Source organism: Chryseobacterium carnipullorum (assembly GCF_900142785.1).
Taxonomy (GTDB): domain Bacteria; phylum Bacteroidota; class Bacteroidia; order Flavobacteriales; family Weeksellaceae; genus Chryseobacterium; species Chryseobacterium carnipullorum.
Window position 1 is genome coordinate 115,344 of record NZ_FRCD01000010.1, and the last position, 57,671, is coordinate 173,014.

Sequence of the window (57,671 nt, forward strand, 5' to 3'; positions counted from 1 at the left end):
AATGGAGGAACTAGCAATCACGCTCTTCCTACTTTTACTTTGGCGCCGGGACAGACTTATTTAATTCAGGAAATTTCATCTGGAGCAAACGGGGCTACTTTACCAACACCAGATGCATCAGCAACAATAAACTTATCAGGAAGTGCAGGTAAAATTGCATTGACATCTGATGGTACTGCACCAACATCTTCTACATCTGCGAACGTTATAGATTATGTAGGATATGGAACTACAACTACCAGCTTTGAAGGTACAGGACCAGCTCCTGCTCCATCAAATACAAATTCTATAGCAAGAGTAGCTGGTGATACTAACAACAATGCTACAGATTTTGTTGCAGGTGCTCCTACTCCTAAGAATTCAACTACAGGATCACTAGCTGTTTCAGACGTTAAAAATATAAAATCAGGAAACTTTGTAAAAAATACTTTCGTGAAAAGCGACGAAATCACTTTTGGTGCTGATGTGAAAGATGTGAAAGTGTACAACATGTTCGGACAGGTAGTGAAGTCTGCTTCTGTAAAACAAAACGGAACTGTGAACATTACTGAATTGGCAAAAGGAAATTACATCGTAACAGGAACTGTAAACAACGAGCCTGTATCTCAGAAGATTTTGAAAGACTAATTTTTAGTTTCTTTTAATAATATATGCTCCGGCCATTTCGTAGAAATGGCCGGAGCTTTTTATGATATCGCCTGCTTAATCACTGATTTGGCTGAAATATCCGGCTCAATAATTTGAATTAAATGAAGTATGTTTTATTTTTAGAGATATTCTTTGATTATTTATTTTTGTGGTATCCTTTTTGATATCTATTGAATAGAGATTGGTTATTTATTCAGCAATTGTTTTGAATAAAAGCTGTGAAATCGATCTCTGATAAAATTTTAAAGTTAGTTTTCAATATAACATGTTAAAAGGAGCAGCTGTATTTTTTACAGTTGCTTCTTTTTAGTTAATACCATCCTCTTCTCGCAGCATTAATGACTGCACCTAGGTTCAGAACTAAAGTATATCTAATGCGTTTTGCATAATCCTTAAAAGAAGGTTCAAAACCTAAGGATGACTGTATAGGAAAATAAATTTCAAGGAAATCAGGAATCAGTCTTACTTTGATACCGCTATCCCAGATAAACTCAGCAGGACGGTTTTTGTTTTTATATATCCCTGCATCAGCATAAACATGAAATATCTTCCAGACACTTGAGTCTACATTAAAAGAAGTAATCCACTGATTAACAGATCCCGGAATGAAAGATTTGAAACCTCCGTCAGCCAGGATAAACTGTTGGGATAAAAGACCGCTGTTGGCACTTTCACCCAAAAGATTATAGGAGAAAGAATAATTGGACACTCTTGAAATTCCGTAATTAAACATATTATTTCGCGTGTCATTTCTTACAAAATAACCGGCGAACAGTCTAAGGCTTAATTTTTGTTTAGGAGCGAACTCCCATCTGTAAAATCCTTCAGCAGTTATTTTGTTGAAATCCTCCATGCCTTGTGTGCTTAAACTTAAGCTTTTTTCATGGATCATCTGACTGTCACTGTATCCGTATCCTGCAGTCCATAAGTTGTATTTGCCATAATCTCTGTTGGCAACCATTTTCGGACTCAAATCTCTCTCTAAATAATTATAGGAGAATCCAAGACTTCTGCTGACCGTACTCCGTGGATTTTTTCTGAAATTAATATTGGAAAATATAGAACCTTTCCTATAGGCCAGTCCATAGTCATAATGGAAATATGAGCCCGATACCCCAAAATTAATACTTCTGAAAATACTTTCTGCCGGAAGAAAAGAGTAGGAGATCGCTCCTGACCCTGTCAGTTTTCCTGTTCCGGTACTGTAAGTGGGGGTAAATGAATACAGAAATTTCTGGTCAAAGAAAGATTGATTCTTTAAATTCACGCCCAGTAGGAATTTATCGTAAGTATTGTTGAATCGTACCCTTGGACTGATGTATATTTCGTTGTATTCCGGGTTGGGAATGTCCTTTATCAGTTTAAATTTTATTTTTTTTGCATTCGAAAACAGACCTTTCGCGTATAAAAAATTATCCCGGTATTTAGATTCCGGAAAAATATAATCACTGTTGAGCGTGACTTTGTGAATATCTTCAGAAGCAGGAAGAACGAAATTGGTGATTTTTTCATGCTCTTCAGTTTCTACCCAGTAAGATTTTTTTTCACCTTCGCTTGTTTGGGTTTCAAGTCGGACAGGTATGAGAGTATCTGTATTCTTACCAATTCTGATCGTTAAAGAGTCTGCATCTCTTTTGATATTCTTCAGCCTGAAGTTAACTCTGTTTTTTCGTTTTAAAAAATCTGAAAGGTATCCTGAAGTCTTGTCTTTGTCAGCAAGCTCTTTCAAAAAGTCTTCCGGATCGATCTTTTGATCCGTATTTTTAGAGATATAATTTTTCACGATTTCGTTGAAACGATCATACCCCATTTTTTCTGCCGTATAATTGAAAAGACTTCCGGTTTCAAAACTGCTGACAGCCATATCGTTGAAGTTGCTTAAAACCGTAAATTTTTCACCGATTTTCTGATCCAGATTCTGGGACATGATGTATTGATAAGAAAGTCCATAACGGTCGATAAGTTTGACTTTGGAGGCATGGAATAACTTCAAAGGTTTGACTCCAAAAATCTTAGTTTCGGGCAGAGTACCCAATAATTTGGTCTCTTTATAGAATTTTTGGATATACTGGATTTCCATGTACGATTTTAAACCGTTCTTAAACCAGTGATTGCTTTGTTTATCTGCTATGACGCTTTCGTCAAGAATTTTTTTAGTAATGATTCCGAAATAATCAAGATCCGTTTTTTCAGCGTCAGTGAATAACTGAAATCTGAACTTCCAGAAGGTAATATCATTGTTTCCGAAAAAATCTTCCAAAGACCTGAACTTCTCGGAAATAAAGAGGTTTTTTGGAATAAAACCTATCTTTTCTTTAATGAATTTTAAATGCAAAGGAAGATAGAATTCAAGATTCTGCTTTTCTTCCGGTTTCAGATTATATCCGAATTTGATCTCGATATCCTCGCCATCTACGTTGACTTTTATGGAAGGAAGCCCATTCTGTGCGATGACAAACTCAGGATCAGAATCAAGGTAACCCTTAAATGAATTCATTTGCGTTTGCGGGAGATTACCTTCGATAAAACTGTTGGGAGGAAGATCAAAATTGATCGTCCAGAAGGTGTTGAAACTCACGGATTCTTCAATGTCGTGATAGTTCCTTTTGGAAATATTGTCCGGATCAAAATGATCCGGAACAATAAAGAAATATTTTAATGCTGTCATGGTATCAGATGTACCGTATCCCGTAAATCTCTTGTCGGGTAGGCGCATGCTGTAATGAAGCTGTAATGTAATGCTTTCACCTGGCTTTAAGGCCTCTGCCAGAGGAAGAAAAAGATTCTCATCTGAAATTGAACTCACTGGTACCAACTGCTGAGCCGAATTTTGAACCTGTAAATCAAGAAGCTTACCAAGCTGGTCCGGTTTGGCAAAATGCAAATCAGTACTTCTGTCTTCCAGTTTTCTATACACCAGAGATGTCCCTTTTTTATTGTAAGAAGAAACCCAATTAAGAAGCTTTATAGACTGCAGATCTTTATCGGAATTATTGTAATACACAATTTCCTGATTCACCTCCAGTGTTTTTCTGTCGGCAGATAATTTAGCTTCAATATATATGCTGTCCTTCTGCCCGGAAATCTGTACAATTCCCCAAAACAAAACAAGGCAAGTGGTGATCTTTTTCAATATCCTGTGATAAAGCCCAAATATAAACTTATTTTGAATATATTCAGCAGGATTTTAGCCCTGAACTGTGTTTTTTTGCAAAGAATTAACATATGCATTCCAGCCTTCATTTTTATAGGTAACGGAAGCCGTTTCCGGATCTTCAGATTTATAAATTCCTCTTCCTACAATAATGAAATCGGTGTGAAGCATTTTGAAAACGTGCTCAGGAGTATTATACTGCTGTCCTTTCCCATCTCCTGAATCTGCAAGATTAACACCCGGTGTGAATAGCAGAAGATCTTCAGGAATCTGGTTCTGAGATACCCCTCCGATTACATTAGGATGTGATAATGCTACTTTTAAAGCTTCTTCACGATAGCTGGATGTAGTCAGTGCTCCTTTTGAAGACATTCCAACAATAGCAACTACCCCAACATTTTTAAAGCAATCTAAAGATTCGAATCCTCCGATTACCTGTGACGTTACGAAATCTGCCCAATCGGTAATTTTAAATACACCGCTGGTAAACTGCAGTTCCTGGGTATTTCCAATATCAGCAAACTTTCTGTCTTCCATCAGGAGAAACTGGTGCTTTTCAGCCAATGCTTTTAAGGGAACAATTGTTTTTTCGTAGTCAAAATCTGAAATGATATCAATATGCGTTTTCAAGGCAATCACATGAGGACCTACTTTGTCAGCAAGAGCAAGCAGTTCCTGTGTGGTCGTAACATCTGCAGAGGCAATCAGGTTAGATTTTTTTGCCAGTGCAGTTTCCAGTAATTTTTTTGAAACTGAGTGCTGGGTTTGCTGAAGTTTTTGTTCGTAAGAACTTCTTGTCTTTTCTTCAAACTGAATATGATTTCCTTTCAGAAAATCCTGAATTCTTTTTACTTCTTCGTCAGACAGCTCTCCGGTTTCCTGAAGAATCGTACATACTTCTGAAATATTGAAAAGTGTGTGTACTCTGTATCCTTTGCTTTCAAGCAGTTGTTTTCCGCCCTGTTCTCTATCAAGAACCACAACGATATCCGCTACTTTCAGATCTTCCTGCTCAACCTCTGCAATAGTTTCTACCAGAGATTTTCCGGAAGTAATCACATCTTCTACCAAAAGACAGTTCTGTCCTTTCTGATAAATTCCTTCGATCAGTTTTTTCGTTCCGTAGCTTTTTGCTTCTTTTCTTTTAATAATTAATGGAATATAACTTTCCAAAGACATTGCAGTAGCCATCGGAAGCGCTGCATAAGGTACCCCACAAATTAAATCGAAATTATCCAAAGGAAGCATTTCCAGTAAATAATTAGCCAGATTTTTTAAAATTTTGGGATCTGAAGCCAAAGGTCTCAGGTCTACATAGAATGGACTTTCGATACCACTTTTTAAGGTAAACCTTCCAAATTTGATGATGCCCAGCTTGTAGCACTCTAAGAAAAATTCTTTTTTACTTTCCATTATTTTTTATTAGATACTGCAAATTTAAGGATTTGAAATAAGGCTTAAAAATTTATCAACCATTTGTCAACAAAAAACCATCCCGAAATGTTTCAGGATGGTTTAAAATATTTCTGTAAAGTATTATTTTACAATTTCTGCATCAATGATTTTGGTTCCACTCAGCCTTTGTTCTGCTTCCCAGAGTAAAAATTTATCTACCTCTTTAATTAGCTTAGGAATCGTCAGCGACAATACTGCCAGGTCATCCATCACCCCTAAAACAGGGACTGCAAATTCCGGAAGCAGGTCAATGGGAGAGATCACATAAAGAATTCCTAGAAGTGGAAGGATAATATCGATGGATCTCATAGGATATTCTCCTCTTCTCCACAATTTAACCATTCTGAAGATATCAGGAATTTTTTTTACGAATCCTTTGTGGCTGATGGCCTCTTTTGCAAGATTTAATTTTGAATATTTCATTTTGTGTTTAGTTTTGATCATTTTTCAACACAGTAAATTTCGCAAATTTTATACCAATAAACTATAAAATTTAGTTAAAAAAAATTACTTGATGATATTGTCAATGAACTGATGCACAGTCTCTGTGTTCCAATCTCTGTAGGCATCCTCCTTAATGATGATTCTTCCATGCTGATCAATCAGAAAAGTGGTAGGGAATACTTTGGGAAGAATTTTTTCAGAAATAGGACTTTGTGCAAAATATACAGGAACTGTATAATTATTTTCCTTTAAAAATTTTCTTACCGCATCTTCCTGATCATTCATGGCGATCAGAATAAAATCTACATTTCCTTTTCTTGAATCATATAATTTCTGAATGGTAGGCCATTCTTTTCTGCAAGGCGGGCACCATGTTCCCCAGAAATTAAGGAAAACAGGTTTATTCTTAAAAGCTTTAAGATTGGTATTGGGTGCATTGATTCCTTTTAGCTCAATGTCATAATCTTCTTCACTTACATGGACCGCATTTTCAATGGTAGCAATTGGAAAGAACTGGTCTTTCAGGGATTCTTTTACTCCTGGTACAAAAGCGATCACCCCGATAATGATGATCAGGACAAGATAAATGATATTCTTTTTCATGCGTTAATCTTTACTGTTATTTTGACCGAGGGAAATTAATGATCGTTATAATAATTCTAAAATTTCCTCAACGGCGTCTTTTCCTCTGTTTTTAGCGTAATACAGTTGCAGATCGTTATAAAAATTATCTTTAGGATAAGCCTCCGGGTCTGCTTTATGTTTCATTAATAATTCATGGCCGTACTTCGGGCGAGGGCCCCAGGAATTTTTCACATGGAAATCTTTGTCCAGGATAATTACCTTAGGAATAGACTCTGTACCGTTGGTCAGGTATTGGCTGATTAAGCTTTTATCACTGTCTCTGAGGAAAATTTTCACCTCATTGTGTCCTTCAAAAAATGTGACAAGTGCAGGAACTGTAGCACTTGCATCACCACACCATGCTTCTGAAATAATCAGGATCTTTCCGTCAAAATTTTTGGAAGCCAATTCTTTCAGCTGCTCTTCGTCCGGGACATACTTTTTCAGTGTTCTGTCCATTCTCTGAAGTCCAAGTTCGTAGTATTGTTTATATTCGATTTCCTGTTGGTTGGAAGGATTTTCTAATCTTTCTTTTCCGATGCGGAGGTATTCTTCAAAAGAAATTCCCTGATCCCAGTAATTTTTCATTACTAAAAATATTTATATTAAAAATTATTGATGTTTCTTGTTTTGTTGATCAAAAAGAGGTCAGCCAGTACAAATGCAGCTAAGCTTTCCACAACGGGAACGGCTCTTGGCACTACACAAGGATCGTGACGTCCTTTTCCCTCAACGATGACCGGGTTACCATATTTGTCCACACTGTCCTGAGGTCTTAGAATAGTCGCTACAGGTTTGAATGCTGCACGGAAATAAATATCCATTCCATTGGAAATACCTCCCTGAATGCCTCCTGAAAGATTTGACTTTGTTGTAAAATCTGTATTAAAGGCATCGTTGTGCTCCTTTCCTGTCATTTTAGCACCGCAGAAACCGCTTCCGTATTCAAATCCTTTGCAGGCGTTGATATTCAGCATTGCTTTACCCAATTCAGCCTGAAGCTTGGAAAATATCGGTTCTCCGATTCCAACAGGAACGTTTTTAATGACGCAGGTAACGGTTCCGCCGATGGTATTGCCTTCCTTTTTGATCTCTTTGATTCTTTCGATCATTTTTTCAGCAGTTTTAGCGTCTGGACAACGTACATCGTTGCTTTCCGTTTTTGAAAAGTCAAGAGCCTGATAAGGTTTTTCACAGAAAATATCACCTACGGAAGAAACATAAGCATTGATCTCGATACCGGACAAAAGCTGTTTTGCTAAAGCCCCTGCAACGACCCAGTTAATGGTTTCCCTTGCAGAAGATTTTCCGCCCCCGCGATAATCTCTTATTCCAAATTTCTGGTCATAAGTGAAATCTGCATGACTCGGACGATATGAATCAGCAATGTGATCATAATCCTTAGACTTCTGATTTTCATTTTCTATAATAAAACCGATTGGAGTACCTGTGGTTTTCCCCTCAAAGATTCCGGAAAGAAACTTTACCGTGTCGCTTTCTTTTCTTTGAGTGACAATCGCAGACTGGCCCGGTTTCCTTCGATCCAATTCATATTGAATTTTATCGAAATCTACCGTTAAACCTGCCGGAAAATTATTAATGATACCGCCATAAGCCACGCCGTGACTTTCTCCAAATGTTGTAAGACTGAGAAGATTACCTAATGTGTTGAACATAATACAAAATTACCTATTTTTCTTCAGATAATAAAGTTTCTCCATTTGTTCTATTGATCACTGTTTTTGATAGTATGGATAACGCCCTTTATCTTTCTTTTTCCCTTTGGGGTCAACTGTTTCCAGATAAATCCTTTTTTGATATTTTTTTTGTCAATATACTGCGGGAAAATCCCTGAATGTATATAGTCAATGACGTAGCCCGAAGAAATGGCAGGAAGCGGAGTGTCAAAATTAAAAGGGTAATCTTTTGATATATTGAATTTTAAATTTCCTGTTTGGAAGGTTTCAAATTGATTGTAATGATAGGTGGAAGGTTTATACAATTGTTCTTTTTTGAAGCCGGTCATGAAATTTCCCGGTCTGAAACTCGGAATATATTGACGGATGGAGTTGGGGAAACTTAAAATGCCCATCACCAGTAAACTTAATAATGAGAAGAACAGGAGTGCCTTTTTTTTGCTTAAATGAATAAACAATACAAAAAATATTACAAAAAACACATCAATAAAAAATCGATATTGGGCCGAAAAAGCTAATACCAGCATACTTTTAATTAATAAAGAGATACAGATCAAGGTGAGGATCTTTTTCTTTTTAATAAAGGCAAAAACCGAAAATACAGTCAGGGATAAAATAAATAGGATATTGATTTTCGATTTAATTCCTTCCAGTGTAAACCAGTTTCTGACCGCGTCATAAAGAGAAAATTTTTGGATTTCCTCATAGGGATACTGCATATCATACGTTTTCTGAATAGCGTATTGAGATGATATTTTTAAAACCTCCGGATTAGGTTTCCAGCTGAATCCGAAATCGCCTGTAGCAACTGGGAATACCGGATAACCAAATGTCCATATATTTTTAATGAAGAATAATAAAAGGATGAGAATTCCGAAGATGGTATGTTTATAATGAGGTTTAAAGATCAATACAGAAGATAGAAATACCAGTAGTGGAAGCCAGATCATCGTAGGCTTTATAGAAAAAATGAAAACAGCATAGGCAAAAAGGAGCCTGATATTTTTATTACCTGTTATGAGCTCATTTAAAATAATCAAAGATAAAGTGATGACAGGCAAATCCGGGCTTGGTGATTGTGAAAAAAGCAAAAATACCGGAATAAATGAGAGTTGAATCCAGCTTTTGTTTTCAAAAATATAAATGGTGTAAATGATCAGCAGAACGGCATTCATCCTTAAAAAGGGATCTGAAAACCCTGAAAACCCTGCCTGAAAAATATGCCAGACCGACATTTGTCCCAATGTAAGATCAAGATTGGCAATGCCTTTCACCAGACCATATTCTGTGAGCCATTTGATACTGGGAACATAATATCCGAAATGATCTAATATATAAGGATAAAAAGAACTGCTGTAAAGAATGACTACTGAGATACCGCCTATTAAAAAAGAATCTTTTTTAGAGAAGTGAGAAAATTCGAGATACAGTTTATTTTTGAAAAAGAGGAAAACTCCTGCTAGTACAAAAGGAATCTCTACATATATATTGATAGGAATAAAAAACGCAAGAACTGTCCATATCAGGCTGAGTCCTATTATTCCGTTTAAAATATTCCCTGAAATTCCCTGCGATAAAGATCCTAAGAAACTCTCTAAGATCTTTCCCCAGCCTGCGAGAACTGAGAGCATGATTGCTGAAGAAAGAAAGAGTAGCATCATAAAAAAAGATTGCTTAAAAATAAGCAATCTTTAAATAGTATCATGAAAATATTAATTACGCGGTTGAACTCTTCCGTCTTTTCTGTCACCAGCTCTACCGATTGTATAACCGGTTGCACCACCAACGACTCCACCAATTACGGCACCAAGACCTCTGTTTTTCTTCGCTACAATAGCTCCTACTGCGGCACCACCCACGGCACCGATAGCGGTTCCTTTAGCGGCTTTGCTCCATCCTTTTTTCTTTTGGGTTGTTCCTTGTGATGAGCTGTTTCCGTTATCAGCATAGGTTCCTCCTCCAGAATTTGAGTTAGATCCTCTGTCTCTGTACACGGTTCTCGTTTCTCTTATGACTTTAGGTTTTGAATTGCTGGCAGCAGCAGCCTGAGATTTTTTACTTTCTGAGATGCTGTCAACTTTTTTCTGTGCCTCGTATACTAATTTCTCTTTTTCAATAGCCAGCTTTTGTTTTTCTATATCAAGCTGTCTGGCCTGGAATTCCAGTTTCTGTTCTTCCAGTGATTTTTCAGCTGTCCTGTCGTCTTTTTTGCAGGCTGTCATTAAGAAGACTGATAAAAAACCTGCTAATACTATCTTTTTCATAATTCAAATTTTAATAAGTAGTCTTAGCCCAAACGGCGGCAACTATCTGTTTATTTCCAATTATGAAGCCAACATTCAGTTAAGAAGTGTTAAAATATTATATTTTAAGATAAATGTACTTTTTATGAAAAAATCAGACTGCATTGTTTCTGTTTCCAGCTGGGGTTCCGGAATGTAATTTTTATTTAATTAAGTGTTTTTATTCAGTTCATATGAATTGGTTATTTTTGGAATACCAAATTACTTTCATATGAAAATATCAATTTTTAAAACAGTGGCTTTTGTAGCCTTGTCGGTTACGGCTCTATCATGCTCAAATAATGATATCATGGCAGATGCTCAGTCTCAGCCTCATTCTGAAACCTCTAAAGAAGTTTCAAAAATGAAAACTTATAAAGTAAGGTTTGGTCTTATTTCTTTAGACGGAACCAAGATCCTTTCGGGTAATCATGATGTGGGAAGCTTTTTGGCTGAGAATACGGTAACGGGAGAGGTTTATGATACCTATTACAGTGGAGGCTTTCAGACCCTTCCCGGATATTATGAGGGAATCCCTGCAGGGAGCTATACGTTTTCTGCGATGCAGGGACAGGGAGGCTGGACAGGCTATGGATCCGTAACTGGAACTGTATCTGATGCTCAGGTAGATGCAGACGGATATGTAACGGTATATATCCCTGTTACCTGGGCAGAATAAGACTTAGTGGTAAAATAAGTGTCCATTTTGGAGATCCTCGAAAGAGGATTTTTTTCATCAGTTTAGAATACAGATAGTTTATTCACATTGTTTTGGAGTTTATTAAATTTAACATTATAAAAACTGAAAACTACTTATTATGGACGTCTTTGACTATTCATTTATTCTAAAAATGATTATTTTATTTGTTTATCAATGCTTGCTATTTTTGGATGTTGTATGATTCTGAAAAAAATAAATCATAAATCAGGCTTTTGGTGTTACAGTTATGATTTTCCTTACTGGAAAAGATATAATAGAAGAAGATATTAAGACATCGATTGTCAACGGATTCTGTTTAGATTTTTCTAAATAGATTTTTTTCATCATTTGTGTTTTTAGACCTCCTGAATGGGAGGTCTTTTATTTTACCTTTATGATAGAGGGGGGACTTCAGGAATGAATTTCTATTATTATGTCGGTTGTATTAAATAAAAAAAATGCTTCTCAACATTGAGAAGCACTATATTATATATTTAGAGTTACTTTTACTTTATTAATCAGGCGGTGAAGTCTTTGAGTTTGATAATTAAGGAGCTCATAAATTTCCTGCGGGTTGGTATATACTTCCGGAACTTTTTTGTTATTGATCTTTCTGATTCCTCTTCTTTTCATCGTATCATGAATCACTTTAGCAAAAGATTCTTTGGCTTTCGATTTGGAACTCTGTTGAGAAATACCTTTCGCATGTAATCTATACATATAAAGTGGCTCTTTTATATATTTGACACTACCGTGCTCAAGAATTTTGAGATAAAGGTCCTGATCTACAGCGCTTTTTAAATTGGGGTTGATACCAGAAGTTTTCAGGTAAGTTTCTTTTTTAAAAGTGAAGAAATGAGCAAACTGAGTAGGGCAATTGAAAAAGAATCTGCTGTTATAAATCTGTTTTGTACTTGCAAATACCTTATCCGGATTAAGATTTTCATCACAGAGCATCATTTGGGAATAGGCTGCTGTAATATCATTTTTTACAAACTCCTGTGTTATTTTCTCCAGGGCATCTGTATAAATAGCATCATCGGGATCCAGATAAGCACATATTTCTCCTTGTGCATATTTCATGCATTCTCTTTTTGTATATCCGCAGCCTTGATTAGTGGCATTGCGGTACATCTTGAAACGGGGATCATTTTTAATAATCATTTCAATTACTTCCATAGAGTCATCGGTAGATGCATCATCAACAATTATAACTTCCCAGTTTTGATAGGTCTGGCTAATCAACGAGTTATAACAGTCCCTAAAGTATCTCCCATTATTGTAATTGGCTATAAGTATAGAGAATTTTATCACGTTATATTGAATTAGATTTTAATGTAAAACTATAGAATATATTATTTGAAAAATATGATCTGGATCAAGTTGTTTTTAGTAAATTTTTATTATATTACAAGATTATGATTCAGTATAGTTTTAAATAATTGATTATTTATGCGAATATTCCATTGTTGAAAAGTTTTAAATTGCTGTAAATGAATACCGTTTGTTAAGGTGTAAAAGTGAAAACAGGAGTAGATAAGATTAATTGTCCGTATACTTTTGCGAAATTGAACTTAGGGTAATAATAAGATTATAAATTTTAATCTCGCAGTGAGATTTAGACATAGTAAATATGTTAAAAACTTACTTTATGACTCAACTCATAAAATGTACAGATCGTATATCATAATTTTGACTACAGAATTAAACGATAGATAATTTTATATAGATTATAAAAATTTTTTTCATCATTTGTGTTTTTTGAGGCCTCCTTCGGGAGGCTTTTTAATTTTTTCCATATTTTGAGCGATCGCGATCAAAAGATGAATAGTTCCGATGAAAAGAATTTATAAGTGAAAACTTTAATATGATCTTAGTCATAAAAAAGTAAGTCTTAATGTCTCTATATTTGAATTGAAAATTAAAGCATTATACATTTTCATCACTTTATAATCATACTTTAGCTTCCCATTCATGGGAAGTTTTTTCGTTTTACCCGAATACATTATCGCTTCCTGATTTTTTTAATAGATAATAACTCTTAAAAATATATAAAGTATTTTTTGCCATTTTAAACTTTTGGCATGATTTTTCAATACATGAAGCAACTCATGTTTAATTTGAGTTTTCATGGTTATTAGTTTTTATCCCCGGAGCAATTCGGGGATTTTTTTTGTTATTTTTTCAATCATTATTTTGTAATAATAAAACTGTAAAAAATTAGATGAATATAATTGTTCAAAGTAATTCAACGTTCTGTTAAATTAGCGGAAGGATGTAATAGATTTAATTTTCAGTTGTTTTATAGGTAAAATATATACCATGAAAATGTACTTTCTTATCATATCATTACTCATTTCTGTATCTTCTTTTGCGCAAAATGTAAATGCAGATGTAGACGAAATTATTAATAGGGAAATGAAAACGAGGCGTATTCCTGGAGTACAGGTTGCTATAGTGCAAAATGGTACAATTGTTTTGAGTAAATCCTATGGATTTTCAAATATACAGGATAACATTCCGGTAACCAACACGACTATTTTTCCCCTCAATTCAAACACTAAAATTTTTACGGGTGTTGCGATCATGCAATTGGTTGAGCAGGGAAAGATAAATTTAAATGCACCCATCAGTACCTATTTAAATGATTTGCCAGTAGAGTGGCAAAAGATAACTGTTGATCAATTATTAACTCATATTTCCGGATTACCGGAAATTTTAGAGCTTTTTGACCCTGTTACAGGAAATATTGGACCTTTACGAACCGAAAAAGCGATTTGGGAAAAACTCAAAACTATTCCTTTAGACTTTAGAAAAGGGGAACAGTTCCGTTATAATCAAACCAATTATTACTTATTAGGTAAAATAATTGAGAGCGTTACTGACTTGCCATTTGCCGTTTTCTTTGAAGAAAATCAATTTAAAACCGCCCGTTTAAAACATACCTTATTTGGAGACTCAAGAGATGTCATTCCTCACTATGCACCTTCTTACAGTTACAGAAGTTTTTTTGATGGAAAAAATTTGAATGAGAGTCAATTGACTAATAATTATTATGAATTTCCGGATTTTAGCCGTACATCGGGAGGACTTAACAGTACTGCTGAAGATGTGGGCAATTGGATTATTGCCTTACAAAACGGTCAGTTATTTCAAAAGTCCGGAACTTTGAATCTGATGTGGTCCCCTGGTCAATTCAATAATGGAAATCCTACAGATTGGGTAAGAGGCTGGGGGATTGCGAAGTTTCGAAAAAAACATAAGGCAGTCGGAATGTCAGGTGGTAACAGATCTGTTGTACTGGTTTATCCTGATGATCATTTAGCAGTTATTGTATTAACCAATTTAGGGGGTAGTGCTCCTGAGGATTTTATAGAAGAGATTGCAGGTTGCTATATTCCTGATATTATCAAAGCTGATCCACTAACGTACCTAAGAAAAAATCTGCAAAAGATTGGATTTGAAAATGCTGTAGATTTTGTCAAAAAGGAAAAAAAACAAAATCCTGACTTTAATCCAAAGGAACTTGAACTGAACAACTGGGCTTATCGAATGCTGACAACAAATCAGGAGAAAGAAGCCCTGGGTATTTTCAAACTCAACGTCTATTTATTTCCTGACAGTTGGAATGTTTACGACAGCTATGGTGAAGTTCTGTTAAAAACGGGTGATAAAAATGAAGCGATTAAGATGTATAAAAAATCTTTAAAACTTAACCCTGCGAATGATAATGGTAAAAAGGTTCTGGAACAGATTCAAAATACGAAAAACTAATCTTATTAAAAGCAGCTATAGTTGACTTTATCAAATGAAAAATACAATAGAAATTGAAAAGGAAGATCTAAAGAAAATCCTTCTTTTGTTAATGAATAAGCTCGATGCTTCCAACCATAATACTTTTGTGTTGGATCAAGATTTATATTGGAATGTTCTGGATGAAGAACTATATCACACTTATAAGGATCCTAAAGATTTAACAATGGGAAGTCTGACAGATGATTGGCAATTTTTACAAAATGTTCTAAATGGTAAAAGAGAAATGATAGATGATGATTTATATAAACTGTCATCGATCTTGAGATTTTTAGGAAAACAGTGATTATTTTAAAGTTGAAGAAAAAAATGCTTTCTGAGGAAAAAAAAATACGATGAAACTTTAGAATGTAAGTAAGTTGTTGTTAATGCTTGTAAATGAAGCAATAACGTAAGAAGGTATCGTGACAATGTCTTCGTAAAACGTACAGGTCAATTAATTTTTTCAAAAAAAATCAAATTATTTTCAAAATTTTTACATTTTGGTACGATTTTTCAATATAATCAAGCAACTCATGTTTAATTTGAGTTTTCATGGTTATTAGTTTTTATCCCCGAAGCAATTCGGGGATTTTTTTTATCCAGACTGAATGGTTTTACAATTTGTGCTAGTTCAGATATTTTTATGTCTCACTGATAAGTCTGATGGATAAGCGTGTTTTTCTGTTTTCTCAATGTTCAAAAAAAGTATCAACTTATTTTGGTACTTAATTCATGTTTAAAACGAATTTGAGGTTTAGAAAATTATCATTAATTATAGGTGTTGATTTTTTTTGTACACAAATTGGATTAAACGCTTGTCATAATAATTTCTCTTATTGATCGCTAACTATTAAAAAGAATGTTATGAGTGAAAAAGCGATGCAGATATTGGGATGGGTAGCAACAGTTACCGCTATGGCGATGTACTTTTCTTATATTCCTCAAATCACCCACAATTTAAACGGAGATAAAGGGGATTGGCTTCAGCCTTTGGTGGCGGCAATAAACTGTACACTTTGGGTTACTTATGGATTTGTTAAGAAGCCTAAGAAAGACTGGCCTATTGTAGTAGCCAATTCTCCGGGAATATTTTTTGGATTTTTCGCTTTCATTACTGCATTATAATATCGGTTTTTTATGGGAATCTTCATGAAAGCTTTCTGGTTTTGGAAAAAAGATACCACAAAAGTCACGATTTGTGGATGTACAACCCGAAACGGCATACCGTTTGGTTATAAGAAATCACCATCACTTTATAATATATTTCATTTCTGAAAATTTACACTTTCGTCTCCCGTGCCCCGGGAGACTTTTTTTTATGTTTTAAATAGCGAAAACTAAAATTATGATCTAAATCATACTAATTATAAAATAAATCACCTATATTTGAATTGATAATCTTAGTGATGACATCATCACACCTAAATCTTTTAACTTCCCTGATATGTGGGAAGTTTTTTTTATTAATTCTCCCACCTTTAAAATATATTATTGAAAGAATGACAGTAATATATAGCACGATTTATTATATTACACTATCCTGTTTTTGATGACGGTCGTGGTAGGATCTCAATGAAAAAATAACCTTGCATACTATTTAAAAAACGGAATAGGGAGACTTGTCATGATCACCACTTAAAATCAAATGATCTGGAAATAATCAATAAAAAAACCTCTAATTATTTAATTAGAGGTTTTAAGAGGTACCTAGCGGATTCGAACCGCTGTAGATGGTGTTGCAGACCACTGCCTAGCCGCTCGGCCAAAGTACCATTTTTACCATTTTTGAGGTGTGCAAATATAGCAAAAATTATTAATGAACAAAAATTTTTAACTCATTTCTTTCGCTCCAATGCTGTTAATTTCTTCTTTCGATTGTCTTTCAGTAACATAGTTTTTACCTTTTATGACTCTGGTATCGCTCCAGCTGTCATGCCAACCGTTATTTCCTAAAAAAGATAGCGAGTCAAAAGGTACTGCACGTGAAAAGGTACGGGCTATAATCTGTCCGGCGGTAGGTTTATTTCCATCTATACTGATCACTTCAGTTCCGGTAATATATTTGCCAATGGTTTTGCCAAGATAAAATTCCATAAAAAAGAAATATGAAAAGGATATTGTGAGGTACGTTAGAAGCGTGATCAGCTTAAACATAAAACTTTGATTGGCACTTTCTGTATCAAATCCCTCTCCATATAATACGGCGTAGCCTACTCCAACAATAAAAAAGAAGACGTAGTAAATGACCTGTATAAAAAGTCGGTCTAATAATAAGTTAATAAAACGGGTGCCGGATGTGGCTTTGTGTCTGTCGACAATTGCCAGATATTTTCTCATGATAAATATTAGTTTTTATTAATTTAAATTCCGTTGATGATTAGTTTTAAAGTAGCACTCGTTTCAATCACCGCAGTGATTCCTGAGTCGTTGAGAAGAATGCTGCCAGGTTTCAGGTTGTAGACCCTTCCATTCATTTTTAAACCTTTGTAATATTCTTTATTAAATGCTTCTTCAATACTTTTCTTTGAAGCCAGTTCCAGATCCTGAGTAGGAATTCCGTATTCATCTTCGATCATTTTCACGATCTTTCCTTTAAAAAGGAGAGTAGCAGTTTTCTGTAAAATATTGGCAGTCCTGAGATTGAACTTGGTGTTGGAGAGTACGATTTTCTTTTTCGTTTCATCATACACCGGAATTCCTGAAATGAGCGCTTTACCATTTACGTAACCTTCTGTTTCAGCTTCAACGATGACTCTTCCTTCGGAACCATAAACCCTGATGTCTTTGATTTTTACTTTAGAACCCCTTACATCGTATTCTTTGTTCATGAACATATTTCTCGCAATATTCGTTGCCTCTGAAAAAGGAACATTGGCGGTGGTTTGCAGGAGAAATTTGTCAGCTAAAACAGGAATGACATTAAAGTTACCGGCTGATTTTACTGTTGCTGATGCTGCAGGCTTACTTCCAGTAAATGTTTCCGAGTAAATATCCATTCCGATGTTGGTCGTGATTTCATTGCCATAGAATTTCAGTGGAGTGATATTGACGCCTACCGGGCTTATTTTCAACCAGGTATTGTATTCCTCTGAAATATTAAAAGGCTGCGAAAAAACATTCCATGCCATGACTGCGTACTGTTGGAAATTTAGTTGGGTATTCATTTGCTGATCAATCGTTTTGGCAAATTTTCCCTGCTGCTCTTTCAGACTTTTTTCTACCAGAGAAGTAATAGGGATCTGTATTTTGCCATAGTCAAGAACAGGTTTTGTTACCCATCTGAAGCCGTTAGGCTGCGTATTGGTAGAGATCGTCCAGTTATTGTTGAAACTCACCGTAGTATTAAAAGACATCACCGTTTCAAAAGTTGTATTCTGATAAGAGTACACTCCCAAAGTACCGATCCCTTTTTCAGCCCAGATTTTTAACGGAACTTCGATCAGAATATTTTGACTGGTTCCTCCTACCAATCGGATAGGACGGGTTTTCCATACCTTTACCTTGAACTGGTCATTATTGTTATCCGTATACGAATCGTCCTGGAATACCAGATCTTTCACTGAAGCATTGATCATATTACTGATCTCCGAAAGCGGAATGGTTACCGGCATTGTAATGGAGGACCTGATCTTTGGAAAATTATAGGCTGGAGTATCAGCTACAGTCTGGCCGAAAACTACCGCAAAGCTTAATAAAAATAATAATTTGATGGATTTCAATTTCTTTATGTTTTTTGTGAAATAAAAATTTACAGTTCTCCGGGTTTAAAGCTTCTTTCCAGTTCAATGCTTGCGCCTTTCATTTCACCTTGCATCGGTGGAGAAGTTTTGGTGATCTTCAATTTGATATAGGAAATTTGCGGAAAATTTTCATGGATTTTCATGGTGATTCTTCCTGCTGCATGTTCCAGTAATTTTGATGGTATTGCCATTTCCTCATGAATGATCCCGTTGATATCCGCATAGCTAATGGTATCATTCAGATCGTCCGTTTCGGCAGCTTTCCAAAGATCCGTGTGCAGTTCCGCATTTACAATATAATAGGTACCGATGATATTTTCTTCGGGAAGGACACCGTGGTAGGCATATATTTTTACATCTTCAAGAAAGATCTTGCTCATTGTTCCTGGTTTTGATTCAGCAAAAATCGTTTTAATTCTTCAAAATCTGCAGGAATTTCTACAGTTTTTTTCTCCTTTTTCATCAGATTATTCAATGCTTCCGGAATCCCAATCTTAATATTGGCTGCTTTTTCTACTGCTTCAGGGAATTTTACCGGATGTGCTGTTCCCAGTATAAATCCTTTTTTACCCGGATTTTCATTCAGATATTTTTCTAGAGAAGCAAAAGCAACAGCACTGTGAGGATCCAGAATATATCCGTATTTCTCATGAACTTTTTTGATTGTTTGCAGGGTAGATTCATCATCTATTGAATAGCCGGTGATCATATTGTTAAGCGTATCAAACTGATGTCCGAAAAGTTCCATTATTCTCGTAAAATTGCTTGGATCACCAACATCCATAGCGTTGGATAAAGTGGCTGAGGCTTTCTTAGGTTGGTATTGATTGGTTTTTAAATAGTCAGGAACGACATCATTTTCATTGCAGGCAGCAATAAAGTGGTCTGCAGGAAGTCCACGGAAATAAGTCAGAAACCCGGCACAGATATTCCCGAAATTTCCGCTTGGAACGCAGATGACAGGATCTGTACTCTCTTTTTGTTGCCATTGTTTTAAAGCTAATAGATAATAAATCTGTTGAGGAAGCCATCTCGCGACATTAATAGAATTGGCAGAAGTTAAAAACAGTTCCGCATTAATACTTTCATCCGAAAAAGCTTGTTTTACCATCTTCTGACAGTCATCAAAATTTCCTTTAACCTCCAGCGCAGTAATATTTCCACCCAAGGCTGTAAGTTGCTTTTCCTGAACCGGGCTTACTCTGTTTTTGGGATAAAGAATAACAACATTAATTCCGGGAATGTTATAGAAACCATGAGCAACAGCTCCGCCCGTGTCACCGGAAGTAGCGACAAGAACGGTTACTTTTTTATCCTGATCTTGCAGAAAATAAGACAGGCATCTGCTCATAAACCGGGCGCCCACGTCTTTGAAAGCCAATGTAGGTCCATGAAAGAGTTCCAAGATAGATATCTGCTCACTGATTTTTTTTAAAGGAATTGTAAAACTAACCGTTTCTGCTGCAATTGTCTTTAAGACTTCCGCCGGAATTTCATCGCCTGTAAAATCTTTCATACATCTGAAAGCAATTTCTTCATCAGAATACAAATGAAGATGCTTAATGAAATGTTCATCAAAATGAGGAATCGTTTCCGGGAAGAACAGTCCTTTCTGACTACCCTGGCTTTTTATACTGGCTGTTTTGAAATCAACCGTTTCCTGCTTATCTTTTAAGTTATAATAATTCATGTTGTTTAATTTATTGTTCTTCAACGATTTCAATCCCTGCCGGATTTATTTTAGAGACATATACAAAACTCTCGATCTCAATCTCATCATACACCGATTTCATCAGCCGGGCAATATGTTCAGCCGTTTCTTTTTTTTCCGCCAGCATGAAAATTGAAGGTCCCGAACCAGAAATTCCGCCTCCCAGGGCACCAGCTTCCAAACTTTTCATTTTGACCTCGTCAAATTTAGGAATCAGGATGCTTCTTATGGGTTCTATAATGACATCATTAAGGCTTCTTCCAATTAAAGGAATATCATTTTTAAGAATTCCTGCCACTAATCCCGCAATATTTCCCCACTGTTCTACCGCATCTTTCAGAAGAACATTTTTCTTTAAAATCTGACGGGCATCGGAAGTTTTTACCTCCACTTGCGGATGTACGGCAACGACAAACAGATCCGGTGTACTCAAAGGAATAATGTCAATAGGAGAGGAGGATTTCACTAATGTAATGCCGCCATAAATACAAGGGGCAATATTATCTGCATGGCGCACTCCTGAAGCAAGTTCTTCCCCGAACATCGCAAAGTGGATCATTTCTTCATCAGACAGACTATTTCCTAATAAAACATTAGCCCCAAAGGCAGCTCCGGCGGCACTTGCCGCACTGGAGCCGAGCCCGCTGCCCGGTTTTATATGCTTGCGGATCGTTACTTCAAAACCTTGGGTCAGTTGAAAATGTTTCTGGATGTTTTGGAGCACTACACCGGCTACATTTTGAGAAGGATCTTCCGGAAGCCCGAAATGATCTTCATGTTTAATAATGATTTCGGGAGTGTCCAGTAATTTCAGTTCCATTTCATCATGAGGCTCATGAATTGCCATTCCCAGAATGTCAAATCCGCAAACCAGATTGGCGACGGTAGCGGGAACTTTTATTTTTATTTTTTTCATACTATTTATTTTAAACGGATCGTATAATATCTGCAAAAACACCACTGGCAGTTACTTCTGCTCCGGCACCGGCACCTTTCACCACAAGAGGCTGTTCAGAATACCTTAAAGTTTTAAAGATGACAATATTATCTTTACCATAAAGATGGTACAAATCGCTATCCGGAGATGCGTGTTGAAGTCCGACTTTGGCTTTTCCGTCTTTGAAACCGGCAGTGTATTTTAAAATGTTACCTTCTTTTTGAGCAGCATTCAGTAAACTTTTGAAATGATCCTCATATTCAGTAAGCTTGTTGTAAAAGTCTTCCACACTTCCCTGAAGACATTCTTCAGGAAGAAAACTTTCATTTTCAATATCTTCAAACTGAAGTGCATATCCAGCTTCCCGTGCTAAAATTAAAATCTTTCGTGCTACATCGGTTCCTGTAAGATCCAATCGTGGATCCGGTTCTGTATAACCTTCCTTCTGAGCCTGGGCTACGACTTCTGAAAAGGTTCTGCTGCCATCATAATGATTAAAAACAAAATTTAAGGTTCCGCTTAGTACTGCCTGGATCGAAGTGATTTTGTCCCCGCTTTTCATTAAATCATTAATGGTTCCAATCACGGGAAGTCCGGCGCCCACATTGGTTTCAAAGTGAAAATTACAATTATGATTCCGGGCCGTATTTTTTAAATTTTTGTAGTGTTCAAAATCTGATGAGGCTGCAATTTTATTACAAGCCACGATATTGACACTTCTTTTTAATAGATCCTCATAAACCTCCGGCACCGATGAACTTGCAGTGACATCAACAAATACTGAATTCCGAAGATTTCTGGAGATAATCTCATTTGCAAATCCATGAAGTGATGCTTGAATTCCTTTCTCACTCCAGTTGCTGAACTCACTTTCAGAAATTTCTTTCTCTGAAAAAAACATTTTCTGGCTGTTGGAAATCCCTACAATTCTTAAATTGACCAAATGATTTTCCTGCAGGTAAGCATTCTGTTCATAGATCTGCTGAACCAGTTTTGACCCTACATTTCCTGTTCCGCAGAGATACAGATGGACCTGCTTGATTTCTGATTCAAAAAATTCCTCATGAAGAACATTCACCGCTTTTCTGGTGTCTTTTTCCGAAATAACGATACTGATATTTCTTTCCGAAGATCCCTGAGCAATAGCTCTGATGTTAATCCCGTTGTTCCCCAGACATCCGAACATTTTCGCACAGATCCCGCTTCTGTTTTTCATATTTTCGCCCACCAGTGCCACAATGGATAATCCCGTTTCTACCTTTACCGGAGCCATTCTGTATAGGTTGATATCATCTTCAAAAGAAGCATTGACAACATTTTCGGCATGAAATACATCTTTTTCATTAACAGCAATCGTAATAGAATGTTCAGACGAACCTTGAGTGATAAGAATGACATTTATTTTTTCATAGCTTAGACACTGGAAAAGTTTTGCCGAGATTCCGGGAATACCTACCATTCCGCTGCCTTCCAAAGTTACCAGAGCAATATGACTCATGTTGGAAACTCCTGCCGCAGCCTGTTGCTGTTGGTCTGCTGATCTGTTCAGATGATGGGATACCAAAGTTCCGGAAGCATCGGGATCAAAAGTATTTTTGATCTTAAGATCAATATTTTTGGCCATTACTGGCTGTATGGATGGAGGATAGAGCACTTTAGCACCAAAATGGGAAAGTTCCATGGCTTCATGATAAGAAATCTCAGGAATGGGTTTGGCGTTGGATGCCAATCTCGGGTCTGCAGTCATCATACCGCTTACATCGGTCCAGATCTGGAGTTCTTCAGCCGAAACAGCTGCTGCAATAATAGCTGCGGTATAATCAGATCCGCCTCTGCCTAATGTTGTCATATTACCATGCTGGTCTTTAGCAATAAAACCGGGTGCCACTATAATCTGATTTTGATGACTGGTAATATAATTTTTCAAATTTTCTTCAGTGGTATCAAAATCTACTTTTGCATTGGCAAAATTGCTGTCAGTTCTGATCAGTTCAGCAGCATTCATCCATATAGCGTCTAATCCTTCATATTGAAATCTGGCGGCGATTATGTTTGAAGAAAGAAATTCCCCATATGAAGTAATCCTGTCCCTGATTTTATCTGTAAATTCACCTAATACAAAGATTCCGTTGTAGATATCTTCCATATCATTGAAATGTTTTTTAACGAAGCTCAGCCATGCACTCTGTTCTAAAACGGGGAGCAGTTCTTTGACGAGATCCAGGTGTTTGTCTTCAAGATCTTTGATGAGCGGAAGATAATTTTCATCTTTAGCAGAAGCATACTCTGCCGCTTTTATCAGGTTGTCCGTAACTCCGTGAAGAGCTGAAACTACTACTACAATTCTGTTGTGCAAAGATTCTTTTTTGATCATATTTTCTGCCAGAAGAATATTCCGGGCGTTGGCGACTGATGTACCGCCGAATTTTAAGATTTTCATCCAATAGGTATTTGAGGTTGAGGTAAACGAAATAATGACTCTTTAAAAAAAAGAGTACGGGCGTAGGAAATGATATGTGAAAATGTACCCCGCTAAGGGGTAGTTGTTGTAGTTGTAATCGTTGATGTAGAAACAGAAGATAGCCCCGAAATAAGTAATTCCGGTAGAGAAATGGCTGATATGTTTCTTAGAAAGTTCATTCTTTACGAGACAAATGTACAAATTATTTTGAGACAGCAAAATAATTTTGGTGGATGTTCTGATGTTTTTAATTCATTACTGAGAGAGATAATTTTGCTGAAAGTTTTATTTTGTCTGGTAAAACATCTATATTTAAGTACTAAACCAAAATAAAATTAGTATGAAAAATTTAAAAAAGCTTTCCAGAGAAGAGAAAAGTAAGATTAATGGTGGATTTACAGAGTTTCAGATTGAAACATGCGGTGGAGCAGCCTATGTGTGTTTCCGTGGCGGCGGCGCCTGGGGTTGCTGGAGAAAACCTGGTGGTACCTGCTATGCTCCAATGGTGTAATTAATGATGCTTGCATCTTTTTCATGAACTGTCATCTTATTGATAAGCTAAAACAAATTACTATGAAAAATCTGAGAAAATTAAACAGAGAAAATCTAAAATCGGTTAATGGAGGAAGCGCCTGTTTTGAAAACTGTCCTTCCGGACCTTATGGACCAGGACCGGATTACCCAAAATCATGTGATGATTTTAACGCTTTACCGGAGTGCTGTAAATTACGGGTAAAGGTAGATTATTTATGTTTTGGACCATTTTAAAAAAATAAGCACTGTGAAAACAGTGCTTATTTTTTACTTTTAGATTAATTATTTTTTAATATAAAGTTGAGGACTTAAGTTGGGAAAATATTTTCTTACTGATTCAATGCTTTTCCCTGAAGTGTCTATAAATTTCCAAAGTTTTCCATTGTCTTTTGAAATGGCAATCAGATAATAATCACCTAAGATAATACCTTTAGGAGTTTCCATTTCTATTCTTTGATGAACTACTGTTTGCAGTTCATTTTTAGTATGAACAATATCAGAAACATCAGAAAAGTTTACTTTTTTAAAAGTATATCCTGCCTTACTCATTTTTTCAACAGCATCTACTGATGTACTGATCATTTTCTTTTTATCTCCAAACATTTTTATAACGCCATCGTCCACATAATTACTGTACGCATTATAATTTTTTTCCATAAAATATTTTCTCATTTCAGTGGCCTGTTTGATCACTGTTTCTTTATAGTTCTGAGAAAAATAGAGACTGCCAGCAAATAACAGAGATAGTAAAAATATTTTTTTCATTATTTGATAGACTTCGAAAGATCCAGCATTGCCTCAATGGGTTTCAAAGCTCTTAAACGAAGTTCTTCGTCAATAAGGATTTCCGGAAGTTCATATTTCATGCACAGGTACAACTTCTCCATCGTATTACGTTTCATATAGAAACACTCCGAACAGTTACAGCTTTCGTCAAATACAAGAGCGGGAATCAATTCTTTGTGTGGAGCACGTTTTCTCATTTCATGAAGAATTCCTTCCTCAGTGGCAATAATGAATTTCTGACAATCGTCTTTTTCTACAAAATTCAACAGGGCAGAAGTAGAACCGATGAAATGAGCCAGTTTTAATACGGCTTCCTCGCTTTCAGGATGGGCAATCATTTTCGCGTCAGGATTTTCTGCTAACTGTTGTGCAATTCTTTCCATAGAAAATGCTTCATGTACGATGCAGCTTCCATCCCAAAGGATCATATCGCGGCCGGTTTTTTTAGATAGATATCTTCCTAGATTTTTATCTGGTGCAAAGATGATCGGTCGGTCTTTCGGCAGGGCTTCAATCACTGTTTCAGCGTTTGAGCTGGTCACAATGATATCACTTTCTGCTTTAGTTTCAGCATTACAGTTGATGTAGGTAGCGATAAGCGCATTAGGATGCTGTTCACGCATTTTTCTCAAACCTTCTCCTGAACATCCGTCTGCAAGAGAACATCCGGCCATGGTATCCGGAAGAACTACTTTTTTAGTCGGGTTCAGAATTTTAGCGGCTTCTGCCATGAAATGTACTCCACAGAATACAATCATGTCTGCATTGGTGTCTTTGGCCTGTCTTGCCAGCTGTAAAGAATCTCCCAGGAAATCGGCGATATCCTGAATTTCTCCCGGCTGGTAATAATGGGCAAGGATTACTGCATTTTTTTCTTCCTTAAGCTTAAGAATAGCTTTCACCAATTCTTCTACTTGAGGAATCGCTATATCTTTGATATCCAGAAATCCTCTTACAGGAATTGCAGATTTAGCTTTTTCTAATGTTTCGGTACTCATATCAACCTCAATTTTTTTTATTATAGAATTTAGAGATTAGAAATTAGAATTTAGAGTTTTGGTGTGACTTAAATGGGTATATCGGTACAACTAATTTCTAATTTCTAGCATCTAGTTTCTTTCTATAAATTTTTTTATTAAACTTTCTATTTCTCTTTTTGCTTCGTCAAGATCGTTATTGATAACGATCTTGTCAAATTCTTTTGCATAGGTAATTTCTTCTCCTGCTTTTGCTACCCGGGTTTGAATGGTTTCTGCATCATCTGTGTTTCTGGAGATCAATCTTCGTTCCAATTCTTCTACGGAAGGTGGTTCAATAAAAATGGACAGGGCTTTCTCTCCAAAATATTTTTTTAAAGAAATTCCTCCTTTTACATCCACATCAAAAATAACGACCTTTCCTGCATTCCAGATCTTTTCCACTTCCGATTTTAAAGTACCGTAATATTTATCAGTATACACTTCTTCAAATTCTACAAAAGCATCTTCCGCTATTTTCTGTCTGAATTCATCCGGACTCAAAAAATGGTAATCCACGGCATGAGCTTCACTTCCTCTCGGCTGTCTTGTCGTACATGAGATAGAAAATGCCAGTTCAGGAAATGTTTCCAGAGAATGCCTTACTAATGTAGTTTTCCCGCTCCCGGATGGTGCTGAAAATATGATAACTTTATTCATTTAGATTAGAGATTTTTAGATTAGAGATACAAGAATAAAATCTATGATCTCCTGTCTATAGGTCTATGGTCTATAATACGTTTAACGTTTGTTCTTTAATTTTTTCCAAATCATCTTTCATCATGACTACCAGTTTCTGGATTTCTGCATGATTGGCTTTTGACCCTAAAGTATTGATCTCTCTTCCGATCTCCTGAGAAATAAAACCAAGTTTTTTTCCGTTGAAATCTTCATTGTCCATTACTTCCTGGTAATATTTCAAATGCTGGGTAAGTCTTACTTTTTCTTCTGCAATATCAAGTTTCTCCGTAAAATAAGCCATTTCCTGATAGAAACGGGTTTCGTCTACATTTTCGAATTCCTTCAAAGATTTTTGATAACGTTCTTTTACTGCAATGATTCTTTCTTCTTCAAAAGGAATGACTTCAGCAAGATATTTATCAATATTCTGGATATTTCTGGCCAGTTCTTCGTGTAAGATTCCTCCTTCCGTCTTTCTGAATTCCATAAAACGATCCACCGCTGCATGAACGATCTTCGCTAAAGATTCCCACTCACCTTCCGTAAGCTCGTCTGGTCTAGACGTGATCGCATCAGGAAGTCTTACCGCCATTTTCAGGTATTCAAAGTCTGGTCCGTCAGAAGCGATGTTGCGAAGTTCATTGATATAAGAATCAATTAAGCTTCTATTGATCTTCACATCATTAGTTTCCTCAAGGTTCTCCAGATTGATGTAGCAGTCTACCTTTCCACGGATAATTCTGTCATTAAGGATTTTTCTGATTTCGAATTCTTTTTCTTTGTAACGTAAAGGAACTTTGATATTTAAATCAAAGCTTTTGCTGTTCAATGATTTAATATCTATTGAAATCTTTTTACCTTCAAAAACACCTTCGGCTCTGCCGAATCCGGTCATTGATAAAATCATAGTTTTTTATTGTTGTACAAAGATAAACATTTAAATTAGCACTGTGAAATCGCAGTGATTTGGAAACCACAATTAATGAGGAAGATTTTAGATTCCATATGACCTTTAAAAAACAAATAAATAAACTACATATGAAAAATTTGATTTCTGTTGTAGGACCCACTGGAATAGGCAAAACGAGACTGGCAATTGATCTGGCCAACCATTTCAATACGGAAATTATTTCGTGTGATTCCCGTCAGTTTTTTAAAGAAATGAAAATAGGAACGGCGTCGCCCTCGGAAGACGAACTGGCACAGGCACCTCATCATTTTATTGGGAATCTTTCAGTTAAAGAATACTATTCTATCGGTCAGTATGAGGAAGATGCTTTAAAAAAACTTAATGAACTTTTTGTTAATCATGACACCGTCATTTTGGTAGGTGGAAGTATGATGTATGAAAAAGCGGTTATTGAAGGTTTGAATGACCTGCCTGAAGCTGATGAAAACAATCAGAAAAAGTTACAGGAAATCTTTGACACGGAAGGAATCGAAAAACTTCAGCAGATTTTGAAAGAGCTCGATCCCGAGTATTTCGGAGTGGTAGATTTTCACAATCACAGAAGACTTTTACGGGCTATTGATGTGATCTGGCAGACGAATAAAAAATATTCCGAGCAGATCGCTGTTTCACAGGATTCCAGAGATTTCAATGTGATCCGGATAGGAATTGAAGCGTCCAGAGAAGATCTGTATGACAGAATCAACAGAAGGGTAGAGGTCATGATGGAGAAAGGACTTTTGGCAGAAGCGGAAGTTCTGGAGGAATTTAAAGATCTGACAGCTTTGAAAACGGTTGGATATGCAGAATTGTTCAAATATTTTGATGGAGAATGGGATCTTGAGTTTGCCGTTTCTGAGATCAAAAAAAACAGTCGAAGATACGCAAAACGCCAGCTGACATGGTACAGGAAAGCTGATGATATTCATTATCTGCAATTGGGCTATTCACAGGAAGATTTTGAAGAGCTGCTTCAGTGGATCTCTGAACAGGAAAAATAATTTTTTATAAATATTATGGTTTAACCCATTGATATTCTATGTGGTTCGTGTTTTTTTTGTGTTGTTTTATATTAAAAAAAACTGTTACTTTGTTCTGATAAAAGATATCGGATTTATATTTATACAATCAAAAGCAAAGAAAATGGAAAATAATCAGGTTAAATTGTTAAAGGCTCTGGCTAAAAGTATAAGAGCCGAGAAGAAGGATAGAACCAAGATTTTAACCTCTTTGCAGTCTGCTAAAATTCTTACCAAGAATGAAAATTTTACTGGCACATACAGTAATTTAAAAAGAGTTGTTTCCACTAAATAATATTCTTTCTAATGCTTTACAGTAGCCGTCCAAATTTAATGATTGGATTTCATGGGTGCGATGAGTCTGTTAGAAACGAACTGGTTAATAATCCTAATAAAATCAAAAAAAGTCAGGAAAAATTTGACTGGCTAGGGAATGGTTTTTATGTATGGGAAAATAATTTTGAAAGAGCATTAAAATGGGCTGAAGACAAACTTGAAAGAGGTACTGTAGCCAATCCGTCTGTGGTTGGAGTAATTTATCAGTTAGATTATTGTTTGGATTTCACAGACTCTCAGTTTATTGGGGTATTATGTGATTATTATGAACTGCTTAAAACTGATTTAGAATTTACAGGAAAAAAATTACCCCAGAATAAGGATGTGAAGAGAGATGCCCACCAGGATTTAGTATTAAGAGAACTTGATTGTGCCGTCATAGAATATCTGCATCAAAAAATTGAGGATGCAATAAAAAGAGATGAAGAGGAAAAAGGGTTTAGCGAGATCAGGAGATTTGATACTGCCAGAGGAATTTTTACGGAAGGTGGGCCAGCCTATGAAGGGGCTGGCATACAAACTAAAAACCACATCCAGATTTGTATCAGAAATTTGAATTGCATCAAAGGGTTTTTCATCCCTAGAGAAACAGCTAAATTTCCTTAAAAATAAACAAAATGCGATCCCTGAATCAGAGACCGCACTAAAAACAATATAATTAAATTTACTACTTCCAACCGCCACCAAGAGCTCTGTAAAGATCTACAATACTGCTTAGTCTCTGTCTTTTTACAGAAGCAAGATTGAGTTCAGCCTGCAGAGAATTCCCCTGAGCTGTAATTACTTCCAGGTAATTGGCCATACCGCCTTTGTAAAGCATTTCTGCACTTTTTATTCCGTTTTTCAACGTGGTTACCTGTTCTTTTGCTTTTTGTTCCTGAACTTTTAGGCTTTCGTTAGACACCAAAGCATCGGAAACTTCACCCACAGCATTTAAAACCGACTGACGGAACGCCAATACATTTTTCTCTCTTTGGATTTTAGCCACATTCAGATCTGTTTTCAATTGTCTTTTCTGGAAAAGAGGTTGAGTAATTCCTCCCAATACAGATCCGAACAAAGATGCCGGAATCTGAAACCAGTTATCGATTTTAAATGAATTCACTCCTCCGTTTGCTGTGATTTTCAAGGCAGGATACATATTAGCCTGAGCTATCCCAACCATTGAATTGGATTCCAGCAAAACCAATTCCTGCTGACGCACATCCGGACGACGGCTTACCATGGCTGCCGGAAGTCCTGCGGAAATATTCTGGGGAAGAGAAGTGTCAGACATTTCAATCGTTCTGTTGACTTTATTTGGATTTTCACCCACAAGGATACTCAAAGCATTTTCCTGAATGGCAATATTCTGTTCCAATTGAGTGATCAAAAGTTCTGTTAACTGTTTCTGAGCGGTTGCCTGCTGAACGCCTAAAGAAGTGGTATCTCCGCTTTGCCACATTTTTTCAGTAATGGAAAGGGTATTGGTGCTCAATTCCAGATTGGATTTGGCAATCTGGATCTGTTTATCAAGCATTAATAAATTGTAATATCCCTGTGCAATAGCTGCTACTACCTGGGTCTGTACTGCTTTTGTAGCTTCATAAGTCTGCAGATACTGCATTCTTGAAACTTCCTGCTGATTTTTGATCTTTCCCCAGATATCTGCTTCCCACGAAAGATTGAATGCTGCATTATAATCTTCAACGTGACTCTCACCTAAAAATGAATTCAGGCTTTTCCCGTTCATACTGTTTTCTGAAGGTTTTGAAATTTGTGCCGAAACACCAAAACCTACATCAGGGTACTGAAGATATTTTGCCTGTTTCAGCTTTTCCTGTGAAGAAGCTACCTGTTTTAAAGCAATCTGAAGATCGTAGTTATTTTTAATTCCTTTTTCAATCAATCCCTGTAAAATAGGATCGCTGAAAAACTGTTTCCATTCCAGATTGGCAACGCTTGCTGTATCAGCCGTAGCAGTGTACTGGAATTTTTCCGGAAGCTGAAGGTCCGGCTCCGTGTATGCCAGTTTGGACACACATGAAACCGCGCCTAAAGCCAATATAAGGGTGAGAATAAAATTCTTAATTCTTTTCATAGTTTTAAATAGACTTTTAGTTGAAAACAAAACTTTGAGAAGGTTTTATTAATGCAAAGAGGTCTTTAGTAGGAGAATACTTTGCTTTTATTGAACCATTAATATCTCAAAGTTTTGATATAATATATATTAGTGAGCAGTGGCCAGAAGTTCTTCCTGTTGTTTTTTCAGAAGTCTTTTCTTTTTTCTGCTCGGCATTTTTTCATGCAGATACTGGAAGATCACATACATTACCGGAATAATGAAAATACCGAATACCACCCCTGTAAACATTCCCCCTACGGTACTGATACCGATAGAATGGTTACCTTTTGCAGCAGCTCCCTGGCTCCAAACCAATGGAAGCATCCCGATAATAAAGGCAAATGAAGTCATCAGAATAGGTCTCAAACGTAATCTTGAAGCCTGAAGAGCAGACTCAATCAATGTTTTTCCTGCCTTTCTTCGCTGTACGGCAAATTCTACAATCAAAATCGCATTTTTCGCAAGAAGCCCGACAAGCATGATCAAACCAACCTGAACGTAAATATTATTATCAATTCCAGCCAGTCCCGTGAAAGCAAATACTCCGAAAATCCCTGTAGGAACTGTCAGAATAACAGCAAAAGGAAGAATATAACTTTCATATTGGGCGGCTAATAAGAAATACACAAATAATATACTTAAGAAGAATACAAAGGCCGTTTGTCCCCCTGTCTTGATTTCTTCACGGGTAATTCCTGTCCATTCATATCCGTATCCTCTTGGTAATGATTTCTGAGCTACTTCTTCAACTGCTTTAATCGCATCTCCGGTACTGTAACCTGGTTTTGGAGTTCCATTAATCGTTACTGCGTTGAAAAGGTTATTTCTGGTTACAGTTTCAGGTCCGAAAGTTCTTTGTAAAGTAACCAGGGTCTTTACAGGAACCATTTCGCCTGATTTATTTTTAACATAAATTCCTTCGAGAGAATTCGCATCGGTACGGTAAGGAATATCTGCCTGAGCCATTACTCTGTAATATTTCCCAAATCTGTTGAAATCTGAAACGAAACTACTTCCGTAATAGATCTGCATAGTCTGCATCAACTCTGTTATAGAAATGCCCAATTGATTGGCCTTATCAGCATCTACATCAATCGTGTACTGAGGATTTCCTGCTGCATACGTCGTAAAGGCGAATGCAATTTCCGGACGTTTCATCAGTTCTCCGATGAAAGCCTGAGTGGTTGTTCCTAACTGTTCAAATGAACCATTGGTTTTATCCTGAAGCATGAATTCAAAACCGGAAACGTTACCAAAACCTTGTACGGTAGGGAAATTGAAGAAGAATGCGTTGGCATCTTTTACCTGCGATACTTTACCTGTTAAGGCAGCAGCAATTTGGTCAGGATCTTTCATTTCGCCACGGTCTTTATAATCTTTAAGCTTAATAAATCCTGCAGAATAAGGAGAAGCGTTGGCATTACTGATAAAGTTCATTCCATCGGCTACCCACAGGTGCTTCATGGATTTTTCAGCATTAACAATTTTATCAATCTGCTCAGTAGCCCGGTTGGTTCTGTCCAGTGAACTTCCCGGAGGAGTATTCACTGCATACAAAACAAATCCTTGATCTTCCGTTGGAATAAATCCTGTAGGGGCTTTATTGATCAGGAAAACACTTGCAGCAATGATCACGGCCAGACCTCCCACGGCAACCCATTTGTTTTTGATTAAAAACTTAAGGCTGTAAATGTACTTTTTGGTCATATTATTAAAGGCCACATTGAATGCGTTGAAAAACTTCGCTCCAAAACCTTTTTTATGATTATGCTCACCATGTTCTCCCTGAGGGTCGTTAAGCAATAATGCACAAAGAGCCGGACTCAATGTTAATGCATTGACTGCTGAGATCATGATCGCAATGACCAATGTAAAGGCAAACTGTCGGTAGAAAACTCCAGCAGGGCCCTGCATGAATCCAACCGGAATAAATACGGCACACATCACCAAAGTAATGGAAATAATCGCACCTGAAATTTCACTCATAGAGTTGGTGGTGGCTTGTTCCACCGGCATTCCTGTCTGTTCCATCTTGGAATGGACGGCTTCAACCACAACGATCGCATCATCCACCACAATACCAATGGCGAGTACCAGTGCGAACAGTGTAAGCATATTGATACTGAATCCAAATAATTGAAGGAAGAAGAAGGTACCAATAATGGCAACCGGAACCGCAATGGCCGGAATCAAAGTAGATCTGAAATCCTGAAGGAAGATATACACGACAATAAATACCAGGATAAATGCAATCACCAAAGTTTCTACCACCTGATGAATAGAGGCATCCAGGAAATCTTTAGAGTTGTACATAATGATCGGCTTTACTCCTTTTGGAAGGGTCGTTGAAAACTGATCGACCTGTTTTTCAATTTCAGTCAGAATTTCATTGGCATTGGAACCCGCCGTTTGAAGGATCGCGAACCCTGCTACAGGTTTACCGTCCACTCTGTTGGCTGCTGTATAAGTATAGGAACCGAATTCTACTCTTGCAACATCTTTTAATCTTAAAAATGAACCGTCATTATTGGCTTTAATCGCAATGTTTTCGTAGTCCTCGTTTTTGCTTAATTTACCTTTATACTTTAAAATATATTCGTAGGTTTCCTTACTTCCTTGTCCAAGACGTCCTGGCGCAGCTTCAAGGTTATGGTCTTTAATTGCTGCCATTACTTCCTGTGGAGAAAGATTATTAGCGGCTAACCGGTCCGGTTTCAGCCAGATTCTCATCGAGTAATCCCTCGTTCCGAAAACCTGTGCCTGAGCAACCCCCGGAATACGCTGTATCTGCGGAATAACGTTGATTTTAAGATAGTTTTGAAGAAACAGTTCATCATATTGCTTAGGATCATCACTTGACAATCCCATAAACATGATCATACTGTTCTGTACTTTCTGTGTGGAAATTCCGGCCTGAACTACTTCCTGAGGAAGCTGGCTCATGGCTTTGGAAACCCGGTTCTGCACGTTTACAGCAGCATTATCTGCATCTGAACCCTGCTTGAAAAACACACTCAGGGTCATAGTACCGTCATTACTCGAGTTGGAAGTCATATAAGTCATATTCTCAACGCCATTCACTGCTTCTTCAATAGGAACAGCAACGGAGCGGGCGACAACTTCTGCATTCGCACCCGGATAAAATGCGGTAACCTGAACGCTTGGAGGGGCAATGTCGGGAAACAGCGTAATTGGCAGGTTGAATACCGAAAGAGCTCCCAGCAATAGCAGTATAATGGAGATGACCGTTGAAAGTACCGGTCTTTCTATAAATTGTTTTAACATAAGAAGTTTATTTTTTTAAGTCTTCCGTATTCGAAATAGAGGACAAAGGTTTAGCTCGCAATAAGCTGTCAGATGAAATCGCTTTCGGCTTTATAGAAGCTCCATCCTTTAAGCTTCCAATTCCTGTGTATACGATTTTCTCTCCCGGAGAAATTCCTTCAGAAATAAAGTAATAGCTTTCCGTTTTTCCGGAGATTTTAATCGGCTTGCTGGTTACTTTGTTGTCTTTACCTAAACTATAGACATAGGTTTTATCCTGAATCTCAAAAGTAGATTCCTGAGGAATGACAACGGCATTGGAAAGCATCTGAGGCATACGCACTCTTCCTGTATTTCCTGTTCTTAAAGAGCCTTTTGTATTGGGGAAAATAGCACGAACGGTAATGGCCCCGGTGGTTTTATCAAATTGTCCGTCTACAATACTCATTCTTCCTTTTTCAGGGTAAGTACTGTTGTCTGCGATGATAAGATCTACCATGGGCATATTCTTCAGTTTTTCATCTAAAGTTGCTCCGGGATACTTATTCTGAAACGCAATAAAATCCAGTTCACTTAAAGAGAAGTAAGCATAAATTTGGCTGATATCCGATAACAAAGTCAATGGGCTCGGGTCTGTTCTTGAAATAAGGCTTCCTTTTTTGTAAGGAATTCTTCCGATATATCCGCTCACAGGGGCAGTAATGGTCGTGAATCCTACATTGATTTTAGCGCCTCCTACCGATGCTTTTGCCAGTGATGCGGCCGCTACAGCGGCTGCGTAATTGGCTTTTGCCGTTTTCATCTGTACATCGGAAACTACTTTGGCAGCTACTAATGGCTGAAGTCTGTCAACTTCTACTTTAGCTTTTTGGATATTGGCATTGGCTACCTGTAAATTGGCCTGAGCCATATTCATTTGCTCACCATAGGCTCTTGAATCTATTTTAAATAATGGCTGTCCGGCTCTTACATAAGAACCTTCTTCTACGTAGATCCTGTCCAGATATCCATCGACCTGAGATCTGATTTCTACGTTGTTTTTACCTTCCAGTGCGGTAGGGAATTCCTGATATGTTGTAGCTGGAGAGGTGATCACGGTGTAAACCGGAAGCTCCGGAGCAGGCGGTGCTGCATTGGAACCTTCTGCTGCTTGGGTACAGTTTTGCAAAAGGATAATACTTGATATAAGTACGATAAACCTTATTTTTCCAGGTATTTTCATTGTGGGTTTAATTTTTTAATGAAGTGTTAGATTTAAGTAATAGTGTTCGTTTAATGATTTCTGTTATTTTTCCTAACGGTGTTAATGATAAGGTCAAAAAAAAATCAGAATTTTTAATAACGGAGTCAGATCGTCATTTTCATAATAGCTGTCTATTTTTTTAATGTAGGTTGTATAAAAGATGAGGTGTATTAATCATGTGTTAATTTAACTAACAGTGTTAAGCTTTGTGTTAGAGGCCTCCATAGATTTTAGATGATCGTTTTCATTGTTACTTTTTTTAGTTTTTTAAACGGATATTTTATAGATATCTGATGTTACTTTTCCTAACGCTGTTAATTTTTGATTCAAAAAAAATTTACAGAGACTTAACGAAAGCTGAAACAGTTTCGTCTAAAGTTGTTTTATTCATTGTGGAAGGAATATCGGAATTTCGCATCATCATAATAGAGATCAGACCGTGCACCGCCGAAAATAAAGCGTGTGACATATGACAGGCATTGTCAGGATTAGATCCATTCTTTGTAATGATATTGAGAGTGCACTCATAGATGAGGTCCTGAAATGATGAAAACTCTTCTTTCATCTGACCCTTACCGCTGCACTGCATCCCCAAACCGAACATTAACTGATAATATTCTTTATTTTTAAAAGCAAAATTCCAATATGCGTCTACGATAGCAGTAAGCTGCTCTTCAGGAGTTTCAAATTTGCTCTGCGCTTTTAATAATTCTATATGAAGGCAGTGAAAGCCATTGATAGAAATTTCATACAAAATCGCCTCTTTGTTCTCAAAATAATCATAGACTACAGGAGCACTGTATTCAATGGCATCGGCAATCTTTCGCATTGACAACGAAGCCCAGCCCTCTGTTTTGGCCAAACCGAAAGCCGCCTGCAAAATATTTGCACGGATGGATTCTTTCTCTCTTTGACGACGTTCATGTAGGCCCATGATATTTATTTACTAACAGTGTTAGCAAAACTACAAACTTTTCGATATAACTTCCAAATAATATTTGATAATTAACATTTAACGCAAGTTTATAAATTCGCAGATTGGCTTATATTAAAAGAAGCTTTATATTTGCCGTTAAAGAAAATAAAGGATATGAATACTCCCTCAAATATGTTGGCTCTAGGAACGAAAGCTCCGTTTTTCGAACTTCCGAACCCTTCAAAAACTAATGAGATCCAATCTCTGGACGAACTGAAAGGAGAGAAAGGAACACTGGTGATCTTTATGTGTAACCATTGTCCGTTTGTTCTTCACGTGATCGATAAGATCAACGAATTATATGAAGACTATAATGAAAAAGGAATTGAATTCATTGCCATCAATGCCAATAATGTAGAGAAATATCCGGCTGATGCTCCCGAGAAAATGATAGAATTCCAGATTGAAAGAAATTTTGATTTCCCTTATCTGTATGACGAAAGCCAGGCAGTAGCAAAAGCTTATGATGCAGCCTGCACACCGGATTTTTATTTCTTTGATGATAAATTAGACCTTATTTACAGAGGACAGATGGATGATTCAAGACCCGGGAACAATAAAGATGTAACCGGAGAAGACCTGATCATCGCTTTCGAAAATCTTTTGTTGGGCGAACCACAGGAAGAGATCCAGAAGCCAAGCATGGGATGCAATATTAAATGGAAGTAATATGATGAATGGTTGAATATTTTTAACCGTCATATATATAAGTATAAAGCTGTTCTTTTTTAAGGACAGCTTTTTTTACCCCCTAGTAAGATTTAAAACCTTGCCAGGGATAAGAAAAATTAAAAGCTGGCTTTAAACTTAACCTCATTCTCAACTTTCAAATCCACACTCACCTTATTATGAGAATAATTCTTGATAAACTCAGAAGGCGTCTTCTCTGTATACTTCTTAAACATCCGGTTGAAATAAGTCACATTATTAAACCCGCAGCTGTAGCTCGATTCTGAAATACTTTTATCCTGAGCCATCAGCATACAGGCTTTATTGATACGGTAACGGTTCACAAATTCTGTAAAAGTGATCTGGGTTGCTTTTTTAAAAAAATTACAAAAGGCTGGCAGTGTAAGATTGGCTAGTTTGGCCACATCTTCAATATTGATTTCCTTATCATAATGATGTTCTACGTAAGTGAAAATGTTCTCCAGTCTTGTTTTATTTTTTGAAATAATGGTGTAGGGCATAATTTCCTTGTTCAAGAGATCATAATCCTTACATTTTGAAAGTTCAAACAAGATATCAAGCAGCAGGAGGTATCTTTTGTAGCCCTCCGATTCCAGCATCAGTTTCAGCTTGGGGAGCATTAATTTTTTGATCTTATGGTGAAAATGAATTCCGTATTTGGAAAGTTCAAGCAGATTTTTAATAGATCGGGCTTCCACTTCCTGTTCCGGAAACTGAAGAATCTCTTCTCTGAACTGGAGCACAATTTCTTCATGCGGATCTGTTGAATTTAATCCAAACCCTGAATGAGGAATATTGGAACCTATTAAAACCAGATCTCCGTTGGTATAATTGCTTTTATGATAGCCGACGTGGCGGGTTCCGTTCCCGGAAATAACACAAACCAGCTCGATTTCGGGATGATAATGATATTCCCATTTGAATTCGCTGATTGGTGAATTGTTGTGTAATGTACGGAAGGAGCTCTTTTCACTGGCTACTATTCTTTCAAAACTAACTTTCATTTCATTAATCGTATTTAATCAATAAAAATACTAATTATATTAATATAGTTCAAATATTGATTTATTGTGTTAAATTAATGTTAAGCGAAATGCATCTATCTTAGCCGACAAGAAATGATCTCAATGAAAAATTTCAACATTAAAGCGGTATTGTTTTTAAATTATTTTGTTTTCGCGATTCTTTTGAATTCCGTGGGTACAGTTATTCTTCAGGTACAGCAGAACTTCGGAATATCAAAATCTTCAGCCAGTATTCTTGAGGGTTTTAAAGATCTTCCGATTGCCATATGTTCCTTTATTCTGGCCTCATTTCTACCCAAAATAGGGATCAAAAATTCAATGCTTGCCGGGCTTTTTCTGGTGAGTTGCATGTGCTTTGTAATGCCTTTCGCTGATGATTTCTGGTTTTTCAAATTGTTATTTGCAATTGTAGGAATTTCATTTGCATTAATAAAGATATCAGTTTTCACTTCTATTGGTCTTGTAACGGATACAGATAAGGAGCATTCAAGCTTTATGGGCTTTCTGGAAGGGTTTTTCATGATTGGGGTACTGGCAGGAAATGTACTTTTCAGTTTGTTTATTGATGATCATAATCCAAAATCTACCCAATGGCTGAATGTATATTGGGTTCTGGGAGCTGTTTCAGCATTGTCATTTCTGTTCCTGTTCTTTTCAAAACTGAATGAAACCGAAGCCAGAAGTGAGAAAACCGATTGGTTAGGCGATCTGAAAAACAGTATCAGTCTGTTCAGTTATAAAAAAGTATTGTTTTTCCTTTTGTGCGCCTTTTTGTTTGTACTGGTAGAACAGAGTTTTCAGACATGGACGCCTACTTTTTATAAAGAAATTTTAAAACTTCCGACTTCTATGAGCATTCAGGCCGGAGCCGTTTTAGCCGGAGCTTTTGCGCTGGGAAGATTTCTATCAGGCTTTTTCTCTAAAAAATTCAGCTGGATCTATGTGGTTTCTTTCTGTGTAATTGGTTTTGCGATTAGTATTGTTTTAGTTTTACCATTAACCCATAATGTCCAGATTGATGAAGGAACAGGCTGGTTTAATGCACCTCTTGTCGTGTATTTATTTCCATTGATGGGAGGTTTGCTGGCACCGATTTATCCAAGCATCAATTCTGTGATCCTGGCATCCATACCAAAATATTTGCACAGTGCCATGTCCGGATTGATTGTTGTTTTTTCTGCGATCGGAGGGACCATCGGCTCAATGATCACAGGTTTTGTCTTCCAGGAATTCAGTGGACAACAAGCATTTTATCTTTCATTGATACCGCTTTCACTGCTGATCATCTCAGCCATTTTCATGAATAAATTAAAAATAAATCCTAAGAAATAATAATGAATAAACAGTTTTACATAAACGAAATTCAGACTCTTTTTGATGATGTACAAAGAGCAAAGATCTTTGAAGACCAGAAGATGATGACCGATGCCGTTCCTTTGTTTCCTGTTTCGGAGATCAATGCGGAATATGAAAAGAAAAAAGGACATGAAGGATTTAAACTGAAAGATTTTGTGACGGAAAATTTTGATTTTCCGGGTGCGAACGTTTCAGTGCGAAAGGAAGATCATCTGCCTGTTGTGCAGCATATCGAAAAGCTTTGGGATGAACTTACCCGTACTGCGTATGAGGAAAAAGGAACCCTGTTGAAGCTTCCGAAACCCTATATCGTGCCCGGAGGTCGTTTTAATGAGTTTTTCTATTGGGACAGCTACTTTATTATGCTCGGACTGCAGGCATCGGGAAGAATAGAAATGATGGAAAATATTGTTGAAAACTGTTCTTACTTAATTCAGAATGTCGGCTTTGTTCCGAATGCGAGCAGAACTCATTTTCTGAGCCGTTCACAGCCACCTTACTTTTCGCTGATGCTGGATCTTGTTTTTGAAACCACGCATGACGAAAAAATTTATACCCGATATCATGATACTTTAGAGAAAGAATATGCTTTCTGGATGAGTGGGGAAGAGCGTTTGGATAATACTTCCAGCTTGAAGAGAGTCGCAAAAACCAAAAACGGCGATTTACTCAACCGCTATTATGATGCAGACAATACACCACGTCCTGAAAGTTATCTTATCGATATTGAAGATAGTGAAAATACAGGAGAGGAATTTTACAGAAATATAAGAAGTGCCTGCGAATCCGGCTGGGATTTTTCCAGCAGATGGTTTGCAGACGGAGAACATATACAGACGATAGAAACACTGAATATTGCAGAAGTAGATCTCAACAGCCTTTTATGGCATTTGGAGAAAACACTTGCAAAATCATCAGCGCTTCTGAATCTGGCAGAGAAAGAAAATTATTTTACTCAAAGAGCAGCCGTACGCAGACAGATGATCGATACCTACTTTTGGGATGAAAAGACGGAATTTTATAAAGATTATCACTTAAAAAAACACACAACTACACCGTCTGAACATATTGCTGCTCTTTATCCATTATTTTTAGGCCTGGCAGACCAGAAACAGGCAGAGTCTGTGGCTAAAAATATTGCAGAGAAGTTTCTGTATCAGGGAGGTCTTGTCACCACCACAAAAAAAACCGGCCAGCAATGGGATCTTCCGAATGCATGGGCGCCCTACCAATGGTTAGGCTTTAAAGCAATGAAGAATTATGGTTTCGATGAACTGGCTGAGGAAATCAAAAATAACTGGTGCAACAATGTGGAAAGGGTATACAGCAACACCGGAAAATTAATGGAAAAATATAACGCGTTAGACACTGAAACCATTGCGGGAGGCGGAGAATACCCGAATCAGGACGGATTCGGATGGACGAACGGGGTCTATCTCAAATTAAAACAAAACTAACTCTATAAAAATCATATGCTATGAAAAAAAAATCGATCTTTTTAATGGCTGCCACCGCTACGCTTTATTTTAACAACACGTATGCCCAGGAAACTCCACAGGATAGCATCAAGACGTCTTCTATAGACCAGATTGTTATTACCGGGAACTCCGGCCCAAAAAAGAAAATAGAATCCAGTACCGCGATTTCTACGTTTAGCGCAAAAGAAATCCAGAAACAGAATCCCATCAGTGCTGCCGCTCTTTTACAGAGGGTTCCGGGGTTTGCTGTGGAAACTTCCGGTGGGGAAGTGGGAAATAACCTTTTTGCCAGAGGTATTCCTTCCGCAGGAGCATACGAATTTGTACAGGTGCAGGAGGACGGACTTCCGGTTTTTGAAGACGGAGCCCTTCAGTTTGCCAACGCAGATAATTTTTTCCGGGTAGATAATTCGGTGAGCCGTCTGGAAGCTCTGAGAGGAGGTTCAGGTTCCATTTACGCGAACAATTCTCCGGGAGGTTTGATCAACTTTATTACCAAAGAAGGAAGCAATGACTTTAAAGGAACGGCTAAACTGGAAACCAGTACGTACGGATTGATGCGTACCGATATGAATTTAGGCGGAGCTTTGGTGAAGGATAAACTATTCTTCAATGTCGGAGGGTTTTACAGAACGGATAATGGAATCAGAAAAACGGGATTCAGAGCCAATAATGGTGGACAAATCAGAATGAATCTTAAGTATGTCTTTGATAAAGGCTATGCTAAAGTGTATTATAAAAAACTGGATGACAGGAATACATTCTACCTTCCGATTCCTTTACTACAAGATGGAAACGACCTTAAAGAATTTCCTGGTTTTAATGCAAACTATGGAACCTACAGCTACAGAGGTGTAAGCCAGCTTAATATTCCACAGGCCGGCGGCGGATTTTTTAAGAGAGATCTTGAAAATGGAATTCACCCAAAAGTAGATGTGCTGGGCGCAGAATTTAAATATGATCTTGGAAATAATTTCAGCGTTCTAAACAAGACGAGATACACCAATATCAACATGGAATATACGGGAATGTTCCCTGCAGGAGCTCCTAAACTGGCTTCTGATTATGCAACTAAACCTGTTAGTGAAGGTGGTTTGGGAATGAGCAATTATCAGTATTCTTTGGTGAGTAATGGCTCTGTAGTGAATCCGCAGTATATACAGAAATTAGGATTCTGGGCTATTGATAAGCAGATGAATAATTTCGTTAATGATTTACAGTTGAATTATAAATTTGATAAAGGAAGTGTGACGGCAGGTTTCTATAAATCCAACTGGAAATCTCATCAATATTGGAACTGGAGTAATGTTTTAGCGACAGCTTCAGACAGGCCAACGCTTTTAAACCTTGTCAATCCATCGATAAGCCCTTCAGGTGCAGGATATTCTCAGACCTATAATGGGGTGAAAGATATGTCTTTTCTGATCAGAGATTCACAGATCCAGGGAAGTCTTAATGATGTTTATCTGAATTTAGATTATAATGTAACAGATGCTTTAAGTCTTAACGGAGGAATGCGTTACAGCCGTGATTACTATAAAGGATATGGAGTCAATACCACAACAGCGAATCTCAATAACTCTGGTTTAACGACTGACGGAACCCACAGTTTTGTGACGACTACAGCAGATGATAATATGGCGGTGCTGGGTAATAAGTATACCTACTGGAACTATGATATCAATAAAGTATCTTATACATTGGCGGCGAATTATAAGCTTAACAAAGGAAATGCAGTATATGCACGTTTCTCTCATGGTTTCAGATCTCCGAATGAAGAAGCTTATTATAATAATATGTCGGATCTGAGCGCTATCAAAGCGGTTGATACCAATCAGCTTGAAGTAGGATACAAATATTATTCACGTACTTTCGATATCGGAATTATTCCTTTCTATTCTACCCTTAAAAATCTTTCATTTACTGATGTGTTCTCAGACGGAACTTCAGAAAATAAATTTGCTAACACAACCAATTTCGGGGTAGAAATCGAAGGATACACAAGACTGTTCAATAATATTCTTGAAGTGACTTTCAACGGGACGATCCAGAATCCCAAATACAAAGATTTTGTAGGAAAAAATGCAGACGGAACTACCTTTGACTATGATGGAAATACGGTAAGAAGAATGCCTAAGTTCTATTTCAATATCTCTCCTGCAGTGAATATCACTAAAGAATGGAGAGCTTACGTAAGCATGAACTACTACGGGAAACGTTTCCAGAACGAAGGAAATACGGATGATAATATTCTGCCTTCATTCACTGAAGTGGGTGCCGGAATGTCTTATCAGTTAGGAAAAATACGTTTTGCAGTAGACGGAACGAATATCTTTAACACCATTGGTATTACAGAAGGAGATCCAAGATCCCAGATTACCCCGGGAACGAATATCAGAATGGCAAGACCCATTATGGGCGCTGCTGCAAGAGCATCCATCACACTGGATTTTTAAACTTATATTTATTTTCTTCATAAAAAAAACCGTCAGGAAATTTTCTGGCGGTTTTGCTTTTTTGTCGAAAGGAACTGAGTGATAAGAATCAAGATTTTAGGCATCAGATACTGGATATGAGACCTCATACACTCTAAAACCCTCATACACTCAAACTCCGCATCGCGAAACTATTTGAAAAACGGATTATACTCTTTCTCAAAACCAATCGTCGTTGGATTTCCGTGTCCAGAGAATACCTGCGTCTCATCATCAAGAATAAAAAGTTTGTTTTTAATTCCATTGATTAATTGCTCATGATTTCCTTTATAAAGATCCGTTCTTCCGATGCTTCCTTCAAACAAAACATCACCCGAAATCATGAAACTTTGATTTTCGTTATGATAAACCACGCTTCCCGGAGAATGTCCCGGAACATGATAAATTTTAAACTTTTCTCCGTCAAGATCAAGAACTTCACCTTCACTGATGTAGGTGATATCTGCTTTTACGGGATCAACTGAGAATCCAAATCGCATTCCGCTGACCTGAAGCATATCCAAAACTTCCTGGTCCTCCTGATGCATATAAACAGGAACTTTGAAGGTATCAAAAGCCCATTGAAGACCCAAAACGTGATCAATATGAGCGTGGGTCAAAAGAATCTTCTCTATTTTCAGCCCGTTTTCAGAAATAAAACTTTCAATCGCTTTGGTTTCCTGCTCATTCATATTTCCCGGATCGATCAGCCAGGCATTTTTATTTTCATTGTAAAGGATATACGTGTTTTCGCTGGCAAAATTAAATACGAAGCCTTGGATCTGAAGCATAATTGTTTTTTTTATTTCAAAAATACGATATTATTAAGAAAATCCCGATTTTTCGTTATCTTCGTCATAATGAAAACTTTGCGAATACTTTTACTTTCTTTGGGCGGACTGGTTTTTGGACAGAATATCCAGAGTATCCAGCTTTTTAACCCTCAGACGAACGATGAAACGCCTGTCATAAAATTTGGAGAACAGCTGATTTTAAGCTTTGATGACCTTACCAATGCCAGTGAAATCTACAGATACACTCTTAAACATTACGATAGAAACTGGAATGATGACAATCTGTTTTTTACAGAAATTGCAACGGGAAGTCTCAACGGGCTTTTAGATCAGTTTCAGTATTCTTTTAATACGTTGCAGCCTTATACCCATTATAAGCTTACCTTCCCGAATGATAAAATTCAGCCGAAGATCTCTGGAAATTTTGAACTGATCGTTTATAAAGATTCTGCAGACAAACCATTGTTCAAAAGACGCTTTTATCTGGTGGAAGATGCGGCATCTGTTGCTTTGAATATCTCTAGGATCGCAGACGCCAAAAATCCAAATGTCAATCAGAGAGTGGAGGTGAAAGCAACCTCAAAAGCCGGAGACCTTTCTTCCAATGTGAATTCTATGACTTTGAATGTCATGCAGAATAACAATCCCAATGTAGTGGTTAATAACCTTAAGCCAAGTGCTACTTTGGGAAATCAGCTGCTTTTTCAGCAAATGAATTTAACATTTCCCGGAAATAATGAATTCTATTATTTCGATAATAAGAATATGAATATGGCGGCAGACATGGTAAGAGCTACAGAATTGAAGGACGGTATTAATCAGACCTACTTGCATCCCGTGTGGGCTTTCCCTCTCAATTACCAATACCAGCCAGATGTTAATGGAGCATGGTATTACAGACGAAATGATCTGGGACTGGAAAGGAATGCGGAAAGGGAGGCTGATTATTCTTGGGTGTATTTTTCTTTAGATTCCGATCCTGTGGATAAGGAGATCTACGTGATGGGTGGTTTTAATAATTTTCAAGCCGGCAAAGAAAATCTGATGCAGTATGATGCGGCCAATAAAAGATATGTAGCCAGAATATTTCTGAAACAAGGTTTCTACAACTACATTCTAGCGACCAAAGAAGGCGACGGATCGCTGAACTTCGGAGAGATCAATGGTAATTTCTGGCAAACAGAAAACCTGTATCAGGGCTTTTTATATTATGCTCCTTTCGGACGTAATTATGACGGATTGATGGGATATGGTGAATTCAGAACGCCTATTGGGAAATAGTTTTGGGTGAAATGAATGCTTTTGGTAAAAAAAAATTCCTGGAATAGTAAAATAAATAGATTAAAATTATATACAGCAAAACCATTTCGCAAGAGATGGTTTTTTTGTGAAACGATGATGAATAAATCATTTGCGATAAATCAGAGAGTCTGTTCATTAATTAGATACAATGCAAAGCATAGTGAAAAATTAATTCACAATTATTTGATTTGCATTTAAAATTATTCATAATTATTGTTTGTTTTGATTAAATTATTTTTAGGTTAATGATCTTTTTAGGAAAAATGATAATTGGATTTTATGTATTCATATTTTAATTTGCTTATTATTTGTTTATTTATTTTATCATTTTGTTGTGAATAATTCCTAAATTAGTTTTAAAATTTTAACAAATATTATTATGAAAACGAAATTTATTCTGGCAGTAAGCGTTGCAGCTTGCTCCTTTGCTTTTGGACAAGAAACTCCATCAAAAGTAGTTCCGGGTAAAAGCGGACTTCATGCAGAATTTTTGAGATTTGATAAAAGTAGTCCCGATTTTAAGGGAGCTCCTGTTTTATTTGATGAAGCTTCGCAAAGACTGTCAGCAGGACAGTCTCGCAAGTTGGGATTGGAAAAAGATAAATTGGGCTTTGAAACCCATAGATTTCAACAAACCATCAATGATATTCCTGTAGAATATGGAATGATGGCCGTACAGACCAAAGGAGGAAAAATTGTGGGAGAAACCGGGAAATGGATTCTTAAAATACCGGCCACTATAGAGAAAAAAGCAAATATCTCTGAAAGTACGGCATTGCAGAGTGCTTTATCTTTTGTAGGAGCTGATTCTTATAAATGGCAGAATAAAGAAGAAGAAGAATTTATAAAAAAAGAATCTAAAAATAATGATGCAAGTTTTGCTCCAAAAGGAGAATTGGTATACTATTCGGATCCTTCAGATGAAAAGATAGGAGATCTCAAGCTTGCCTACAAATTCGATATCTATGCAGAAAAACCATTAAGCAGACAATATGTTTTTGTGGATGCCAAAGATGCTAAAGTTTTAGGAACTAATGCTTTGATTCATGAAACCAATGCTCCGGGAACTGCTACAACAGGTTACAGTGGAAACAGATCTATTGTTGCCGACTCATATAATGGAAGTTATAGATTAAGAGAAACCGGAAGAAATGGAGGAACTGCTGTAGAAACATACAATCTTAAAAAAGGGACCAGCTATGCATCAGCTGTAGATTTTACAGATACCGATAACAATTGGAACAACGTAAATACAAATAAAGATCAATATGCTACTGATGCCCATTGGGGAGCTGAAATGACTTTAGATTATTTTTATACCAAATTTGGAAGGAAAAGTATAGATAATAATAATTTTGCGATTAAATCTTATATTCATTACTCAACCAATTATTTTAATGCATTTTGGGACGGTTCCAGAATGACTTACGGAGACGGTAGCTCTACGACAAACGGAGGTAAGCCTTTAACCGCTCTTGATGTTTGCGGCCACGAGATTACCCATGGTTTGACTACTAAAACCGCAAACCTTGCTTATCAAAGAGAGTCAGGAGCCTTAAATGAAGGATTTTCTGATATTTTTGGAAATACAATAGAACGTTGGGCAAGACCAACACAAGCAAGCTGGAAATTAGGAGAAGATTTCAGTTATGTAATCAGAGATATGGCCAATCCTAATGCGTATAGCCAACCGGATACTTATTTAGGAACCTACTGGAAAGCTACGACAACATCGGGTTGTTCAACTCCAAGCCAATCCAATGATTATTGTGGAGTACACACGAATTCCGGAGTCCTTAATTTCTGGTATTACTTACTGGTAACCGGAGGAACAGGCACCAATGATAAAGGTTTTGCTTATAATGTGTCAGCAATAGGAATAGATAAGGCAGGAGCCATTGCTTATAGAACACTGACCAATTATCTTACTTCTTCTTCCACCTATGCTAATGCAAGAACTTATTCACTTCAGGCCGCTGCAGATTTATACGGTGCCGGAAGTAATGAAGTAACACAGGTGACCAATGCCTGGAATGCAGTAGGTGTTGGTGGCGGTACTTCGGCAGCAGGAAAAACAGCTGCAGAGGCTTCACTGTATACCATCAGTCCAAATCCTGCAACTGATAAATTTACGGTTCAGTTCGAAGGAAAAGAAGGAAAAGGAATTGTAGAATTGGTGAGTCTTACCGGAAAAAGAGAGATTTCTGAGAAATTCAAAATGACCGACGGTTTAAATAAAGTAGATATTCAGCTTCCATCTGCTATACTTTCAGGAGTATATATTGTTTTGGTGAACGGACAAAAAGCAGGAAACCTGATCAAAAAATAAACTTTAATATATTTAAAAAAGGGGCACAAAATTCATTTTGTGCCCCTTTTGTTTTATGTATTGAAGAAATTAGACCAGATAAAAATCATTCAGCTTTTCTTCGCACAGTATTTTTACAACATCAATCCAGCGGTCTTCATCATTCAGACATGGAATATAGTGGAAACTTTCACCACCTCCATGCTGAAATTGTTCTTTACCCTCCACTGAAATTTCTTCCAGGGTTTCAAGACAGTCAGAAACGAAGGCCGGACAAACAATAGCCAGATTTTTCACTCCCTTTTTAGGAATTGTTTCTAAAGTCTCATCCGTATAAGGCTCTATCCATTTGTCTTTTCCTAATCTCGACTGGAAAGAAACAATGGTTTTTTCTTTGGGAAGATTTAATTTTTCAATAACAAGGCTGGTCGTTTTATAACATTGATGACGGTAACAAAACTTATGGCTCGGGTTACTGTCTCTTGAGCAGCAGTCATTAAGATTACAGGTATGGGTGGGATCTGTTTTGTAGATATGCCTTTCCGGAACACCATGATAAGAAAACTGCAACGCATCGAAATTTTCAGGAAGTTTTTCCCTGATACTTTCTGCGAGACAGTTGATATAAATATCTCGGTTGTAAAAAGGCTGGATATAAGTAATCTTTACCTTCGGGAATTTCTTTTTTCTTACCTCTTCAGCCTTTTCAATGACTGTTTCCGTTGTACTCATCGCATATTGCGGATACAATGGGAAAAGAACAATCTCGGAAACTCCCTGATCAACTAATTTCTGAATTCCTGCTTCAATGCTGGGCTGAGCATATCTCATTCCGATTTCTACAGGAACATCAACGATTTTCTGAAGTTTTTTCTGAATTTTTTGAGTAATGACAATTAAAGGAGAACCTTCATCCGTCCATACTGTTTTATAAGCTTCTGCAGATTTTGCTGGTCTTGTTTTAAGAATAATTCCCTGAACCAACAATGCCCGGAAAAACCAACGGTAATCAATCACCTTTTCATCCATCAGGAATTCGTCAAGATATTCCTTTACATCATTGACCGCCGTTGATCTTGGCGATCCCAGATTTACCAGTAAAATTCCTTTTTTAGCCAATATTTTTAATTTTAATTATGTGAAACAGCGTTTTCAAAATCTGTTATCAATGTTGATACTCTGGCAAAGGTATTATTTTCAACCAAGCCATCGTTAAATTTCCCCTTTATACCTTTGATTAAAAGCTGATGCTGATCTTCTATTGTCGCCCCCAATGTTTTCAAAATCATTATTAATTCTTCGTGCCCTTTTTCTCCGTTGGCAGATGCCGTAATTACAGCAACTGGTTTTTCGGAAAAAAGAGTAGTGGAAACGCACCATTCCAATAAGTTTTTCAACCTGCTGGGAATACTGAAAATATATTCCGGAGTAGAAAATACAACCCCTTTTGAATGTTCGATTTCCTTTCTGATCTTCACTACTTCATCCGGAATATCCGTATCAGTTAATGAAGTATCAAAATGTGGAAGTGTAGAAAGATTATCATACAGATGGAAATTAATATCCGTATCTGAATGTTTTTCCAGAACCTGTTCCAGTAATTTATGATTGCTTGAATGTTGTGTAGCACTTCCAACAATGATCAAAATCTTCTTTCCGGATATCATTACGATTAATTATCCGTTGACAGCTTCCACTCTCTCTACAAGATCCGGAACGAATTGTTTTAGAATATTTTCAATTCCGTTTTTCAAAGTAGCGGTAGAACTCGGACATCCTGAACAAGCGCCCTGTAAAAGCATTTTAGCAGTTTTGCTTTCCTGATCGTATTCCATCAGGGAAATTTTTCCACCGTCGTTTTCTACTGCAGGAGCTACATATTCATTTAAGATATCTGAAATTTTCTGCTCATCATCTGTATAATCTCTGTTGATGATTTTTTCAACAGGATTTTCATGTTTCTGAGGTTCGATCGTTGAAATTTCGCCTCCGTTCTGAAGATATTCAGCAATGAAACCGCGAACAGCCATCATCACCTGATGCCATTCTACAGAATCATCTCTTGTCACGGCAACAAAATTATCAGAAATAAAAATTTCCTTAGCGAAATCAAATTCATTAAAGATCGCTTGTGCTAAAGGAACTCCTTCCGCAGCCTCTACTGATTTTACTTCCACAAAACCGTCAATAAGCATTTTGCTGGAAACAAATTTCATCGCATTAGGATTAGGCGTCATCTCTGCATAAATCTGATACATTTCCTTCTTTTTCTGAAGGTAAATTCTCGGATTAGCCAATAATTCATCCTCAATCACATTTTTAAGGCTGTCAGCTACATGTTCCCATTCTATTGTATCCTGCTTTGCAATCGCTACAAAATTTGCAGTAATGAAAATTCTTTCCACAAAAGGATAATTGAAAAGTTCCTGGGCTAAAGGAATTTCTGAAATATCTGAACTTCTGTCCAACTCTAAAGAGCCCGGGATCAGGTTATAATCCGCGACAAATTTCATCACTTTCGGGTTTTCAGTTGGTTCTATAAGTATCGTACGCATTTTTTCGTTAAATTTGAGATACAAAAATACGCAATTAGAAATTAGAAGTTGGAGATTAGAAATTAGATTTTTGCTATCACACTCATTTAGAAATAAAAATTCAGGAGTTAGAGAATAGAATTTGGAAATTGGCGGAGCAGAAGTATAATCTTCAAATAAACTGAATTTCAAATCATCAAATTAAAACTATGGCAATTGTAAAAGAACTTTTAGGAAAAAAACCTCAGATAGGAGAGGATACTTTTTTGGCAGAAACGGCAACCATTATCGGAGACGTTACCATGGGCAAAAACTGCAGTATCTGGTATAATGCAGTAATCAGGGGAGATGTAAACTACATCAGAATGGGCGACAAAGTAAATGTTCAGGACAATGCAATGTTGCACTGTACCTATCAGAAATATCCTTTACACCTTGGAAATAATGTGTCCATCGGCCACAATGCGATTGTTCATGGATGCACCATCAAAGATAATGTACTGATCGGTATGGGTGCTATTGTGATGGATGATTGTCTGGTAGAGGAAAACTCCATTGTAGGAGCAGGTTCAGTAGTAACGCAGGGGACTCATATCAAATCAGGAGAAGTGTGGGGTGGAGTTCCTGCAAAAAAAATTAAAGATATTTCTGCCCAGCTATTGGAAGGAGAAGTGAACAGAATTGCTGATAATTATGTAAAATATTCTTCCTGGTATAAGGAGAATCTTGAAGCTTAAGAATAGGAGAATATTAGGTTTTGAGAGCGTAAAAGGATTTGAGAGTGAATGAGCTCAGTGATTAATGGTTGCTATTCCAAGTAGCAGAAAATTTTTGAATTAATGACCTGAACATCTCAAATCTCATGTATGAAATCTACAATCTTATTTCGTGACCTTCTTCAGCATTTATTCGCGAAGTAAAATTCACATTAGTTTCAAAATAATAAAAGCTCCATCCTGTCGATAGAGCTTTTTTTGATCCTTAGTATCAACTCCTGAGTGAGTTTTGTTGCTGATTCAACCGGATAGATAACCTTTGCTTTGATTTTTACTTTTTTATTGTTCTGCCGTGATGAGCAATGCTTTTCCTGCAATACATTTGATAGAAGTAGGAGGCATCACTATCATACAGTCAGAAGTGATATTGTACTTCTCGTTGAAGGTTTTTACTTTTTGGGTATAGTCCTCAACTCTTGGTAAAAAGGTAGCTTCAATTTTTTTTGGATAGGCGATATACTGCTGAGGTCCTCCGCAGGCTTTGGCTCCCATGGGCGCAAATGTCCAATCAGAAGCAGTAGTACATTTTTCTTTTGAGACTTCAGATTCAATAGATGCTTTTAATTTATCCAGCTGAGCCTGTTCATATTTCTGGCTGTCTTCATCGGCAGGTCTTTCGGAGATATCTTTAGGAAGATTGGTATTGACGTTCTTGGATGTATTACATGAAACCAAGGTAAGTGTAGTGCATAATGCTAGTAATGGAATATTGATGAAAAATTTTTTCATTATAATTTCTTTTCTGTTAAAGAATTTTCAAAAGTTATGCCAAGGTAACAAATTCAAATTCATTTTCCGTAATTTTGGAGCCGTGAACAATCATTTTTTTGACTTAATAGAGCATACGAACAGAAGCGTTTTTCTTACAGGAAAAGCAGGAACCGGAAAAACAACTTTCCTTAATGACTTTGTAAAGAAGACAAGGAAAAAGTATATTGTGGTAGCGCCTACGGGAATCGCCGCAATCAATGCCGGAGGAGTAACCATCCATTCTATGTTTGGCTTGCCTTTAAGGACTTTTTTACCGACTACAGACCGTATCGATGGCAGTTTGGCAAATAATATTGCTGATCTGATGCCCCATTTCAAATACAGAAAAGATAAGCTTAAACTTTTAAGAGAAGTAGAGGTTCTGATTATTGATGAGGTTTCTATGCTCAGAGCGGATGTTCTTGATATGATGGATTTTTCACTGAGATTTATCAGACGAAACAATCAGAGATTTGGTGGCGTTCAGATGTTGTTCATTGGAGATCTTTATCAGCTGCCTCCCGTTGTAAGGGATGAACATATTTTAAAGATCTGCTACCAGTCTCCTTTCTTTTTCGACAGTCATGCCGTTAAAGATATTCCGCTGCTGACTATTGAACTGACTAAAGTGTACAGACAGTCGGATGAAAAATTTCTGGATATTCTGAATGCGATCCGTGACGGTGATGTAGCCAATATTAATTTTGATGTTCTGAACGAAAGGTATGATCCTGATTTTAAAGCTGGAACTGATTCCTATGTTTATCTTTGCTCACACAACAGGATGGCCGATGAGATCAACCAGCAAAAACTGGAGGAAATTGATCTGACAGTGAAAACTTATGAAGCCAAACTTTTTGGTGATTTCAAGGAAAACCAGTTTCCCAATGAACAATTTTTAGAATTAAAAGTGGGCGCACAGGTGATGTTCATCAGAAATGATATTACCGGAGAAAAAAAATATTTCAACGGAAAGTTGGGGGAAATTATCTCACTTGATGATAACGAAATCAAAGTCGTTCTTGATGGAAGCGAAAGAGAAATTGTTGTAAAAAGAGAAGTCTGGGAACAGAAAAAATATTTTCTGGACACTGAAAAAAATATCAAAGAAGAGGTGCTCGGAAGCTTCGAACAGTTCCCGATCAAACTTGCCTGGGCGGTTACCATTCACAAAAGTCAGGGATTAACGTTTGATAATGTCATTATTGATGCCGGAAAAAGTTTCACCGCAGGACAGGTTTATGTAGCTCTGTCAAGATGCCGAACGCTGGAAGGGATTGTTTTAAAATCCAAAATCACTCCTGAGGTTATTTTTAAGGATAACAGAATTCTGCAGTTTCAGGGAAATACTTTTGCCAATGACAATGTAGAAGCGATCCTGAACCGTGAAAAATATGATTACAGCATCAAGAAAGTTCTTCGTACGGTAAACTGTCTTTGGTTCCTGCATGAAGTAGAAGAGTGGAATAAGCTTTCTATCACCACCAAAAGCATTGATCATGTCAAAACCAATCAACTTTATCTTCAGCTGAAACATGAAATTGTTAATCTTGGAAAAATTTTCGAAAAACTGGAAAGGGTTATTTCACAGAAGGTTAATAATTTCATTGAGAACAAAGAAGAATGGACCGAAATTGAAACTAAAACCAAAGGTGCAGTAAATTTTTTCTTTACCGAAATCAGGGATAAAATCTTCAATCCGTTGAAGGAGTTTTATGCTGAAGTTAAAGGAACAAAAGGCTTAAAACAATACAATGAAGAATTCAGAGACTGGCTGGAGGATACTGAAGAGTATCTCAACAATCTGAAAGAAGCTCATTTACTGGAAACTAAACTTTTAGATGAAAAAAACGATAAAGAAATCAATTTAACGATCGCGAAAGTTCCTTCTCAGGTCCTAACTTTTCAATTATTCGAGCAAGGAAAAACCATCGGTGAAATTGCCATGGAAAGAGGCTTGGTCAAAGAAACAGTAATCGGGCATTTAGCAAAATTTGCAGAGCAGGGATTACTCGATATTTCAAGAGTCATTACCTCAGATAAGATCAAAGCATTTGAAGACCAGTTCTACAAAAATCCATTTGAAACTTTAACGGAATGGAAAAATGCATTGCCGAATGATTTTGAATTCAATGAAATCAGGATTTTGATCAATCATTATACTTTTAAAAAAGAGAAGAATGATTCGATATAACAAAAAAGACTGTCCCAAAAGAGAGACAGTCTTTTTTTATTTGTTTAAGAGATCCTGATTGACCCTATATCCAACGATCTTGATATCTCCGTTTTTATCTTTCTCCATAGAAAAAGTTTCTTCTGTTTTGGCCATACCTCTTTTGACATTGTATACCAACAGATACTCACTTTTGGCATTAGATCCTTTTATAATAAGAGTTTCCCATTTTACCAAATCATATTCTTCAACCCTCCCTATATCATTTTGAGTAGTGTTGATGATCTGAAGTAATTTTTCCTTGTCTGTTACTTCAAAAAACTTATCACCGAACAGGTTGTAAATTGTATCCAGATTACCTCCGTATTTTAGTTCCCAAAAGAATTTTTGTGAGATTTCTTCTGCATCTTTTTTATCTTCCTCACGGTTTGAAAAGGTTTGGTTAAAAGAACAACTGATCAGAAGAAAAGAAATAAGAATAAGATATATTTTTTTCATGGGAATTTTTTTTATTAAGTAAGCTTCGGTTTTTATGGAAGATTTACAAATCGAATTTAAGTTATTTTTATTTTACCTGTAAAGCTCAGATCACTTTCAAATATACAAAATGGATTGTACTTTTAAGAATTCAATTTGTGTAAACAAAATCATTGACAGAGAAATTTAATTCCGATAGTTTTTTCTCACAACACCGATCAGACTTATCAATTACAAAAAGTAACTAATACAGATGATATGGTTTAAATTTGTATGGTTTTTAGAACCTGAAATTTAAAATAATGAAATTGAAAGGAGATTTTTGATCCCCTTTAAAACAAATATCTTGATATGAAAAATTTTGAAATATCGGTGCTGGACCTTGCTCCCGTAAAGCAGGGAAAAAGCATTCACGATACCTTTCAGGACAGTTTATCTTTAGCAAACCATACTGAACATTTAAATTATAAAAGATTCTGGCTGGCCGAACATCACAATATGGAAAGTATTGCTAGCTCTGCGACCTCCGTTCTGATCGGCTTTATTGCCAACGGAACGAAAACAATACGAGTAGGATCAGGAGGAATTATGCTTCCCAACCACAGTTCACTGGTTATTGCCGAACAGTTTGGAACCCTGGAATCTCTTTTTCCGGGAAGAATAGATCTCGGTCTGGGAAGAGCTCCTGGAACTGACGGACTTACCGCTCAGGCTTTAGGAAGAAATCCTGCGATCATCAACCAGCAGTTTCCAAGACAAATTTTAGAACTTCAAACGTATTTTTCAAAGGAAAATGCTGATGCTTTGGTCCGTGCGATTCCTGGAGAAGGTCTGGATATTCCATTGTATATGCTGGGTTCCAGTACAGATAGTGCTTGGCTGGCTGCTGAACTTGGGCTTCCGTACGCTTTTGCAGGACATTTTGCTCCGGAACAGATGGAAATGGCGTTTAAAATTTACAGAGAGCATTTTCAGCCTTCAAAACAGTTGGATCAACCTTATATTATGGCTTGTGTCAATGGTGTGGCAGCAGAAACGTCTGAAGAGGCTCATAAAATTTCTACGACATTGTTTCAGGCCTTTATCAATATCGTAAGAAATGACCGTAAACCTTTTGCCCCGCCGGTAGATGATATGGATGATATCTGGTCACCAATGGAAAAATCAATGGTGCTTCAGAAACTAAGATATACGTTTATAGGAGATCAGGCAGAAATTGAAGAGAAGATGAAAGATTTTCAGGAAAAATTCAATGTGGACGAATTGATTATCAATTCACATATCTATGATCATCAGAAAAGACTGAGATCTTATGAAATTTTCAGAGAGGCAAGCAACTCTTTATCCAAAGCCTAACAAACCCTCTATATTAATTGGCAGATGCTTATTTTTATAAGTATCTTTGCACAAATAAAAAGTAAACATGTCTGATATTAAATTAAATACTATTCCAGAGGCTATTGAAGACCTTAAAAATGGTAAAATAATCATAGTAGTAGATGATGAAGACAGAGAAAACGAAGGAGATTTTCTTTGCGCTGCAGAATTGACGACGCCGGAAATTATCAATTTTATGGCACTTTATGGAAGAGGACTTATATGTATGCCCCTTCCTGAAAAAAGATGTGACGAGCTTGGTTTGGAAGTCATGGTAAGCAGAAGCAGTGATCCTAAGGAAACCGCTTTTACCGTTTCTGTTGACCTTCTTGGAAACGGAACCTCTACAGGTATTTCTGCCGGAGACAGAGCCAAAACAATTTTAGCTTTGATGGATGAAAAATCCAAGCCGACAGATTTCATGAGACCCGGACACATCTTCCCGCTTCGTGCAAGAAAAGGAGGTGTTTTAAAAAGAGCAGGACATACTGAAGCTGCTATTGATCTGACTCAGTTGGCAGGTCTGAAAGAAGGAGGAGTGATCTGTGAAATTATGAACGATGACGGAACGATGTCTCGTTTGCCTGAGCTTCACGCTTTCGCTCAAAAGCATGATATGAAGATTGTTTCTATTGAAGATCTGATCCACTATCAGCTTAAAAAAGGAAACCTGATCGAAAGACTGGAAGAAAGAAAAGTAAAAACAGCCTATGGTGAGTTTGATTTCTATGCTTTCAGAGAAACCTCTAACGACCAGATCCATTTTGCCCTGACAAAAGGAGCATGGACGGTTGATGAGCCTGTTTTAGTAAGAGTTCAGTCTTCAGATTCTTATTTCGATGTGTTGACAAGACTTAACAATGGTGAGAAGCCTTTATTGGAAAAAGTAACCAATATGGTGAATGAAGCAGGGAAAGGAGCTGTTATTTTCATCAATAACGTTTCAAATTCTGAAAATACATTGAGAAAACTGCAGCAGTTCATGAATTATCAGGACGGGCAGGAGCAGCATCCTACTTTAGCTTACAACTACAGAGATTACGGTATCGGAACACAGATCCTGAAAAATCTGGGAATCAATAAATTCAAGGTGATTACTCAGAATCCTAATATTAAGCCCCAGGTTGGAGGATATGATGTAGAGGTGACCGAACTGGTTCAGCTGTAAAAGTGAATTTTGAGTGGTCAGTAGCATACCAATACTACAGATCATTTGTAGAAATATAATCAATAAAAAGGTTTAGGATTTTTCTAAACCTTTTTTTATTTTTAAGCCATGATAGAGTCCTTAAAGAAACACATCAGGGAGTACATTGAAATCTCAGATGAGAACCTCGAGAAATATTGCAGTGCTTTCAGTCTTCAGAAGATCAGGAAGAAAGATTTTCTTTTGAAAGAAGGAGATATCTGTGAAGCTGAAGGATTTGTGATGAACGGGTGTTTCAAAGTTTTCCGTACAGACAGCAATGCAGACGAGCAGATTCTTTATTTTGCAGTAGAAGACTGGTGGATCTCAGATATCGACAGTTTCATTAATCAGATTCCGTCACAGCTGAATATCCAGGCTATTGAAGACAGTGAAATTCTTCTCATTTCAAAAG

51 protein-coding genes and 1 tRNA gene (2 of these 52 cut by a window edge) are annotated in these 57,671 nt (G+C 36.9%); 21 read left to right on the forward strand and 31 right to left on the reverse strand.

All coding sequences use genetic code 11. The annotated features are described in order from the left end of the window. Positions 1–627 carry the 3' portion of a lamin tail domain-containing protein gene (locus BUC06_RS12635; protein WP_073334376.1) on the forward strand. It extends 204 nt beyond the left edge of the window, so 627 of the gene's 831 nt are visible here — the last part of the coding sequence; its start codon lies beyond the left edge, outside the window; it ends in the stop codon at positions 625–627. Between the two features lie 331 nt (positions 628–958). Here BUC06_RS12635 and BUC06_RS12640 read toward each other — a convergent pair whose 3' ends face one another. The 8 genes from BUC06_RS12640 to BUC06_RS12675 all read right to left on the reverse strand — a co-directional run bounded on the left by BUC06_RS12640 (position 959) and on the right by BUC06_RS12675 (position 10,286). Beyond that, on the reverse strand, positions 959–3,781 hold the full coding sequence (locus BUC06_RS12640; RefSeq protein ID WP_228423720.1) for an aminopeptidase: 2,823 nt from the start codon (positions 3,779–3,781) through the stop codon (positions 959–961). Positions 3,782–3,835: 54 nt separating this feature from the next. Beyond that, positions 3,836–5,215, reverse strand: a complete 1,380-nt coding sequence (gene pyrF / locus BUC06_RS12645) for an orotidine-5'-phosphate decarboxylase (RefSeq protein ID WP_073334379.1) — start codon at positions 5,213–5,215, stop codon at positions 3,836–3,838. A 123-nt stretch (positions 5,216–5,338) separates the two neighbouring features. After that, a complete protein-coding gene (locus tag BUC06_RS12650) occupies positions 5,339–5,680 on the reverse strand; it encodes a YkvA family protein (RefSeq protein WP_073334454.1) in 342 nt (113 codons plus the stop codon). An 84-nt stretch (positions 5,681–5,764) separates the two neighbouring features. Further along, entirely contained in the window at positions 5,765–6,304 is a 540-nt protein-coding gene (locus BUC06_RS12655) for a TlpA family protein disulfide reductase (protein ID WP_073334380.1), read from the reverse strand. A 45-nt stretch (positions 6,305–6,349) separates the two neighbouring features. Continuing rightward, positions 6,350–6,913, reverse strand: a complete 564-nt coding sequence (locus BUC06_RS12660) for a thioredoxin family protein (protein ID WP_073334381.1) — start codon at positions 6,911–6,913, stop codon at positions 6,350–6,352. Positions 6,914–6,930: 17 nt separating this feature from the next. Then, the gene (gene aroC, locus BUC06_RS12665; protein ID WP_073334382.1) at positions 6,931–8,001 is read right to left on the reverse strand and encodes a chorismate synthase; all 1,071 of its coding nucleotides are present in this window, start codon (positions 7,999–8,001) and stop codon (positions 6,931–6,933) included. A 50-nt stretch (positions 8,002–8,051) separates the two neighbouring features. Then, positions 8,052–9,683, reverse strand: a complete 1,632-nt coding sequence (locus BUC06_RS12670) for an LIC_10190 family membrane protein (RefSeq protein WP_073334383.1) — start codon at positions 9,681–9,683, stop codon at positions 8,052–8,054. 51 nt (positions 9,684–9,734) lie between these two features. Further along, complete coding sequence (locus tag BUC06_RS12675; RefSeq protein ID WP_073334384.1) at positions 9,735–10,286, reverse strand: glycine zipper domain-containing protein; 552 nt, start codon at positions 10,284–10,286, stop codon at positions 9,735–9,737. 250 nt (positions 10,287–10,536) lie between these two features. On the opposite strand from BUC06_RS12675, the gene BUC06_RS12680 reads away from it, so the two are divergent. Further along, positions 10,537–10,983: a hypothetical protein gene (locus BUC06_RS12680; RefSeq protein ID WP_073334385.1), complete on the forward strand. Its 447-nt coding sequence runs from the start codon at positions 10,537–10,539 to the stop codon at positions 10,981–10,983. Between the two features lie 507 nt (positions 10,984–11,490). Here the strand turns inward: BUC06_RS12680 and BUC06_RS12685 are convergent. Next, a complete protein-coding gene (locus BUC06_RS12685) occupies positions 11,491–12,318 on the reverse strand; it encodes a glycosyltransferase family 2 protein (protein ID WP_228423722.1) in 828 nt (275 codons plus the stop codon). 1,008 nt (positions 12,319–13,326) lie between these two features. Here BUC06_RS12685 and BUC06_RS12690 point away from each other — a divergent pair. The 3 genes from BUC06_RS12690 to BUC06_RS12700 all read left to right on the forward strand — a co-directional run bounded on the left by BUC06_RS12690 (position 13,327) and on the right by BUC06_RS12700 (position 15,924). Beyond that, entirely contained in the window at positions 13,327–14,778 is a 1,452-nt protein-coding gene (locus tag BUC06_RS12690; protein WP_073334386.1) for a serine hydrolase, read from the forward strand. Between the two features lie 34 nt (positions 14,779–14,812). Further along, positions 14,813–15,103, forward strand: a complete 291-nt coding sequence (locus BUC06_RS12695) for a hypothetical protein (RefSeq protein WP_073334387.1) — start codon at positions 14,813–14,815, stop codon at positions 15,101–15,103. 560 nt (positions 15,104–15,663) lie between these two features. Then, the gene (locus BUC06_RS12700; RefSeq protein ID WP_073334388.1) at positions 15,664–15,924 is read left to right on the forward strand and encodes a SemiSWEET family transporter; all 261 of its coding nucleotides are present in this window, start codon (positions 15,664–15,666) and stop codon (positions 15,922–15,924) included. A gap of 576 nt (positions 15,925–16,500) precedes the next feature. Here BUC06_RS12700 and BUC06_RS12705 read toward each other — a convergent pair. From BUC06_RS12705 to thrA, 7 genes are all read right to left on the reverse strand, one after another. Further along, positions 16,501–16,571, reverse strand: a tRNA-Cys gene (locus tag BUC06_RS12705). Positions 16,572–16,629: 58 nt separating this feature from the next. Next, positions 16,630–17,136 (reverse strand): RDD family protein, encoded by a 507-nt coding sequence (locus BUC06_RS12710; protein WP_073334389.1) that lies wholly within the window; start codon positions 17,134–17,136, stop codon positions 16,630–16,632. A gap of 23 nt (positions 17,137–17,159) precedes the next feature. Beyond that, positions 17,160–18,518, reverse strand: a complete 1,359-nt coding sequence (locus tag BUC06_RS12715; RefSeq protein WP_073334390.1) for a DUF4403 family protein — start codon at positions 18,516–18,518, stop codon at positions 17,160–17,162. Between the two features lie 29 nt (positions 18,519–18,547). Beyond that, on the reverse strand, positions 18,548–18,919 hold the full coding sequence (folB, locus tag BUC06_RS12720; protein ID WP_073334391.1) for a dihydroneopterin aldolase: 372 nt from the start codon (positions 18,917–18,919) through the stop codon (positions 18,548–18,550). Then, the gene (gene thrC / locus BUC06_RS12725; protein ID WP_073334456.1) at positions 18,916–20,229 is read right to left on the reverse strand and encodes a threonine synthase; all 1,314 of its coding nucleotides are present in this window, start codon (positions 20,227–20,229) and stop codon (positions 18,916–18,918) included. The genes folB and thrC overlap by 4 nt, the downstream gene beginning before the upstream one ends. 10 nt (positions 20,230–20,239) lie before the next feature. Further along, on the reverse strand, positions 20,240–21,166 hold the full coding sequence (locus BUC06_RS12730; RefSeq protein WP_073334392.1) for a homoserine kinase: 927 nt from the start codon (positions 21,164–21,166) through the stop codon (positions 20,240–20,242). A gap of 10 nt (positions 21,167–21,176) precedes the next feature. Next, a complete protein-coding gene (thrA, locus tag BUC06_RS12735; RefSeq protein WP_073334393.1) occupies positions 21,177–23,627 on the reverse strand; it encodes a bifunctional aspartate kinase/homoserine dehydrogenase I in 2,451 nt (816 codons plus the stop codon). Between the two features lie 361 nt (positions 23,628–23,988). On the opposite strand from thrA, the gene BUC06_RS23845 reads away from it, so the two are divergent. Together BUC06_RS23845 and BUC06_RS12740 are read left to right on the forward strand one after the other, a co-directional pair. Next, entirely contained in the window at positions 23,989–24,159 is a 171-nt protein-coding gene (locus BUC06_RS23845) for a bacteriocin-like protein (RefSeq protein WP_164466103.1), read from the forward strand. 62 nt (positions 24,160–24,221) lie between these two features. Beyond that, a complete protein-coding gene (locus tag BUC06_RS12740) occupies positions 24,222–24,416 on the forward strand; it encodes a bacteriocin-like protein (protein ID WP_073334394.1) in 195 nt (64 codons plus the stop codon). Between the two features lie 48 nt (positions 24,417–24,464). Here the strand turns inward: BUC06_RS12740 and BUC06_RS12745 are convergent, their stop codons facing one another. The 4 genes from BUC06_RS12745 to BUC06_RS12760 all read right to left on the reverse strand — a co-directional run bounded on the left by BUC06_RS12745 (position 24,465) and on the right by BUC06_RS12760 (position 27,572). Next, positions 24,465–24,947, reverse strand: coding sequence for a hypothetical protein (locus BUC06_RS12745; protein WP_073334395.1), 483 nt, complete (start codon positions 24,945–24,947; stop codon positions 24,465–24,467). Continuing rightward, positions 24,947–25,966 (reverse strand): quinolinate synthase NadA, encoded by a 1,020-nt coding sequence (gene nadA, locus BUC06_RS12750; RefSeq protein WP_073334396.1) that lies wholly within the window; start codon positions 25,964–25,966, stop codon positions 24,947–24,949. The genes BUC06_RS12745 and nadA overlap by 1 nt, the downstream gene beginning before the upstream one ends. 111 nt (positions 25,967–26,077) lie before the next feature. Next, positions 26,078–26,644, reverse strand: coding sequence for a guanylate kinase (gmk, locus tag BUC06_RS12755; RefSeq protein WP_073334397.1), 567 nt, complete (start codon positions 26,642–26,644; stop codon positions 26,078–26,080). Between the two features lie 70 nt (positions 26,645–26,714). Beyond that, a complete protein-coding gene (locus BUC06_RS12760; RefSeq protein WP_073334398.1) occupies positions 26,715–27,572 on the reverse strand; it encodes a YicC family protein in 858 nt (285 codons plus the stop codon). 131 nt (positions 27,573–27,703) lie between these two features. Here BUC06_RS12760 and miaA point away from each other — a divergent pair, with 131 nt between their 5' ends. The 3 genes from miaA (at position 27,704) to BUC06_RS12775 (ending at position 29,575) form a co-directional block, all read left to right on the forward strand. Next, positions 27,704–28,615, forward strand: a complete 912-nt coding sequence (miaA, locus tag BUC06_RS12765) for a tRNA (adenosine(37)-N6)-dimethylallyltransferase MiaA (protein WP_073334399.1) — start codon at positions 27,704–27,706, stop codon at positions 28,613–28,615. Between the two features lie 142 nt (positions 28,616–28,757). Further along, positions 28,758–28,928 carry a hypothetical protein gene (locus tag BUC06_RS23850; RefSeq protein WP_164466105.1) on the forward strand — a complete coding sequence of 57 codons (171 nt, stop codon included), beginning with the start codon at positions 28,758–28,760 and terminating at the stop codon, positions 28,926–28,928. 38 nt (positions 28,929–28,966) lie between these two features. After that, on the forward strand, positions 28,967–29,575 hold the full coding sequence (locus tag BUC06_RS12775) for a hypothetical protein (RefSeq protein ID WP_228423724.1): 609 nt from the start codon (positions 28,967–28,969) through the stop codon (positions 29,573–29,575). Positions 29,576–29,636: 61 nt separating this feature from the next. On the opposite strand, the gene BUC06_RS12780 is transcribed toward BUC06_RS12775, so the two are convergent. The 4 genes from BUC06_RS12780 to BUC06_RS12795 form a co-directional block, all read right to left on the reverse strand. Then, positions 29,637–31,049, reverse strand: a complete 1,413-nt coding sequence (locus tag BUC06_RS12780; protein WP_073334402.1) for an efflux transporter outer membrane subunit — start codon at positions 31,047–31,049, stop codon at positions 29,637–29,639. 129 nt (positions 31,050–31,178) lie between these two features. Further along, complete coding sequence (locus BUC06_RS12785) at positions 31,179–34,358, reverse strand: efflux RND transporter permease subunit (protein WP_073334403.1); 3,180 nt, start codon at positions 34,356–34,358, stop codon at positions 31,179–31,181. Between the two features lie 7 nt (positions 34,359–34,365). After that, entirely contained in the window at positions 34,366–35,559 is a 1,194-nt protein-coding gene (locus BUC06_RS12790) for an efflux RND transporter periplasmic adaptor subunit (RefSeq protein ID WP_073334404.1), read from the reverse strand. A gap of 358 nt (positions 35,560–35,917) precedes the next feature. Continuing rightward, a complete protein-coding gene (locus BUC06_RS12795; protein WP_073334405.1) occupies positions 35,918–36,514 on the reverse strand; it encodes a TetR/AcrR family transcriptional regulator in 597 nt (198 codons plus the stop codon). Between the two features lie 156 nt (positions 36,515–36,670). On the opposite strand from BUC06_RS12795, the gene BUC06_RS12800 reads away from it, so the two are divergent. Continuing rightward, on the forward strand, positions 36,671–37,225 hold the full coding sequence (locus BUC06_RS12800) for a thioredoxin family protein (protein WP_073334406.1): 555 nt from the start codon (positions 36,671–36,673) through the stop codon (positions 37,223–37,225). Between the two features lie 119 nt (positions 37,226–37,344). Here the strand turns inward: BUC06_RS12800 and BUC06_RS12805 are convergent, their stop codons facing one another. Beyond that, positions 37,345–38,250: an AraC family transcriptional regulator gene (locus BUC06_RS12805; protein WP_073334407.1), complete on the reverse strand. Its 906-nt coding sequence runs from the start codon at positions 38,248–38,250 to the stop codon at positions 37,345–37,347. Between the two features lie 123 nt (positions 38,251–38,373). Between BUC06_RS12805 and BUC06_RS12810 the strand changes: the two genes are divergently transcribed. Genes BUC06_RS12810 through BUC06_RS12820 form a run of 3 tightly spaced genes read left to right on the forward strand, consistent with a single transcriptional unit; the run spans position 38,374 to position 43,561 of the window. Next, complete coding sequence (locus tag BUC06_RS12810; protein WP_073334408.1) at positions 38,374–39,603, forward strand: MFS transporter; 1,230 nt, start codon at positions 38,374–38,376, stop codon at positions 39,601–39,603. Between the two features lie 2 nt (positions 39,604–39,605). Next, a complete protein-coding gene (locus tag BUC06_RS12815) occupies positions 39,606–41,084 on the forward strand; it encodes a trehalase family glycosidase (RefSeq protein ID WP_073334409.1) in 1,479 nt (492 codons plus the stop codon). A gap of 20 nt (positions 41,085–41,104) precedes the next feature. Next, positions 41,105–43,561: a TonB-dependent receptor gene (locus BUC06_RS12820; protein WP_073334410.1), complete on the forward strand. Its 2,457-nt coding sequence runs from the start codon at positions 41,105–41,107 to the stop codon at positions 43,559–43,561. A gap of 170 nt (positions 43,562–43,731) precedes the next feature. Here BUC06_RS12820 and BUC06_RS12825 read toward each other — a convergent pair whose 3' ends face one another. Beyond that, on the reverse strand, positions 43,732–44,370 hold the full coding sequence (locus BUC06_RS12825) for an MBL fold metallo-hydrolase (RefSeq protein ID WP_073334411.1): 639 nt from the start codon (positions 44,368–44,370) through the stop codon (positions 43,732–43,734). Positions 44,371–44,439: 69 nt separating this feature from the next. Here BUC06_RS12825 and BUC06_RS12830 point away from each other — a divergent pair, with 69 nt between their 5' ends. Both BUC06_RS12830 and BUC06_RS12835 read left to right on the forward strand, forming a co-directional pair. Beyond that, positions 44,440–45,654 (forward strand): type IX secretion system plug protein, encoded by a 1,215-nt coding sequence (locus BUC06_RS12830; RefSeq protein ID WP_073334412.1) that lies wholly within the window; start codon positions 44,440–44,442, stop codon positions 45,652–45,654. 400 nt (positions 45,655–46,054) lie between these two features. Beyond that, positions 46,055–48,004 (forward strand): M4 family metallopeptidase, encoded by a 1,950-nt coding sequence (locus tag BUC06_RS12835; protein WP_073334413.1) that lies wholly within the window; start codon positions 46,055–46,057, stop codon positions 48,002–48,004. Between the two features lie 69 nt (positions 48,005–48,073). On the opposite strand, the gene hemH is transcribed toward BUC06_RS12835, so the two are convergent. From hemH to BUC06_RS12850, 3 genes are read right to left on the reverse strand one after another with little or no spacing between them, the layout of a single operon-like run. Then, positions 48,074–49,102, reverse strand: a complete 1,029-nt coding sequence (gene hemH, locus BUC06_RS12840; RefSeq protein ID WP_073334414.1) for a ferrochelatase — start codon at positions 49,100–49,102, stop codon at positions 48,074–48,076. Between the two features lie 11 nt (positions 49,103–49,113). Continuing rightward, complete coding sequence (locus tag BUC06_RS12845) at positions 49,114–49,650, reverse strand: NADPH-dependent FMN reductase (protein WP_073334415.1); 537 nt, start codon at positions 49,648–49,650, stop codon at positions 49,114–49,116. A gap of 9 nt (positions 49,651–49,659) precedes the next feature. Beyond that, positions 49,660–50,538: a NifU family protein gene (locus BUC06_RS12850; RefSeq protein ID WP_073334416.1), complete on the reverse strand. Its 879-nt coding sequence runs from the start codon at positions 50,536–50,538 to the stop codon at positions 49,660–49,662. 188 nt (positions 50,539–50,726) lie between these two features. Between BUC06_RS12850 and BUC06_RS12855 the strand changes: the two genes are divergently transcribed. Then, complete coding sequence (locus BUC06_RS12855; RefSeq protein WP_073334417.1) at positions 50,727–51,254, forward strand: gamma carbonic anhydrase family protein; 528 nt, start codon at positions 50,727–50,729, stop codon at positions 51,252–51,254. 318 nt (positions 51,255–51,572) lie between these two features. Here the strand turns inward: BUC06_RS12855 and BUC06_RS12860 are convergent, their stop codons facing one another. After that, entirely contained in the window at positions 51,573–52,022 is a 450-nt protein-coding gene (locus tag BUC06_RS12860) for a hypothetical protein (protein ID WP_073334418.1), read from the reverse strand. Positions 52,023–52,104: 82 nt separating this feature from the next. Between BUC06_RS12860 and BUC06_RS12865 the strand changes: the two genes are divergently transcribed. Further along, positions 52,105–54,237, forward strand: a complete 2,133-nt coding sequence (locus BUC06_RS12865; protein ID WP_073334457.1) for a helix-turn-helix domain-containing protein — start codon at positions 52,105–52,107, stop codon at positions 54,235–54,237. A 36-nt stretch (positions 54,238–54,273) separates the two neighbouring features. Here BUC06_RS12865 and BUC06_RS12870 read toward each other — a convergent pair whose 3' ends face one another. Continuing rightward, positions 54,274–54,714, reverse strand: coding sequence for a hypothetical protein (locus BUC06_RS12870; RefSeq protein ID WP_073334419.1), 441 nt, complete (start codon positions 54,712–54,714; stop codon positions 54,274–54,276). A 330-nt stretch (positions 54,715–55,044) separates the two neighbouring features. Between BUC06_RS12870 and BUC06_RS12875 the strand changes: the two genes are divergently transcribed. From BUC06_RS12875 to BUC06_RS12885, 3 genes are all read left to right on the forward strand, one after another. Beyond that, complete coding sequence (locus BUC06_RS12875; RefSeq protein ID WP_073334420.1) at positions 55,045–56,049, forward strand: LLM class flavin-dependent oxidoreductase; 1,005 nt, start codon at positions 55,045–55,047, stop codon at positions 56,047–56,049. A gap of 67 nt (positions 56,050–56,116) precedes the next feature. Beyond that, positions 56,117–57,238 (forward strand): 3,4-dihydroxy-2-butanone-4-phosphate synthase, encoded by a 1,122-nt coding sequence (gene ribB, locus BUC06_RS12880; protein ID WP_073334421.1) that lies wholly within the window; start codon positions 56,117–56,119, stop codon positions 57,236–57,238. 108 nt (positions 57,239–57,346) lie between these two features. Beyond that, on the forward strand, positions 57,347–57,671 hold the 5' portion of the coding sequence (locus tag BUC06_RS12885) for a Crp/Fnr family transcriptional regulator (RefSeq protein ID WP_073334422.1). 257 nt of this gene lie beyond the right edge of the window; 325 of the gene's 582 nt are visible here — the first part of the coding sequence; its start codon is at positions 57,347–57,349; its stop codon lies beyond the right edge, outside the window.

Coding starts and splice junctions, on each gene's coding strand:
- BUC06_RS12870 (WP_073334419.1), bottom strand. CDS start 54,714: ATGAAAAAAATATATCTTATTCTTATTTCTTTTCTTCTGATCAGTTGT.
- BUC06_RS12855 (WP_073334417.1), top strand. CDS start 50,727: ATGGCAATTGTAAAAGAACTTTTAGGAAAAAAACCTCAGATAGGAGAG.
- BUC06_RS12710 (WP_073334389.1), bottom strand. CDS start 17,136: ATGAGAAAATATCTGGCAATTGTCGACAGACACAAAGCCACATCCGGC.
- BUC06_RS12805 (WP_073334407.1), bottom strand. CDS start 38,250: ATGAAAGTTAGTTTTGAAAGAATAGTAGCCAGTGAAAAGAGCTCCTTC.
- BUC06_RS12815 (WP_073334409.1), top strand. CDS start 39,606: ATGAATAAACAGTTTTACATAAACGAAATTCAGACTCTTTTTGATGAT.
- BUC06_RS23845 (WP_164466103.1), top strand. CDS start 23,989: ATGAAAAATTTAAAAAAGCTTTCCAGAGAAGAGAAAAGTAAGATTAAT.
- BUC06_RS12745 (WP_073334395.1), bottom strand. CDS start 24,947: ATGAAAAAAATATTTTTACTATCTCTGTTATTTGCTGGCAGTCTCTAT.
- BUC06_RS12660 (WP_073334381.1), bottom strand. CDS start 6,913: ATGAAAAATTACTGGGATCAGGGAATTTCTTTTGAAGAATACCTCCGC.
- BUC06_RS12780 (WP_073334402.1), bottom strand. CDS start 31,049: ATGAAAAGAATTAAGAATTTTATTCTCACCCTTATATTGGCTTTAGGC.
- folB (WP_073334391.1), bottom strand. CDS start 18,919: ATGAGCAAGATCTTTCTTGAAGATGTAAAAATATATGCCTACCACGGT.
- BUC06_RS12680 (WP_073334385.1), top strand. CDS start 10,537: ATGAAAATATCAATTTTTAAAACAGTGGCTTTTGTAGCCTTGTCGGTT.
- BUC06_RS12800 (WP_073334406.1), top strand. CDS start 36,671: ATGAATACTCCCTCAAATATGTTGGCTCTAGGAACGAAAGCTCCGTTT.
- BUC06_RS12820 (WP_073334410.1), top strand. CDS start 41,105: ATGAAAAAAAAATCGATCTTTTTAATGGCTGCCACCGCTACGCTTTAT.
- BUC06_RS23850 (WP_164466105.1), top strand. CDS start 28,758: ATGGAAAATAATCAGGTTAAATTGTTAAAGGCTCTGGCTAAAAGTATA.
- BUC06_RS12845 (WP_073334415.1), bottom strand. CDS start 49,650: ATGATATCCGGAAAGAAGATTTTGATCATTGTTGGAAGTGCTACACAA.
- BUC06_RS12700 (WP_073334388.1), top strand. CDS start 15,664: ATGAGTGAAAAAGCGATGCAGATATTGGGATGGGTAGCAACAGTTACC.
- aroC (WP_073334382.1), bottom strand. CDS start 8,001: ATGTTCAACACATTAGGTAATCTTCTCAGTCTTACAACATTTGGAGAA.
- BUC06_RS12830 (WP_073334412.1), top strand. CDS start 44,440: ATGAAAACTTTGCGAATACTTTTACTTTCTTTGGGCGGACTGGTTTTT.
- BUC06_RS12850 (WP_073334416.1), bottom strand. CDS start 50,538: ATGCGTACGATACTTATAGAACCAACTGAAAACCCGAAAGTGATGAAA.
- BUC06_RS12860 (WP_073334418.1), bottom strand. CDS start 52,022: ATGAAAAAATTTTTCATCAATATTCCATTACTAGCATTATGCACTACA.
- BUC06_RS12730 (WP_073334392.1), bottom strand. CDS start 21,166: ATGAAAAAAATAAAAATAAAAGTTCCCGCTACCGTCGCCAATCTGGTT.
- BUC06_RS12695 (WP_073334387.1), top strand. CDS start 14,813: ATGAAAAATACAATAGAAATTGAAAAGGAAGATCTAAAGAAAATCCTT.
- BUC06_RS12795 (WP_073334405.1), bottom strand. CDS start 36,514: ATGGGCCTACATGAACGTCGTCAAAGAGAGAAAGAATCCATCCGTGCA.
- thrA (WP_073334393.1), bottom strand. CDS start 23,627: ATGAAAATCTTAAAATTCGGCGGTACATCAGTCGCCAACGCCCGGAAT.
- BUC06_RS12740 (WP_073334394.1), top strand. CDS start 24,222: ATGAAAAATCTGAGAAAATTAAACAGAGAAAATCTAAAATCGGTTAAT.
- BUC06_RS12655 (WP_073334380.1), bottom strand. CDS start 6,304: ATGAAAAAGAATATCATTTATCTTGTCCTGATCATCATTATCGGGGTG.
- ribB (WP_073334421.1), top strand. CDS start 56,117: ATGTCTGATATTAAATTAAATACTATTCCAGAGGCTATTGAAGACCTT.
- BUC06_RS12835 (WP_073334413.1), top strand. CDS start 46,055: ATGAAAACGAAATTTATTCTGGCAGTAAGCGTTGCAGCTTGCTCCTTT.
- BUC06_RS12690 (WP_073334386.1), top strand. CDS start 13,327: ATGAAAATGTACTTTCTTATCATATCATTACTCATTTCTGTATCTTCT.
- BUC06_RS12875 (WP_073334420.1), top strand. CDS start 55,045: ATGAAAAATTTTGAAATATCGGTGCTGGACCTTGCTCCCGTAAAGCAG.
- BUC06_RS12790 (WP_073334404.1), bottom strand. CDS start 35,559: ATGAAAATACCTGGAAAAATAAGGTTTATCGTACTTATATCAAGTATT.
- BUC06_RS12825 (WP_073334411.1), bottom strand. CDS start 44,370: ATGCTTCAGATCCAAGGCTTCGTATTTAATTTTGCCAGCGAAAACACG.
- nadA (WP_073334396.1), bottom strand. CDS start 25,966: ATGAGTACCGAAACATTAGAAAAAGCTAAATCTGCAATTCCTGTAAGA.
- thrC (WP_073334456.1), bottom strand. CDS start 20,229: ATGAATTATTATAACTTAAAAGATAAGCAGGAAACGGTTGATTTCAAA.
- BUC06_RS12785 (WP_073334403.1), bottom strand. CDS start 34,358: ATGTTAAAACAATTTATAGAAAGACCGGTACTTTCAACGGTCATCTCC.
- pyrF (WP_073334379.1), bottom strand. CDS start 5,215: ATGGAAAGTAAAAAAGAATTTTTCTTAGAGTGCTACAAGCTGGGCATC.
- BUC06_RS12670 (WP_073334383.1), bottom strand. CDS start 9,683: ATGATGCTACTCTTTCTTTCTTCAGCAATCATGCTCTCAGTTCTCGCA.
- BUC06_RS12775 (WP_228423724.1), top strand. CDS start 28,967: ATGATTGGATTTCATGGGTGCGATGAGTCTGTTAGAAACGAACTGGTT.
- BUC06_RS12810 (WP_073334408.1), top strand. CDS start 38,374: ATGAAAAATTTCAACATTAAAGCGGTATTGTTTTTAAATTATTTTGTT.
- miaA (WP_073334399.1), top strand. CDS start 27,704: ATGAAAAATTTGATTTCTGTTGTAGGACCCACTGGAATAGGCAAAACG.
- BUC06_RS12675 (WP_073334384.1), bottom strand. CDS start 10,286: ATGAAAAAGATAGTATTAGCAGGTTTTTTATCAGTCTTCTTAATGACA.
- gmk (WP_073334397.1), bottom strand. CDS start 26,644: ATGAATAAAGTTATCATATTTTCAGCACCATCCGGGAGCGGGAAAACT.
- BUC06_RS12650 (WP_073334454.1), bottom strand. CDS start 5,680: ATGAAATATTCAAAATTAAATCTTGCAAAAGAGGCCATCAGCCACAAA.
- BUC06_RS12760 (WP_073334398.1), bottom strand. CDS start 27,572: ATGATTTTATCAATGACCGGATTCGGCAGAGCCGAAGGTGTTTTTGAA.